The organism is Lamprobacter modestohalophilus (assembly GCF_016583905.1).
Lineage (GTDB): Bacteria > Pseudomonadota > Gammaproteobacteria > Chromatiales > Chromatiaceae > Lamprobacter > Lamprobacter modestohalophilus.
Map to the genome: position 1 here is coordinate 57,672 of NZ_NRRY01000008.1, position 57,671 is coordinate 115,342.

General features: G+C 63.4%; 52 protein-coding genes, 2 tRNA genes and 2 pseudogenes (1 of these 56 only partly in view). 26 read left to right on the forward strand and 30 right to left on the reverse strand.

Translation table 11 applies throughout. The annotated features are described in order from the left end of the window. Window positions 1-1,356, reverse strand: partial view of a chemotaxis protein CheB gene (locus CKO42_RS07115; protein WP_200241120.1) — the 5' portion only. The gene continues 1,320 nt to the left of window position 1, outside the view; only the first 1,356 of its 2,676 coding nucleotides appear in the window; the start codon lies at window positions 1,354-1,356; its stop codon lies off the left edge, out of view. Between the two features lie 188 nt (window positions 1,357-1,544). On the opposite strand from CKO42_RS07115, the gene CKO42_RS07120 reads away from it, so the two are divergent. The 3 genes from CKO42_RS07120 (at window position 1,545) to CKO42_RS07135 (ending at window position 7,360) form a co-directional block, all read left to right on the forward strand. Beyond that, the gene (locus CKO42_RS07120; protein ID WP_242479184.1) at window positions 1,545-5,036 is read left to right on the forward strand and encodes an EAL domain-containing protein; all 3,492 of its coding nucleotides are present in this window, start codon (window positions 1,545-1,547) and stop codon (window positions 5,034-5,036) included. A 17-nt stretch (window positions 5,037-5,053) separates the two neighbouring features. Further along, on the forward strand, window positions 5,054-6,562 hold the full coding sequence (locus CKO42_RS27185) for an AMP-binding protein (RefSeq protein WP_338034865.1): 1,509 nt from the start codon (window positions 5,054-5,056) through the stop codon (window positions 6,560-6,562). 81 nt (window positions 6,563-6,643) lie between these two features. Next, window positions 6,644-7,360, forward strand: a complete 717-nt coding sequence (locus CKO42_RS07135; RefSeq protein WP_200241122.1) for a biliverdin-producing heme oxygenase — start codon at window positions 6,644-6,646, stop codon at window positions 7,358-7,360. Window positions 7,361-7,494: 134 nt separating this feature from the next. Here the strand turns inward: CKO42_RS07135 and zwf are convergent, their stop codons facing one another. Next, window positions 7,495-8,970 (reverse strand): glucose-6-phosphate dehydrogenase, encoded by a 1,476-nt coding sequence (gene zwf, locus CKO42_RS07140; RefSeq protein ID WP_200241124.1) that lies wholly within the window; start codon window positions 8,968-8,970, stop codon window positions 7,495-7,497. Window positions 8,971-9,049: 79 nt separating this feature from the next. On the opposite strand from zwf, the gene glgA reads away from it, so the two are divergent. After that, a complete protein-coding gene (glgA, locus tag CKO42_RS07145) occupies window positions 9,050-10,561 on the forward strand; it encodes a glycogen synthase GlgA (protein WP_200241126.1) in 1,512 nt (503 codons plus the stop codon). A gap of 58 nt (window positions 10,562-10,619) precedes the next feature. Here glgA and panD read toward each other — a convergent pair whose 3' ends face one another. The 5 genes from panD to pcnB form a co-directional block, all read right to left on the reverse strand. Continuing rightward, window positions 10,620-11,000, reverse strand: a complete 381-nt coding sequence (panD, locus tag CKO42_RS07150; protein ID WP_200241135.1) for an aspartate 1-decarboxylase — start codon at window positions 10,998-11,000, stop codon at window positions 10,620-10,622. Window positions 11,001-11,192: 192 nt separating this feature from the next. After that, on the reverse strand, window positions 11,193-12,104 hold the full coding sequence (panC, locus tag CKO42_RS07155) for a pantoate--beta-alanine ligase (protein ID WP_200241138.1): 912 nt from the start codon (window positions 12,102-12,104) through the stop codon (window positions 11,193-11,195). Between the two features lie 11 nt (window positions 12,105-12,115). Beyond that, a complete protein-coding gene (panB, locus tag CKO42_RS07160; RefSeq protein WP_200241141.1) occupies window positions 12,116-12,979 on the reverse strand; it encodes a 3-methyl-2-oxobutanoate hydroxymethyltransferase in 864 nt (287 codons plus the stop codon). Window positions 12,980-13,050: 71 nt separating this feature from the next. Beyond that, window positions 13,051-13,659, reverse strand: coding sequence for a 2-amino-4-hydroxy-6-hydroxymethyldihydropteridine diphosphokinase (folK, locus tag CKO42_RS07165; protein WP_200241143.1), 609 nt, complete (start codon window positions 13,657-13,659; stop codon window positions 13,051-13,053). After that, window positions 13,652-15,127 (reverse strand): polynucleotide adenylyltransferase PcnB, encoded by a 1,476-nt coding sequence (gene pcnB / locus CKO42_RS07170; RefSeq protein ID WP_242479185.1) that lies wholly within the window; start codon window positions 15,125-15,127, stop codon window positions 13,652-13,654. The genes folK and pcnB overlap by 8 nt, the downstream gene beginning before the upstream one ends. 107 nt (window positions 15,128-15,234) lie before the next feature. Here pcnB and CKO42_RS07175 point away from each other — a divergent pair. Further along, a tRNA-Glu gene (locus tag CKO42_RS07175) sits at window positions 15,235-15,309 on the forward strand. A gap of 81 nt (window positions 15,310-15,390) precedes the next feature. Here the strand turns inward: CKO42_RS07175 and CKO42_RS07180 are convergent. The 3 genes from CKO42_RS07180 to CKO42_RS07190 form a co-directional block, all read right to left on the reverse strand. Then, window positions 15,391-16,266, reverse strand: a complete 876-nt coding sequence (locus tag CKO42_RS07180) for a motility protein A (protein WP_200241145.1) — start codon at window positions 16,264-16,266, stop codon at window positions 15,391-15,393. Next, window positions 16,263-17,279: an OmpA/MotB family protein gene (locus CKO42_RS07185; RefSeq protein WP_200241148.1), complete on the reverse strand. Its 1,017-nt coding sequence runs from the start codon at window positions 17,277-17,279 to the stop codon at window positions 16,263-16,265. Before CKO42_RS07185 ends, CKO42_RS07180 begins: the two co-directional genes overlap by 4 nt. A 138-nt stretch (window positions 17,280-17,417) precedes the next feature. Next, window positions 17,418-17,493: transfer RNA gene (locus CKO42_RS07190), tRNA-Lys, on the reverse strand. 249 nt (window positions 17,494-17,742) lie between these two features. Between CKO42_RS07190 and CKO42_RS07195 the strand changes: the two genes are divergently transcribed. The 21 genes and pseudogenes from CKO42_RS07195 to CKO42_RS07295 all read left to right on the forward strand — a co-directional run bounded on the left by CKO42_RS07195 (window position 17,743) and on the right by CKO42_RS07295 (window position 36,925). After that, window positions 17,743-18,111, forward strand: a complete 369-nt coding sequence (locus CKO42_RS07195; protein WP_200241151.1) for a hydrogenase maturation nickel metallochaperone HypA/HybF — start codon at window positions 17,743-17,745, stop codon at window positions 18,109-18,111. A gap of 253 nt (window positions 18,112-18,364) precedes the next feature. Next, entirely contained in the window at window positions 18,365-19,198 is an 834-nt protein-coding gene (gene hypB / locus CKO42_RS07200) for a hydrogenase nickel incorporation protein HypB (RefSeq protein WP_200241153.1), read from the forward strand. 176 nt (window positions 19,199-19,374) lie between these two features. Further along, a complete protein-coding gene (locus CKO42_RS07205) occupies window positions 19,375-19,872 on the forward strand; it encodes a hypothetical protein (RefSeq protein ID WP_242479186.1) in 498 nt (165 codons plus the stop codon). 65 nt (window positions 19,873-19,937) lie between these two features. After that, complete coding sequence (locus tag CKO42_RS07210) at window positions 19,938-20,405, forward strand: DUF302 domain-containing protein (RefSeq protein ID WP_200241159.1); 468 nt, start codon at window positions 19,938-19,940, stop codon at window positions 20,403-20,405. Window positions 20,406-20,684: 279 nt separating this feature from the next. Continuing rightward, window positions 20,685-21,038, forward strand: coding sequence for a TusE/DsrC/DsvC family sulfur relay protein (locus CKO42_RS07215; protein ID WP_200241160.1), 354 nt, complete (start codon window positions 20,685-20,687; stop codon window positions 21,036-21,038). 221 nt (window positions 21,039-21,259) lie between these two features. Next, entirely contained in the window at window positions 21,260-21,655 is a 396-nt protein-coding gene (locus tag CKO42_RS07220; protein WP_200241161.1) for a DUF423 domain-containing protein, read from the forward strand. 51 nt (window positions 21,656-21,706) lie between these two features. Continuing rightward, on the forward strand, window positions 21,707-22,441 hold the full coding sequence (locus CKO42_RS07225) for a 16S rRNA (uracil(1498)-N(3))-methyltransferase (RefSeq protein ID WP_200241162.1): 735 nt from the start codon (window positions 21,707-21,709) through the stop codon (window positions 22,439-22,441). Window positions 22,442-22,612: 171 nt separating this feature from the next. Further along, on the forward strand, window positions 22,613-25,375 hold the full coding sequence (gene polA / locus CKO42_RS07230) for a DNA polymerase I (protein WP_200241166.1): 2,763 nt from the start codon (window positions 22,613-22,615) through the stop codon (window positions 25,373-25,375). A 251-nt stretch (window positions 25,376-25,626) separates the two neighbouring features. Continuing rightward, window positions 25,627-26,574, forward strand: coding sequence for a TolC family protein (locus CKO42_RS07235; protein WP_242479187.1), 948 nt, complete (start codon window positions 25,627-25,629; stop codon window positions 26,572-26,574). A 185-nt stretch (window positions 26,575-26,759) separates the two neighbouring features. Further along, window positions 26,760-27,503 (forward strand): efflux RND transporter periplasmic adaptor subunit, encoded by a 744-nt coding sequence (locus CKO42_RS07240; protein ID WP_338034867.1) that lies wholly within the window; start codon window positions 26,760-26,762, stop codon window positions 27,501-27,503. 216 nt (window positions 27,504-27,719) lie between these two features. Beyond that, entirely contained in the window at window positions 27,720-28,685 is a 966-nt protein-coding gene (gshB, locus tag CKO42_RS07245; RefSeq protein WP_200241180.1) for a glutathione synthase, read from the forward strand. Between the two features lie 55 nt (window positions 28,686-28,740). Then, window positions 28,741-29,820, forward strand: a complete 1,080-nt coding sequence (locus CKO42_RS07250) for an FAD:protein FMN transferase (protein WP_200241182.1) — start codon at window positions 28,741-28,743, stop codon at window positions 29,818-29,820. 8 nt (window positions 29,821-29,828) lie between these two features. Further along, a complete protein-coding gene (locus CKO42_RS07255; protein WP_200241184.1) occupies window positions 29,829-30,800 on the forward strand; it encodes an energy transducer TonB in 972 nt (323 codons plus the stop codon). A gap of 127 nt (window positions 30,801-30,927) precedes the next feature. Next, a complete protein-coding gene (locus CKO42_RS07260; protein ID WP_200241186.1) occupies window positions 30,928-31,491 on the forward strand; it encodes a YqgE/AlgH family protein in 564 nt (187 codons plus the stop codon). A 35-nt stretch (window positions 31,492-31,526) separates the two neighbouring features. After that, complete coding sequence (gene ruvX, locus CKO42_RS07265; protein WP_200241189.1) at window positions 31,527-32,009, forward strand: Holliday junction resolvase RuvX; 483 nt, start codon at window positions 31,527-31,529, stop codon at window positions 32,007-32,009. 13 nt (window positions 32,010-32,022) lie between these two features. Beyond that, window positions 32,023-32,541 (forward strand): annotated as a pseudogene (gene pyrR, locus CKO42_RS27190) (bifunctional pyr operon transcriptional regulator/uracil phosphoribosyltransferase PyrR); the annotation flags it as partial. A 215-nt stretch (window positions 32,542-32,756) separates the two neighbouring features. Continuing rightward, window positions 32,757-33,719 (forward strand): annotated as a pseudogene (locus CKO42_RS07275) (aspartate carbamoyltransferase catalytic subunit); the annotation flags it as partial. A 301-nt stretch (window positions 33,720-34,020) separates the two neighbouring features. Beyond that, window positions 34,021-35,310 (forward strand): dihydroorotase, encoded by a 1,290-nt coding sequence (locus CKO42_RS07280; protein ID WP_200241348.1) that lies wholly within the window; start codon window positions 34,021-34,023, stop codon window positions 35,308-35,310. Between the two features lie 157 nt (window positions 35,311-35,467). Beyond that, window positions 35,468-35,830: an AlbA family DNA-binding domain-containing protein gene (locus tag CKO42_RS07285; RefSeq protein WP_200241193.1), complete on the forward strand. Its 363-nt coding sequence runs from the start codon at window positions 35,468-35,470 to the stop codon at window positions 35,828-35,830. Continuing rightward, a complete protein-coding gene (locus CKO42_RS07290; protein WP_200241195.1) occupies window positions 35,821-36,153 on the forward strand; it encodes a hypothetical protein in 333 nt (110 codons plus the stop codon). The genes CKO42_RS07285 and CKO42_RS07290 overlap by 10 nt, the downstream gene beginning before the upstream one ends. A 46-nt stretch (window positions 36,154-36,199) precedes the next feature. Then, window positions 36,200-36,925, forward strand: coding sequence for an ATP-binding protein (locus CKO42_RS07295; protein ID WP_200241197.1), 726 nt, complete (start codon window positions 36,200-36,202; stop codon window positions 36,923-36,925). Between the two features lie 346 nt (window positions 36,926-37,271). On the opposite strand, the gene CKO42_RS07300 is transcribed toward CKO42_RS07295, so the two are convergent. From CKO42_RS07300 to CKO42_RS07395, 20 genes are all read right to left on the reverse strand, one after another. After that, window positions 37,272-38,309, reverse strand: coding sequence for a type IV pilus twitching motility protein PilT (locus tag CKO42_RS07300; RefSeq protein WP_200241199.1), 1,038 nt, complete (start codon window positions 38,307-38,309; stop codon window positions 37,272-37,274). A gap of 143 nt (window positions 38,310-38,452) precedes the next feature. Next, window positions 38,453-38,992, reverse strand: coding sequence for a 5-(carboxyamino)imidazole ribonucleotide mutase (gene purE / locus CKO42_RS07305; protein WP_200241201.1), 540 nt, complete (start codon window positions 38,990-38,992; stop codon window positions 38,453-38,455). Beyond that, window positions 38,992-40,170 (reverse strand): 5-(carboxyamino)imidazole ribonucleotide synthase, encoded by a 1,179-nt coding sequence (locus CKO42_RS07310; RefSeq protein ID WP_200241203.1) that lies wholly within the window; start codon window positions 40,168-40,170, stop codon window positions 38,992-38,994. Before CKO42_RS07310 ends, purE begins: the two co-directional genes overlap by 1 nt. A 114-nt stretch (window positions 40,171-40,284) precedes the next feature. After that, window positions 40,285-41,379: a LysR family transcriptional regulator gene (locus CKO42_RS07315; RefSeq protein ID WP_242479188.1), complete on the reverse strand. Its 1,095-nt coding sequence runs from the start codon at window positions 41,377-41,379 to the stop codon at window positions 40,285-40,287. Between the two features lie 84 nt (window positions 41,380-41,463). Next, entirely contained in the window at window positions 41,464-41,724 is a 261-nt protein-coding gene (locus tag CKO42_RS07320; RefSeq protein WP_200241205.1) for a hypothetical protein, read from the reverse strand. A gap of 71 nt (window positions 41,725-41,795) precedes the next feature. Next, window positions 41,796-42,083, reverse strand: coding sequence for a 4a-hydroxytetrahydrobiopterin dehydratase family protein (locus tag CKO42_RS07325; RefSeq protein WP_200241207.1), 288 nt, complete (start codon window positions 42,081-42,083; stop codon window positions 41,796-41,798). Next, complete coding sequence (locus CKO42_RS07330) at window positions 42,083-42,559, reverse strand: ferritin-like domain-containing protein (protein ID WP_200241209.1); 477 nt, start codon at window positions 42,557-42,559, stop codon at window positions 42,083-42,085. The genes CKO42_RS07325 and CKO42_RS07330 overlap by 1 nt, the downstream gene beginning before the upstream one ends. Window positions 42,560-42,567: 8 nt before the next feature. Beyond that, window positions 42,568-42,873: an alpha-carboxysome major shell protein CsoS1 gene (locus CKO42_RS07335; RefSeq protein ID WP_274601076.1), complete on the reverse strand. Its 306-nt coding sequence runs from the start codon at window positions 42,871-42,873 to the stop codon at window positions 42,568-42,570. A gap of 166 nt (window positions 42,874-43,039) precedes the next feature. Further along, complete coding sequence (locus CKO42_RS07340; protein WP_274601075.1) at window positions 43,040-43,348, reverse strand: alpha-carboxysome major shell protein CsoS1; 309 nt, start codon at window positions 43,346-43,348, stop codon at window positions 43,040-43,042. Window positions 43,349-43,412: 64 nt separating this feature from the next. Beyond that, window positions 43,413-43,736, reverse strand: coding sequence for an alpha-carboxysome major shell protein CsoS1 (locus CKO42_RS07345; RefSeq protein WP_200241211.1), 324 nt, complete (start codon window positions 43,734-43,736; stop codon window positions 43,413-43,415). Window positions 43,737-43,802: 66 nt separating this feature from the next. After that, window positions 43,803-44,117: a carboxysome peptide B gene (locus CKO42_RS07350; RefSeq protein WP_200241212.1), complete on the reverse strand. Its 315-nt coding sequence runs from the start codon at window positions 44,115-44,117 to the stop codon at window positions 43,803-43,805. A gap of 10 nt (window positions 44,118-44,127) precedes the next feature. Continuing rightward, window positions 44,128-44,382 (reverse strand): alpha-carboxysome shell vertex protein CsoS4, encoded by a 255-nt coding sequence (locus tag CKO42_RS07355; RefSeq protein WP_200241214.1) that lies wholly within the window; start codon window positions 44,380-44,382, stop codon window positions 44,128-44,130. 12 nt (window positions 44,383-44,394) lie between these two features. Continuing rightward, window positions 44,395-45,972 (reverse strand): carboxysome shell carbonic anhydrase, encoded by a 1,578-nt coding sequence (locus CKO42_RS07360; RefSeq protein ID WP_338034868.1) that lies wholly within the window; start codon window positions 45,970-45,972, stop codon window positions 44,395-44,397. A gap of 296 nt (window positions 45,973-46,268) precedes the next feature. Beyond that, complete coding sequence (locus CKO42_RS07365) at window positions 46,269-48,863, reverse strand: CsoS2 family carboxysome shell protein (protein WP_242479189.1); 2,595 nt, start codon at window positions 48,861-48,863, stop codon at window positions 46,269-46,271. Window positions 48,864-48,953: 90 nt separating this feature from the next. Further along, entirely contained in the window at window positions 48,954-49,298 is a 345-nt protein-coding gene (locus tag CKO42_RS07370) for a ribulose bisphosphate carboxylase small subunit (protein WP_200241217.1), read from the reverse strand. A gap of 113 nt (window positions 49,299-49,411) precedes the next feature. Next, window positions 49,412-50,824 carry a form I ribulose bisphosphate carboxylase large subunit gene (locus CKO42_RS07375; protein WP_200241218.1) on the reverse strand — a complete coding sequence of 471 codons (1,413 nt, stop codon included), beginning with the start codon at window positions 50,822-50,824 and terminating at the stop codon, window positions 49,412-49,414. 420 nt (window positions 50,825-51,244) lie between these two features. After that, on the reverse strand, window positions 51,245-52,660 hold the full coding sequence (locus CKO42_RS07380) for a DUF4139 domain-containing protein (protein WP_200241219.1): 1,416 nt from the start codon (window positions 52,658-52,660) through the stop codon (window positions 51,245-51,247). A 186-nt stretch (window positions 52,661-52,846) separates the two neighbouring features. Beyond that, complete coding sequence (locus CKO42_RS07385; protein ID WP_200241220.1) at window positions 52,847-53,827, reverse strand: MBL fold metallo-hydrolase; 981 nt, start codon at window positions 53,825-53,827, stop codon at window positions 52,847-52,849. Between the two features lie 164 nt (window positions 53,828-53,991). Next, entirely contained in the window at window positions 53,992-54,675 is a 684-nt protein-coding gene (gene yrfG / locus CKO42_RS07390) for a GMP/IMP nucleotidase (protein ID WP_200241221.1), read from the reverse strand. A 246-nt stretch (window positions 54,676-54,921) separates the two neighbouring features. Continuing rightward, the gene (locus CKO42_RS07395; protein WP_200241222.1) at window positions 54,922-57,648 is read right to left on the reverse strand and encodes an ATP-binding protein; all 2,727 of its coding nucleotides are present in this window, start codon (window positions 57,646-57,648) and stop codon (window positions 54,922-54,924) included. Window positions 57,649-57,671 lie beyond the last annotated feature (23 nt).

Here is a 57,671-nt window from a genome sequence, read left to right on the forward strand (position 1 = left end):
CGGCTGCTGCAGATAGATGAGCAGGTTGCGACAGCTCAGTAGATCGATCCGCGAGAACGGCGGATCGCGGGTCACATCTTGGAGCGCGAAGATGCAGCGTTCTCGAATCGATTTGCAGACCTGGTAGCCATTCGCCACGCGCTGGAAATAGCGTTTGAGCCGCGCGGCTGAGACCTCGCCGATAATGCTCGGTGGATAGACTGCGGCGCGTGCCGCCTCGATCGCCTCGTCATCCACATCGCTGCCAAAGATCTGGATGCTTGGGACCGTCGTGCTCTCTGCAAGATACTCATCCAATGCGATGGCGATCGAATAGACCTCTTGCCCGGTGGAGCAGCCTGGCACCCAGATGCGCAGCGGCAGGTTCGACGGACGCCCCTGCATCAACGCCGGAAAGCTGATCCGCTCCAGCGCCTCGAAGCCCTCCGCATCGCGAAAGAAGCCGGTGACATTGATCAGGATGTCATGGAAGAGCGCATCGATCTCCTTGGCATCATGCTGCAGCAATTGGATGTAGCGGGCGGTGCTGTCGAGCTGGTGCAGCAGGATGCGGCGGGCGAGCCGACGCCGAATCGTCGTCTCTTTGTAGGCGGAGAAGTCGTGCCCGCTGCGCGCACGCAGCAGGATGAACACCTTGTTCAGCTCCGTCGGGTTGGCAACGACCACCTCCTCCGGCGCCTGTATCCAGCGCTCTGGGCGCAGCAAGGGGTGACGGGCCAAGCGGCCGAGCTCGCGTGCGATCTCGACCGGCGGCAGCACGCGATCCACATAGCCGGTCGCCACCGCATTCGCCGGCATGGCGTCGTACTCCGCGCTGTCGCGGTCTTGGGCAAAGGTGATCCCACCCGCATCCTTGATGGCGCGGCAGCCGAGGCTGCCGTCCGAGGCGGTCCCTGAGAGCACGACACCAATCGCCTTGCTGCCACGATCGTCGGCCAGACTGCTGAAGAACAGATCAACCAGGTTATAGGCACGTCCTTGCTCGCCGCCCTCCGGCAGCACCACCAGGTGATTGTGCTGCAGGCTCAGCCGCTGTCCGGGGGCGATCGCGTAGACCTGATTCGGGGCCAAGGGCAGACCGTCGCTGGCCAATTGGATCGGCATTGGGCAGTCCTTGGCCAGCAGCTCGACCAGCAGTGAGGCATGGGTTGGGTCCAGATGCTGGATCAGCACAAAGGCCATGCCGGTATCCGGCGCCAGATCCCGCAGCAGCGCCTTGAACGCGGCCAGGCCACCGGCTGAGGCGCCGATCCCGACCACCGGGATGTCTTCGCGCGGGGGCGTCAGGGCGGCGCTTGACCTGTTCGATTGATCTGACTGATTCGCCTGGCCTTGCTGGAACTGATCTGTTACCACGAGGTTCCTATTGAAGCGTTTCAGTGATCGATGGTTGCGCCCGAGTATACGCAGTCGAGCAGAGCAGCCGTCATCTCAATCGGAACGCGAGCCACCTCGACAGCCGCATCTCGCGATCTGCGGCCGATGCCCCACCGGCCGCGACGGATGCAGATACGGCCCCCTGAAGATACCGATATACTCAGCGCATGAGTCTCGACGACGCCATCGATGTGTATGACCCCAAGCAACTCGACAGCCTGACCAAGGACGAGCTTGAGGCGCTGCCGTGCGGGACCATCCGGGTCGATGAGACCGGCGTCATTCTGTTCTACAGTCGCACCCAGAGCGCCATCACCCAACGCGATCCGCCGGCCGTGCTTGGCCGCAACTTCTTTACCGATGTCGCCCCCTGCACCGTGGTGCCGGAGTTCTATGGCCGCTTCCGGCGTGGCGTGCTGACCGGGGATCTCAGCGCCAGCTTCGAGTTCGTATTCGATTTCGAGATGGAGCCGGTGCAGGTGCAGATCACCATGCGCGCCTCGGAGCGCCCGGGTGAGTTCTGGATCATCGTCGAACCCCTGCACAAGCTGCGTAGCCACGACACGCAGGCCGCCGAACGGCTGCTCAGCAACAAATACGGCGAACAACCGGTCAAGCTGTCATCGGCCTCGTTCGATTTTTCCCAGTGCGATCGCGAGCCGATTGCCACCTGCGCGACCATTCAGCCGTTCGGCGTGCTGCTGGTGCTCGATCCGGCCAGCTTGCGCATCGAGGCCTGCAGCGCCAACAGCGCGATGTACCTGGGCATGGAGCCAGACGCTCTGCTCGACCGTCCGCTGCAAGACTTCTTGGCAGAAGATGCCGTCGGCCTTACCGCGGCCTTGGGGCTCAAGACCACAAAAGACCCGGAGCGCAGGGCGACAGACAGCGCGGCAGGAGAAAGTCCCGCAGCAGACAGCGATGCAGAAGACAGCGGCGCAGGAGACAGCGCTGCAGCAGACAGCCCTGCAGAAGGCTGCTCGGCAGCACAAGCAGCGGCGCACTCAACAGCAAGCGAGGCCGAGTCCGCGCGACTGTTAGCGCCCTCCCAGTTCCGCCTCAGCTGGCCGGGCATTGAGCTGCCATTGGATGCGCGTGTGCACTATTGGCGCGAACGCATCCTGCTCGAGCTGGAGCCCTATGGCGAGATGGCGATGGATCGCCGCATGCTCGGTTTTGACTTGGCCGCCTTCCAGCGCCTGCTGCGCAACAGCGAAGAGGCGGCACCCGCCTGCCAGCTCGCGGTCGACGCGCTGCGCTATCTGACCGGATGCGAGCGCGTGGTCGCCTATCGCTTCGACCCCAACCAAGATGGCGTGGTGATTGCCGAAAGTATCCTGCCAGGCAGCTGGCCCTCGATCCTCGGGCTGCGCTATCCAGCCACGGACATCCCGCGCCAAGCCCGCGCACTCTACGCCGAGACCCCGCTGCGCTACGCCCCGAGTCGTGATCACGCCGAGGTGGCGCTGCTGAGCCGGTCCCTCGAGCCCAGCAGCGTCGATATCGGCATCGCACAACTGCGCGCCCAATCGCCGATCCATCGCAACTACCTCAAGCGTTTTGGCGTCAACGGCTCGATGTCGCTTTCCTTGATGGACGACCAGCGCCTGTGGGGGCTGATCATCTTCCACAACCGCGCACCGCATCCGGTCACAGCCTACGTGCGCAAGCGTCTGATCGAGCTGGCCGGCTGCCTCTCGGGGCGGCTGTCACTGATCGAGGAGCGCAGCCAGAATCGCGCGCGTGAGCAGGGTATCGCCAAGGTCAACGCCATCGTCGGCGAGATCAACATCGAGCAGCCGTTCCCGGACAACCTGGTCGGCAAGGCCGGCATGCTCTGCACGCTGGTCGGTGCCGACCTGGTGCAGGTCTATCACCATGGCCGCCCGCTGTTCATCGGCCAGGACTGCCATCTCACCGCAGAGCAGATAGAGGCCCTGCTGCGCTTCCTGCGCACCCGACCCGGCGCCACCTGGAGCACCGACTGCCTGTCCGCCGAGTTCGAGCCGGCTGCAGCCTATCCCGAGCAGCTCTCCGGGGTGCTAGTGATCTACCTCGACGAACAGCGTGAGCACTGCCTGCTGTTTGGTCGCAAACGCCTCCGCTATAGCGTCGACTGGGGCGCCGAGCCCGGCTCACTGCCGTTCCTCGATGAGGCGCGCGCGCGGCCGCTCGGCTGGCCCAACCGGACCTTCCAGACCTGGCGCGAAGAGCGCACCCATCATGCGCCGGCCTGGTCAGCCACCGAACTGGCCACCGCCAAGGCCCTGAAGACCCTGCTGCAGCAGGTGATCGTGGCGCATGTGGCGCACTTCGAGCGGCTCGCGCAATCGCTCGCCAGCCAGCGCGACGCCCTGCAACGCTCGCGCGAGGAGATGCGCCATCGCGCCCTCCACGACAGCCTCACCGGACTGCCCAACCGGGCGTATTTTCGCGATGCCCTATTGCAGCAGATCGAGCGCTGCTGGACTGACGGCCGCCTGTTCGGCGTCGCCCTGCTCGATATCGATCATTTCAAGACCATCAACGACACCCTGGGACACGATCAAGGCGACCTACTGCTGTGCGCGGTGGCGCAACGCCTCAACGACAGCCTACCGCCACCTGCATTGGTCGCGCGGCTGGGCGGCGATGAGTTTGCGCTGCTGCTGCCGCAATCGGATTCCGGTGAGGCCTTGCGCCAAGCCCAACGCTTGATCGAGCAGCTGCGCCAAAGGATCGATGTCGACGACGGCAACTTCTCGATCACCGGCTCACTGGGGCTGACCATCGGCGACAAACACTCCGATCCCAGCGAGTTGCTCAAGCAGGCCGATCTAGCGCTGTACCGGGCCAAGGAAGCCGGCCGCAACTGTGCCCGGCTGTTCGACAGCAGCCTGCAGACCGAGGCCTTAGCGCGACTGGCGATCGATCGCGCCGTGCTCGGGCGCTCGCCTGCGTTGGCGATCGAGCTGATGCTGCAGCCGCAATACCCTATTTGTAGCCGCGAGAGCGGCCAGCGCTTCGAGGTGCTGTCCCGTTGGCGCAGCAAAGACGGCGAGCTGATCATGCCGGGGGAATTCATCCCCGCCGCCGAGCGCAACGGCTTGATCCGCGCCGTCACCGGGGTGGTCATGCGCCAGACGATCCGGCTGTTGAAGGTCTGCCTGGAGCGCGGCGAAGACGATGTCATCATGGCGGTGAATGTCTCCGCCAGTGACCTCGAGGCGCAAAACTTTGCCCATCATCTGATCCAGGATCTGCATACGCTGGATGTACCACCGGAGATGCTGACGGTCGAGATCACCGAATCGATGCTGCTGCGCATGACCCCAGGCGTCAAGTCCGCGCTTGAGCTACTGGCGCGCAGTGGCATCGGGCTGGCGCTCGACGACTTCGGCACCGGCTTCAGCTCGATGCTCTATCTGCGCGAGCTGCCGATCAGCGAGCTGAAGATCGATCGCGCCTTCATCAAGGGCATCGAGCAGCCGCATGACCGCAACCTGCTCGCCGGCATGATCGCCATGGCCCACTCGATCGGCAAGACCGTTGTCGCCGAAGGCATCGAGACCCAAGCGCAGCTGGAGATTCTGCAGGACCTTGGCTGTGATTGGGGGCAGGGTTTTCTGTGGTCCAAGCCGGTGCCGCCGGCTTTGGCTGCGGATTTTTTTAAGGCTTGAGTGGCGAGTGGTTAGTGGTGAGTAGCGCGCAGCAGCGTCCGCAGCCGTTCGCCAGCCGCCCTTGGTGGAACCGCAATACCCTGTTGCGCGTGCTGGATGATCTGCTCTGGGCGGAGCTGAACCGATTGCGCCCGGGGCAGCTTGGGCTAAGACCGAGCGCAGAGTCCGCTGTAACGACTGAGCGGCGTGGGCCGATGTCTGATGCTGCGCTTCGACCTGATGCCGCGCTCGAGCTGGACAGCCTGGGGCTCGACTCGCTGGAATTTCTGGATATCACGACCCTGATCGCGGTGCAGTTCCATCTGCAACAGACCGGACTCGACAACCAGCTCCTGCAGCAGCGGCAGCTCGGCGCTTGGGCGCAGATCATCCTCGACAGCCGCGCGCGCTGGGATCAAGCGCTGAGCTTTCAGACCTCCGGCTCAACCGGCCAGCCCAAGCTCTGCGCGCATCCAATGCACCGACTTGAGCAAGAGATCCAGTGGTTTGCCGGACAGCTCGGCGATCGGCGCCGCGTCTTGAGCGCCGTGCCGGCGCATCACATCTACGGCTTCCTGTTCAACGCCATGCTCCCCGCGCTGCTCGGGATTCCGGTGCTCGACCTGCGCGCCGGGCTGCCGAGCAGCGCCCTCGCACAGGCGCAACCGGGCGATCTCATCGTCGGTCATCCGGCGTTCTTCGAGCTGGCGACGCGCGGCGACGGCGCCGTTGCGGACGATGTCATCGCACTGACCTCCACCGCCCCCTGCCCGCCAAGCCTGTGGCAGCAGTTGATCAGTGCCGGCTGCGCTCGGCTGATCGAGATCTACGGCAGCTCCGAGAACGCCGGCATCGGCGTGCGCGAGGCCGCGGATGTCCCGTTCAGGCTGCTGCCCCATTGGTCGCGCGCCAGCAAGACAACCGACCGCCTGCAGCCTGTTGATACGACGACCGAAGGTCAATCAAATCGCGTCGAAAAGGATGTGGATACCACGACGGTTTCGGCATCGGCCTCGGATACTGATACGGCTTCGGTCACGGATGCAGTGTCGGCCTTGGATACTGATGCGGCTTCGGCTTCAGATGCTGATTCGGTCTCGGAAACGGCTGCGGCTGCCAATACGGATATGGCTGCGACCGCAGCTGCGTCCGGTTTCCTGACACAGGTCGAGCTACAAGATCATCTCGATTGGCTGGACCACGAGCGCTTCTATGTCCTCAGACGCCGCGATGGCGCGGTGCAGATCGGCGGGGTCAATGTCTTCCCGCAACGCATCGAGCGGCTGCTCTGCACGCATCCAGAGGTGGCCGAGGCGGCCGTCCGCCAAGCCAGCGCAGAGCAAGGTGGTCGACTCAAGGCCTTCGTAGTGCCAGTCATCGACTGCGTCGACCCTGCAGCACTCGCAGAGCGCCTGGACGCCTGGCTCGCCAGCCGTCTTACCGCACTGGAGCAGCCACGGGCCATCCAGATCGGCAGGCAGCTACCACGCTCAGCCGCCGGCAAGCTGATCGACTGGCCTGCTGAGGTGTATTCAGAGTCCCGCTAGGCCGCCGCCCGAGCACGCGGGCAGGCGCCGATGACAAACCCTCAGCGTACTCAGCATCAACAACAGGACCGCAGAGTGAGCGTGACCAAGCCCCAACACAGCAGCCTCCATCAGCGACTGAAGGCCAACACCACGGCTTGGCACAGCCGGCTCGACAGCACACCAGGCTTACGCCAGCTCATCCGCCCGGAGTTGACGCTGACGCAGTACGTTGCGGCGCTGCAGGGCCTGTTGGATGCGCACCGCCGGGTAGAGCACCAGCTCCAGCAGCTTGCCGACGACCATCCTGGCATCTGTCCAAATGGGCTGCCTGCCTATCGCCCACGGGTTCCGGCGCTGCTATCGGACCTCAGCCGACTCGCAAGCAAGACCGACCCAACACGCACGAGCACGAGCACGACCGCGCCCATCAGCGCGCCCCCGGCCATCCGATCCGCGCCAGAGCCAGCGCAGTCGCAGCAATCGCCGACGGCATCCGCGCTCGCCAGCGCTCATTCAGTGGTGCTAGCTCAGGCGCGGTACCTTGGCATGCGCTATGTCCTCGAGGGCGCAACCCAAGGCGGCAAGATGATCTCGGCCCGGGTCACAGCGCAATTGCCGCAGTTGCTCACCGAGCAGGCTTGTGCCTACTGGACACTGCTCGACGCCGCAAGCACCGATTGGACCGCGCTGGCCCGCTCGCTCGCTCGTCCAGCCGAGGACGCCGCAGAGTTAGCCGCCATCACTGCAGGTGCTGTGCACGCGTACCAATGTTTCCTCGACACCTTCGATCCATCGACGAACCCCACAGTGTCCTAGCACAAAGGGCCAGCTCAGCTGGATCACGATGAACATCCTTACGCACCAGCACCAGTGCCCGCAAGCACCGCGGATTCAGCGCGCCTCACCCGTCCCACTTCACTCACCACTCACCACTCACCACTCGCCACTCCTCACCCATCCAAATCATTCCGCCAATCCTGATCCTCCTTGTCGAACAACCGCGTCGCCTCAGCCGGCCCCCAGGAGCCAGCGGGGTAGGTGTGAATGAAGTCGCGCTCAGTGGCCCAGAGCTTGAGCACCGGATCAACGATGCGCCAGGCGTAGTTGACCTCATCGTAGCGTAGGAACAGCGAATGGTCGCCTTCGATGGCATCTAGCAGCAGCGCCTCATAGGCATCGATCTGCTCGCTGCCAATGTGGCAGGTGTTGGCGTCCAGATGCTCGGTGACGGTGCGCATCTCGAGCCCAGCCTGCTTCACCTGTAGCTCCATACGGATGCACTCGTTCGGCTGGATGTTGATCATCAGCCAGTTCGGCTTCAGCCGCTCGATCGGGGTGTCCTTGAACAACTGCTGCGGCGGATGCCGGAAGCGGATGCTCACCAGCGAGTTGGTCTCGCCCATGCGCTTGCCGGTGCGCAGGTAGAAGGGCACGTTGCGCCAGCGCCAGTTGTCGATGTAGAGCTTGAGCGCGGCATAGGTCTCGGTCGCGCTCTGCGGATCGACGCCCGGTTCGTCGAGATAACCCGGAACTCGCTCGCCATCGACCTCGCCGGCCCGGTACTGGGCGCGGAAGGCTTGGGCATGCACCGCTTGGCGGCTGATCGGCCGGATCGAGCGTAGCACCTTGACCTTCTCATCGCGCAACGCCTCGGCATCCAGACTCGGCGGCGGTTCCATCGCTACCAGCGTCAACAGCTGCAGCAGATGGCTCTGGATCATGTCGCGCAGCGCTCCGACCCCATCGTAAAAGCCGGCCCGCGAGCCGATGCCACGCGCCTCGGCATGGGTGATCTGCACATGATCGATGTAGTTGCGATTCCAAAGGGGCTCGAGCAACAGGTTGGCGAAGCGGAACACCAGCACGTTCTGCACGGTGCTCTTGCCCAGGTAGTGATCGATGCGGTAGATCTGCTCTTCATCGAAATGCCGGCGCAGTTGCTGATCGAGGATCTCGGCGCTCTCCAGGTCGTAGCCAAAGGGCTTCTCGACCACTAGGCGCGCCCAACCGTCGTCTTGCTGGTTGAGCCCCTGCGCGGCCAGACCGTCAACCGTGTTACCGTATTGACCTGGCGCGATGGCCAGGTAAAAGATCAGGTTACGCGGAAAGCCTTCGTCACCCCGCAGCCGCTGCGCCAGCCGCTCGAAGCCGGCAGCGTCAGTGAGATCCCCTTCAACGAAGTAGAAACGCTCCTGCAGGCGCTGCAGCGCGGATTCATCAAGCGTGCCACGCGCTGACTGCTTGACCCAATCGCGCACCCCATCGCGCCAATGCGCATCAGACCAATCGCGCCGGCCAAAGCCGATCACCCGCATCGAAGGGGTCAGATGGCCCGCCAGCTCCAGGTGGTAGAGCGCCGGAATCAGCTTGATCTGGGCCAGATTTCCGGTCGAGCCAAAGATCACCAGTGTGCAATCGTCCCGCATCAGGTTCTCCTAGAGTCAAGAGTTTTGTGCTAGTTTCAGTTGGAGAGCCCCATCAACAACACAAGCGTTGGACCCGCCCATGCCCCTTTCTGTCGCTCCCGGTGGCCAAGCCGTACTGTTCGCCAGCAGCGAAGCGCACCCATTGATCAAGACTGGCGGCCTCGCCGACGTCGCTGCCAGCCTGCCAATGGCGCTGCGCGAGCTCGGCCATGATGCGAGGCTCATCATACCCGCCTATCCGCAAGCCAAACGGCTGGTGCGTGAATTGCGCGTGCTCAGCGATGTGGGGCTGAAAGGCACCCAGGGCCCCGTCTCCTTGCTCGGCGGCCTCTTGCCAGACCGCGATCTTCCGGTTTACCTGGTCGAAGCACCCGCCTATTTCTGTCGCGAAGGCAATCCGTATACCGATGTCAGCGGCCGTGACTGGGGCGACAATCCTGAACGATTCCTGCTCTTTGCCCGTGTTTTAGCTCGGGTCGCGCTTGGGCTGCCGACCATCGACTGGCGCCCCGACGTACTGCATTGTAACGATTGGCAAACAGGCCTCGCGCCCGTCTTCCTGAGTCGCTATGAGGAACGACCGGCAACCGTGTTCACGGTCCACAATCTCGCCTACCAAGGGGTCTTCGATCGCGCGACCTTCGATCGGCTGGGCCTGCCCCCCGCGCTCTGGTCGATCGGTGGCGTCGAGTTCCATCAGCGCATGTCCTTCTTAAAAGGTGGCATCGCCTTCTCCGACCGAACCAACACCGTCAGCCCGACCTACGCCGAGGAGGTTCGCACCGCCGAGTACGGCTGTGGTCTCGATGGCCTGCTGCGACAGCTTGGAAGCCGCTTCCGCGGCATCTTGAACGGGATCGATTATCGGACCTGGGACCCGCTGCACGACGCCAGTCTGGCGCAGAACTACGATCTCGACAGCCTCGAGCTCAAGGCCGCGAATAAGCATGAGCTGCAACGCCACTTTGATCTGCCACACGATGAGCACAGCCTGGTGCTGGGCCATATCGGCCGCCTGGTCGAGCAGAAAGGGGTCGACATGATCCTTGACCTGGTCCCGCGCCTGCTCGAGCGAGGCAACATCCAACTCGTGGTGCAGGGCGAAGGCGATCGTGTCTTGGAACAACGTCTGCTGGAGCATGCCGCTCAGCACCCAAGTCACTTGAGCGTGCGGATCGGTTATGACGAGGCGCGCGCACATTTGATCGAGGCCGGCAGCGATCTGTTCTTGATGCCCTCTCGCTTCGAGCCTTGCGGGCTAAACCAGATGTACAGCCTGCGCTACGGAACGGTGCCCATCGTGCGCCGCACCGGCGGACTCGCCGACACCGTGGTTGACACCACGCCGGACAGCCTCGCCAGCAATGATGCGACCGGTTTTCTGTTCGATGACGCGGATGCCGACGCGCTCTGGGGCGCCATCGAGCGCGCCCTCAGGCTCCATCGTGAGGAGCCCGCAACCTGGCGCCGCTTGGTGCAGAATGGGATGACAAGGGATCTGAGCTGGCAGGCCAGCGCCAACTACTACCAGGCCTTTTACGAAGAGGCGCTCGAGTCGAGAGCGCAGCAGGCGGTCGCGCTTTCCGCCTAAACAATCATGGCGCGGCGCCACGCCAGACAATGAATCGCGTGAGATTCACGTTCATTGCTCAAGCCGCCTGTGCCGGGATCTGATGCCCGAGTCGAATCACGTCATTGTTCTCGTCGCAGTAGACCAGCGTTGGCTCAAAGTGTGCCGCTTCCTGCTCGCCCATCCCGGCATAACAGCAGATGATCAGCCGGTCGCCGGGACTGGCCTTGTGTGCCGCGGCGCCGTTGACAGAGATGACCCGCGAGCCAGCCTCGGCACGGATCGCATAGGTACTAAAGCGCTCGCCATTGGCCACGTTATAGATATGGAGTTGCTCATATTCGCGGATGCCGGCCTGACGCATCAGGTTCTCGTCGATGGCGCAGGAGCCCTCGTAATCGAGCTCGGCCTGCGTCACGCAGACGCGATGTAGCTTGCACTTAAGCAGAGTCAGTTGCATCGGTAGTCGTCTCCCGGGGCAGCCGCGATCAACCATGCTGCTGCCCTCTCGGTAATTAGGTGACCGGGCGGAGGCCATTACAATTCGTCGTCAAGATGGGGGCATGCTCGCACCGGCAGTTGAGCCTGGCAAGCCTCTCTGCTGAGCGATCCATCGTGATGGGTCTCGTACATGCTGCAGCGCAGCAATCCGTTAGGGTCTCAGATCCTGGGCCAGCTCGGCAAGTGGCACATCGAGATCGCAGGCAAGATTGTCGATCAGTCGCGCCCGGCCGAGCTGCGCAGCGGCAAGTATCATCAAGGCCCGATCCTCTGCTGTGCCCGCGCCTAGCTGGGTATCGGGCTCAGGCTCGGCAAGGTCAGCACGGCGCCGGACGCTGACATAATCCGGCTCGAAACCGGCCGCGACCAGGGCGCTCTGGGCATCCTGCTCCACCTCAGCGAAGTTGGCACCAGAGCGCAAACGCGCTGCAGCGGTGATCAGGCTCGCCCGCAACCGCGGCGCTAGCGCTCGCTCAGCAGCGCTGAGATAGCCGTTGCGCGAACTCATCGCCAGCCCGTCTGGCTCGCGCACGATGGGCGCCCCCACCACCTCGACCGGTAGATTGAGATCCTCGACCATGCGCCGGATCACGAGTAGCTGTTGGAAATCCTTCTCGCCGAAGATCGCCACCTCCGGCTGAACCATATTGAAGAGTTTGGCGACCACGGTCGCGACGCCGCGAAAATGACCTGGCCGACTCGCGCCGCACAGCTGATCAGAGAGACCAGGCACCTCGACAAAGGTCTGCTGATCGCGCCCGCGCGGATAGACCTCAGCATCAGCCGGCGCAAAGAGTAGATCACAGCCCGCGTCGCGGAGCATGTCGGAGTCGCGCTCCAGGGTACGCGGATAGGCGGCGAAATCCTCGCCAGCACCAAACTGCAGCGGGTTCACAAACACCGTCGCGACGACGCGATCGGCCGCTTCAGAGGCCGCACGAATCAACGAGAGATGGCCGGCATGCAGGTTGCCCATGGTCGGCACCAGCCCGACCCTCAAGCCTGCCTGGCGCCATTCCGCGCGCTGCCGCCGCAGCGCCCGCAGTTGATCGAGAAATTGCATGGGCTTGGACCTCAGGCCAAGGTGTGCTCGGGCGCAGGAAAGGCGCCGGATTTCACCGCCTCGACATAGCCCTTGATCGCGGCTTCGATGCCGAACGCGACGCCGCTGCCGTCGCTTGCGTCAACACTGGCAGACCCTGCAACAGCGACGGACGCGAGCTCGGCGAGAAAATTCTTACTGAAGCGCGGCGCGGCTCCGGGCGTGAGCCCGAGCACATCATGCAGCACCAGCACCTGCCCATCGCAGCGGTTGCCAGCGCCGATGCCAATCACCGGAATCCTGAGCCGCTGCGCCAGCGCTGCCGCAAGCGCGCTCGGCACACACTCCAGAATCAGCAACGAGGCGCCCGCATCCTGCAGCGCCAACGCCTCGGTCTCGATCCGCTCGGCATCGGCGGCCTCGCGACCCTGAACACGGTAGCCACCGAGCTGGTGCACCGATTGCGGTAGCAGCCCCAAATGCGCGCAGACCGGGGCACCGAACGCGGTCAAACGGGCGACGGTCTCCACCAGTGGCTCACCGCCTTCGAGCTTGACCATGGCCGCGCCCCCTTCGCCCATCAAGCGGGCCGCCGCCGCCACCGCCCGCTCTGGCGTTGCATAGCTCATAAACGGCATATCGGCGATGACCAGGCTACGCTCGGCCGCTCGAGTGACACAACGGCTGTGGTAGACCATCTGATCCAAGGTCACTGGCACGGTCGTCGGTTGCCCCTGGATGACCATGCCCAGCGAGTCTCCCACCAACAACACCTCGACCCCAGACCGCTCTAAGACCCTGGCAAAGGCAGCGTCATAACAGGTCAGGCAGGCGATGCGCTCGCCACGCTGCTTGAGCGCGCGCAGGCTCGTCGTGGTAATCGTTCTCGCTGACATCGAACTCAGGGGCTCCAAAACGGGCAGATGCGGAAAAAACAGCGGCCGAGCGGATCACTCGGCGCACACCCTCAACGCTGGCCTGTGGCAGCGCCTCGCAGCCTGGGTAACGCAACGCCGCCAAAGGCCCCCACGACGGCATCACCCGGGTCGCCGGCGCACAGCCGAACCATGGTGTCGGCCTCATCGGCAACCGCGGCGAGCAGATCATCCAAGCGGCCCTGACCGGGGATCTCGAGCCCTGGCGGAGCAATCTCGGCCAGCGGCCCCAGGACGAAGGCCCGACAGTGCATCTGTGGATGCGGAACGCACAGCTGTGGCAGCGCCAGCACCTGCTCACCGATGAGTAGGATATCGAGATCCAAGGTGCGCGGACCCCAGCGCTGGCCGTTACGGATGCGGCCGTGCTGACACTCGATCTGCTGCAACGCCGCCAACAGCACCAGCGGCTCGAGCTGGGTGTCGAGCTGCACAACCGCATTGATGAAGTCAGGCTGATCCGCTGGGCCAACGGGCAAGGTTCGATACAGCGACGACACCGCCGTCACCTCAGATCTGGGCAAGGTCTGCAACTGCAGCAGGGCTTGCTCGACTTGGCGGCGGGGATCGCTGAGATTGGCCCCGAGCCCAAGGTAGACCGGCACGCACGGCGCCAATGCGTCCCTGGACGATTTAGTCATGCGCTTTCTCCCTGCGCTGCGAGGGACGCCCCGACTGGCCATCAGCCGGTCCAGCGTCGATTGTGCTCGGCGGAACAGACCCCGCTCCCGCGCCTCCACCGTCAGCAGGCATCGCTCCGGTCGCGCCCCCTGCACCGGCACCAGCAGCCGCCGCAGCTCCCGCGGCGAGCGAGTCCGACTTCGGCTTGCGCTTCCTTCGCTTACGCTTGCGCTGCTGCGGGGTGCTGCCGAGCATCTTCGCGCGCTCTGCCGCATCGACAGCCTGAAAGCGTGTCCACCATTGCGCAATCTCAGGATCGGTTTCACCGGCCTCGGCGCGCAACAGCAGGAAGTCATAGGCCGCACGAAATCGGGGATGACTCAGCAGCAGCATCGGCCGCTTGCCCTGGCGCCGCTCCAGCCGCGGCTGCAGGGCCCAGATCTCACGCATCGGCAAGGCGAAGCGCTTTTGGATGGCGACCCATTGCTGTTGCGCCGAGGCGACCTCTTGCGAGGCCAAGGCCATGGCATCGGCCGAGGGCACCCCGTCATCGAGCAAGGCTTGATAGCGAAGACGCACCGGCTCCCACAGCAGCACCGCAAACAAGAACGCCGGGGCCACCGGCTTACCTTCGAGAATACGCTGGTCGGTATTGTCGAGCCCGCGGCTGACGAAGGTGATCGGGAATGCATGATCCTCGCGCGCGAGGCACGCATCGGTCTCCGGGAAGAGCTGCGCGAACAGGTCGAAGTGGCGCAGCTTCTCGAAGGCTTGGAGTGCATAGCCGCTATGAAACAGCTTCAACGTCTCCTCGAACAGACGCGCCGGCGAGATCTCTCCGAGCAGCTCCGCAAGCGCGCGGATCGGCGCGGCGCAGTCATCATCGATGATAAAGCCCAGCTTGCAGGCAAAGCGCACCGCACGCAGCATCCGCACCGGATCTTCGCGATAGCGCGCCACCGGATCATCGCCGATCAGCCGCAGCCGTCCCTCTTCGATATCAGCGAGGCCGCCAGCGTAGTCGACCAGCGAGAAGTCAGCGATATTGTAATAGAGGGCGTTGACCGTGAAATCGCGGCGCAGCGCGTCTTCAGTGATGCTGCCGTAGACGTTATCGCGCAGGATCATGCCCTGCTCGGTGACCTGTGCGTCGCTACCGCCATCGGCATTGCTGCCGCGGAAGGTCGCAACCTCAACGATCTCGCGACCGAAGAAGACGTGTGCGAGCCGGAAGCGCCTGCCGATCAGGCGGCAGTTGCGGAACACGCTACGGACCTCTTCCGGCGTCGCATCGGTCGCGATGTCGAAGTCTTTAGGCTCATGACCGAGGAGCAGATCGCGCACGCCACCACCGACCAGATACGCCTGAAACCCGGCCTGTTTCAGCCGATTGAGAACCTTCAAGGCATTCGGGCTGATGTTGGCGCGGGAGATCGGGTGCTCCGGGCGCGGGATGATGAGAGGCTCGGGAAGGTTAGCGGAGAGCAATCGAACCAGGCTTCCTTAGGTTTGGAGACAACTGAACCGAAAACGCTGAAAGAGACTTGAGCGCGCCGGCGACCTGCGTATAATACGCGATTCTGCTCAGCGCTTCTGCTCCCTTCGTCTAGTGGTTAGGACGTCGGCCTCTCACGCCGGTAACAGGGGTTCGAATCCCCTAGGGAGCGCCATCTCCTTGAGACCCGCATTAGCCAGCCAGAACCGTCATCGTTGCCCAAGGCGCTTGCGGTTAGGTCGACGTTAGGTTGGCACTAGATGCGGCTATTACCCATCGCCCGGAATTCATCGTCTAGCGGCTTCGACTCGCCAATGGTGGTCGGCTGACCACGTAACGCGCGGTAGCGATCGCGAATCTCCAGCAGGCTTCGCGCGGGCTCGGTGCGGCCAGCGGGTGTCAGGAATGACTCCAGCTTCCTCGCCAGCTTGATGGTGTTGTGCTCCTGCAAGATCGCCATCACACCGTCGCTGATCAGCGTCTGCAGCATCAATTCCTTCTCGGTCTTCGCACTGATGTTCTCGGCGATCGGCGTGAGCAGGAAATTGCCGATCACGATACCGTAAAGGGTCGAGGTCAAGGCGATCGGTATCGTACTGACGATCACTTCAGGGTCGCCGATACCAGCCACCATGCCGATCAACCCAACCACCGAGCCCGCGACACCAAAGGCCGGCGCCAAGCGGGCCATGTGCCGAAACAGCTTCTCATGCTGGAAACGACGCTGGCGGAAATAATGCATCTCCGTCGAGAGGATATCGCGAACCTCAGCAGGCTTGTAACCATCGACCAGCATGCCGAGGGCAGAGCGCAAAAAACTGATCGTCGTCTGCTCTTCGATGACTTCCAGCGCCAGAATGCCACTGTGCCGCGAGCGCACGGCTAGGTCGAGCAGAGAATCGATAATCTCATGCTCCGTGGGTGGCCGTTGCGTGTAGCTGTTGCGCGCGACAAAGAAGGCCGCACGGATGTCGCTGGCCGGATAGCTGAGAAAGGTCGCGCCCAGGGTGCCTGAGACAACGATGGTGATTGCGATCAGGTTGAGGAAAAGACCGACGTCGCTGCTGAGCATGAAGCTGGCGACAAAAATCCCGCCAAACAGAATGACGGCCAGGTAATTGACTCGGGTCATCTCCGCATCTCCGTGCTCGGCATCAATGTACCAGTCACAACGCTAACAGGGTCCAGACTCAGCAGCACCCTGTCTAGCTCGGCTGTCTCGCTGACCGGCATTTCCGCATCTGGCAGTTCGGAGGACTCTCGGGGCTTAATTTCGTTGCGGGTGATAATAATCTCCACGCGTCGATTAAGAGCTCTGTTGACATCATTGGTGTTGACAACCGCCGGCTCAAATTCGCCTCGACCCATCACCGTAAACCGACGCGGATCAATGCCCGCGCTGTCGATGAGATAGCGGGCCACACGGGCAGCACGCGCTGCGGACAACTCCCAATTGCTCGGGAAGACCTCGGTATCGACTGGATGGTCATCGGTATGGCCGACGACCTGCACCGCGAATGACGTCTGCCCGATGACGCGGGCCAAGCGGTCGAGAAACGCCCGCACCTCGGGCCGCAGCGTCGCCTCACCAAGTTCGAAGAACATTGGCCCCTGCACACTAACCTTCACCGACTGGTCACTCATGAGCACGATCTCGACATTGTCGATACGCGCATCACGCACTGCGTCTTGGCTCCGCTGAAAGACATTCACCCGCATCAGCGGCTCGAAGCTCGGCACTCGCGTGGGGGTCGGCTTTGGGGTCGGGGTTGGCACTGATATCGGGACCGGTTGTTGCCGCTCAGCAGCTTCCACGAGCTCGCGGTTCTCACGCATCAGAACCGCCACCAGAACCGCGAACAGCACGAACATTACCATCATGAGATCGGACCAAGGCACAGCCCAGTGGCTGCCGAGGTAGGCATCGGCCTGAGCGAGCGCCAACCCATCATCGCGGCGCCAGGCAAGTGGACCGCCTGGCATCGGCTCTTGAGACACCGGTGGCGCGGTCGGGGACTCGGGCTCGGCCAAGGTTTCAGACTTGACTGGAGCGGTGGCCACAGTCTGGGGAGACTTATCCGAAACGCGGACGTTAGCCTCGGGCTCGCTCTCGTTTGGGTCGAAATATTTTGATGTATCGGCCATGCAAACTGACGGCCCTGCAAGCAGATCAAAATCCAACCGCCAACGTCCCTTTGCAGGCGCGCCTATGGCTGGTCGTTATGAGGGGTTAGTATGCGCTAGAAATAGTGCTTACAGCCGGATACCGCAAGCGAAAGATGATGGTGGGCCGTGTAGGATTCGAACCTACGACCAAGGGATTAAGAGTCCCCTGCTCTACCAGCTGAGCTAACGGCCCATTTCGGCGTGAGCGTCGGCAGAGCAGGCAACCATGAGCTGCTCCCGACCAAGCCCACTATGATAATTCAGCGCCATCCGTGGCGTCCACCCCAAAATCGCCCGATCAGAATCGTTAACGGACCAACCACTCGCATGATGTGCCACCGAACACAGCCGCCAATCGACCAGCAAGACACCATGCGTCACCACAGCCGCAGCCCTAAGGCCGACGCACCGCGTCGATGCCATCAACGCCAGGAGGCCGGCGATGCATGAGCTTTCGATCTGCATGTCTTTGCTCGACCAGGTCGAGCGTATCGCGAAGGAGCACCGCGCCGAGCGCGTCGAGCGCATCCTACTGCGCATCGGACCGCTGTCCGGCGTCGAGGCGCCGTTGCTCATGAACGCCTATCCGCTCGCCGCTGCTGGCACCATCGCCGAGCACGCGCAACTGGACATCGAGCCGGCCCCTGTCCGGGTCCAATGTTTAGATTGTAGCGCGGAGACTGAGGCGACACCCAACCGACTGCTCTGCGCGAGCTGCGGCAGTTATCACACCAAGCTCATCAGCGGCGACGAGATGCTGCTCGCCAGCCTCGAAATGAGCCTTCCAGAAGACGCGAGCGAAACCCTCTAACCGGGCACATGGCTGGGCACATGGCTGGACGCATGGCTGGACGCATGGCTGGGCACATGGCTGGACGCATGGCTGGGCACATGGCTGGGCGCCCAAGCGCTGGCGCTGACGTCGCGCCAGGTGCATTCGCGCCGAGCAGCGCTGCTATAGTCGCGCTTACATCGTTGGGCATACCCAATGCGACCATGCCCAATCCGACCATACCCAATCCGACCATGCCCAATGCGACCATACTTAATGCTTGGAGACCATCATGTGCGAGACCTGTGGCTGCAACATCACGCCTGGCAATGAACATCTCGTCCGTGGCGACGGCAAACACAGCAAAACCGCCGACGGTCGAGCCACCGTCGAGGTGCTGACCAGCCTGCTCGACGAGAACGACCATCAGGCCTTACACAATCGCGAACATTTCGACCGCCACAACCTGCTTGCGCTGAATCTGATGTCATCGCCCGGAGCGGGCAAGACGAGCCTGCTCGAGGCCACCATCGAGGCGCTTCAGGGCGAGTTGCGTATCGCGGTGATCGAAGGCGATCTCGAGACCGAGAATGACGCCGAGCGCATTCGCGCCAAAGGCGTGCCGGCGATCCAGATCGCCACCGGCAGCGCATGCCACCTGGACGCGCATATGGTCCACGATGCGCTGCACCAGTTAGATCTTGCCGACATCGACATCCTCTTCATCGAGAACGTCGGCAATCTCGTCTGCCCCGCCAGCTTCGACCTCGGCCAGCATCGCAACGTCACCCTGCTCTCAGTTCCAGAAGGCGACGACAAACCGGCCAAGTATCCCGTCATGTTTCGCGCCGCGGATCTCGTGCTGCTCAGCAAGGCCGACTTGTTGCCGGTGCTCGACGACTTCGATCCGGCACGGGCGGAGAGTTATCTGCGCCACCTCGCCAGCAGCGTTCCCTTCGAGCGGGTAGCGATCCGCGGCGAGCAGAAGGCACTCTCACCCTGGCTCGACTGGCTGCGAGCGGAAGTGGCCGCCCAGGGCCGGCGTCGCGCTGCTGGCAAGACCGCACGTCCAAGCGTGCAGCCCGATGGGGCGCGCTTGCATACGCACCAACATGCGAGCACGTAATCGACCAGCACAGTCGAAGCGGCGGCCGAATGCGACCCAGACAGACCGCGATCATCGCGCTAGTATCTCGCCCAGCTCAGCCCGACATCAGTTGCCGTGCTGAGCTGCCATAGACCATCAGCAGACCCCATGACCAAAACAATTCCAGCTCTGTGACCCGGATGGAGGATCTCGATTTGTTCACTGCAGTAAACCCTGTTCGCAAGGCCATCGCGCTAGCCGCGCTCTTGGCGGTGTCCAACCAAGCCGCTCACGCAGTGGGCTTCGGCGACATGTTCAATCCCGGCCGCTGGTTTGGCGGCGACAGTAACGACTACTACTATGACGAAGGTCCATGGGGACCTCATGCCCCAGGCCCTTATGGCGCTCCCGGCTATGCTCCCTATGGAGGCCATGGCTACGGCTACTCGCCTTATGGCGCTCCGGCGTATGGCACCCAAGGGCCAGCCTATGGGGCGCCTGCCTACACGGCACCCGCACTGCCCCCAGCGAGCGAATCGGCGCCTGAGACCAGCAACAGCGCCAAAGATCGCGAGATCGAGGCACTGAAACGACGCATCGAACAGCTCGAATCGCGTAACGCGCCACCAAGCCGCTCCCAGCCACCCCAAGGCCAGAGTGCTGGCGAGGGTTGGCCGTCAGCGCCAGCCTTCCGCCCCATGGACCAATACTAAACCCGCCCAGAGACCCAGCCCGCGGTCGTTCACGACCGCGGGCTGATGACAGAGGAGCAGCACAGATGAAGAGGTTCCAGGCGTTCATAGTGAGCCTGCTACTGCTATGCGCAGCCACGCAAACCGCGGCCGAAGACTACGCCGTATACGAAAGCGAGAGCAGCTTTTCCGACGTCATGGACGGACTCAAGCTCGCGATCGAGCAACGCGGCATGTTCATCAATAACGTAATGCACATGAACGAGATGCTCGAGCGAACTGGCGCCGACCTCGGCCTCGGCGACTCCCTATTCGGCCAAGCCGACTCGGTGGAGTTCTGCAGCGCGGTCTTATCGCGCAAGATGATCAGCGAAGATCCACGTCGAATCGTGAATTGCCCCTTTATCATCGCTGTCTACACCCTGCCCGACGAGTCCGAGACGACCTATGTCGCGCATCGCAAGATTCCCGCCGCTGAAACCGAGCAGAGTGCGGCCATGCGGGAGGTCGCGGCCATGTTCGAACAGATCGCCGAAGACGCCGTGAGCTGGTAGATCCACAAGCACAGGATGGCCCGCAAATCGAGGGCCACCGCACAAGCATCCTCCGGTCAATTGACCCAGATCCTGGTTTGCGGGGTTTCGTTATCGGAATATAGGGCTATATTTCCTTGACAGCCCAGAAGAATGCTGTTCCACGACCTACTAATACAACGATAAGCCGATATACCAATGGTGCCTTCAGATCCGGCCAAGGACTGAAGCTGCCAGCAACGGCAAGCGCATCCCGAGAAACCAGGATATCCACCGATCTCAGGTGGAGGAGCAAACCAAATGACTGCGATGAATGTTGTTGGAGAGATCGCCGGGCGCGAGGTCCAGTTCAACAAGAAGGGCTTTATCGCCCGCTTCGAAGATTGGGACAACGACCTCGCCTATGCCATGGCGCAACAGGAAGGCCTCAGCCTCACCGAGTGCCACTGGACGGTGATCGAGTTCCTACGCGAGTACTACGCCTTCCACGAAATGCCCCCGTCGCCGAAGGTGATCATCCGCACCATCGGAGAGAAGGTCTCCGAGCACACGCCCTGCACACGCAAAAAGCTCGAAGGCCTGTTCCCGGATGGTGGCTGCAAACAGGCCTGCCGCATCGCCGGCCTGCCTGATCATTACTGCCATTCCTGCTAAGGCGTTTCGGTCCAACCGCATACCGCCTAGCTGGTCTGTTCACCTGCCGACCGCCTCGCCGGCGCGCCGAGATCAACACCTCGGTCGCCTGGCGAGGCGTCATTGCGTACACTCCTGGCGAAGATCCAAGCGAACGGACATGGCGCATCGCCATCCCAGATGATGAAGCGCCTATTTCACGGTAACCCCATTTCACGGTAACCAAGGCCACTTGACGCCCAATGACTCGCCTGCTTGCTACGATCGGCGCCCTGTTCGGACTCGGCGCTGTCATCCTTGGTGCCTTCGGCGCTCATGCGCTAGAAGGTCGCGTCACCCCAGAACGGGCCGAGGTCTGGACGACCGCGGCGCACTACCTCGGCTGGCAGGGCACTGCGCTGCTCGCGCTTGCCGCGCTGACCTGGTCAGCTAACACGCCCGCCGCTGCGCTGCGCTTACTCGGCATCGCCGGCTGGCTACTGGTGATCGGCACCCTGATCTTCAGCGGTAGCTTGTTCGTGCTCGTGCTCTCCGGGATCGGTGTCTTCGGGGCGATCACCCCGATCGGGGGGCTGCTCTTGGTCGCAGGCTGGGGCGTCGCCGCCGCCGCAGCCTTACAGCTCACACCCGGCAACTGAAGACGACCTGCCGGATGCTGTCGGCTAGCGCCAACCCAAGCTCGCCCGAGCATGCGTGAGCATCGCCTTTACACCGACCAACCGCTCAGCGTCGGTGGGCAGATCGCGCTCGAGTCGCGGCCGGCCAAGCATGCCGCTCAAGTCCTGCGGCTTGGCGCTGGTGATCCACTGACGCTGTTCAATGGCGATGGCCATGACTACCGCGCCGAGATCCTGTCCAACACGCGTCATCAGATCAGCGTCCATGTCCTCAGCGTCGGCGCGCCCGAGCCAGCGCCGTCCTTGGCGATCAGCCTCGCCCTCGGCGTCTCCCGTGGTGAGCGCATGGATCTGGCCCTGCAGAAGGCCGTCGAGCTTGGCGTCAGTGCGATCCAACCCCTGTTCTCGAGCCGCACCCTCGTGCGCCTGAGCGGCGAGCGCCTCGCCAAGCGCGCACAACATTGGCAAGGCGTGGTCATCGCGGCCTGCGAGCAAAGCGGCCGGCGGCGGCTGCCAGCCCTAGCGCCTGTCATCGACCTGCCCGACTGGCTCCAACAGCAGCAGCCCGGCGGCATTCTCCTGCACCACCAAGCCGCGAGAGCGATCACCGAACTGCCAGCGCCGGCTGACCGCCTCAGCTTGCTGATCGGCCCGGAAGGCGGACTTGCACAGAAAGAGCGCGACCTTGCACAGGCACAGGGCTTCACGCCCGTGCGGCTCGGCCCCCGAGTGCTGCGTACCGAGACGGCCCCACTCGCCGCCATTGCCGCCATTCAGACACTCTGGGGAGATTTTCGCGCAACCTAGCGCTCATGGTGCGGCGCCACCCCGGAGAATGAATCGCGTGAGATTCAGGCTAAGCAAGTACCCGCTGCCCCAACCCGCTGTGAACGTCAGCCTGGCACTTGAAGGCGGAAGCCGTGCTAACGTTCCCCCTCAAGCCACCCTGCCGCATAGACCAACCGCCCCATCACCATCATGCTCGCCCAGTACGCTGTCGTCCTCGTCGATGCCTCCGGCTACCTGTTTCGCGCCTACCACGCGCTGCCCAAGCTGACCACTTCCAAAGGCGAGGCCACAGGCGCCCTGATCGGCGTGCTCAGCATGCTGCGCAAGCTCATCGACGAGACCGCGCCGGCCTACATTGGGGTGGTCTTCGACGCGCCGGGGCCGACCTTCCGCGATGCGATCTACACCGAGTACAAGGCCAATCGCCCGCCGATGCCAGACGAGCTCCGCGAGCAGCTCGACCCGCTCAAGGCCATCATTCGCGCGATGGGCCTGCCGCTGATCGAGATCCCCGAGGTCGAGGCCGACGATGTGATCGGCACCCTCGCCACCCGCGCCGCGCAGCAAGGCCTGAGAACACTGATCTCGACCGGCGACAAGGACATGGCGCAGCTGGTTGATGAGCGCATTACGCTGATCAATACCATGACCGATAGCCTGCTCGACCCCGCCGGCGTCAAGACCAAGTTCGGCGTGCCGCCAGAGCGGATCATCGATTATCTGAGCCTGATGGGCGACAGCATCGACAACATCCCAGGCGTGCCCAAGTGTGGTCCGAAGACCGCGGTCAAATGGATCGAGCACTACGGCGACCTCGATGGCGTGATCAGCCACGCCGACGAGATCAAGGGCAAGGTCGGCGAGAACCTGCGCGCAGCGCTCGACCAACTCCCGCTTGCTCGCGAGCTGACCACCATCAAGCGCGATGTCACGCTGGATCTGGCACCGACCGACCTGCAGCCGAGCCCGCCCGATGAGGAGACACTGCGCGCCTGGTACGAGCGCATCGAGTCCAAACGGCTGCTGGCGACGCTCACTGAAGGCGAACGGCAAGACAGTGCTAGCAGCTCGGATGGAAACGGAAACACCTTAGGCCAGTCTTCAACGAATCAGCACGCGCTCGGCCGTTCACAACGACCCGCAGCCGACTATCAGACCATCCTCAATCAAGCCGAGTTCGATGACTGGCTCGAACGCCTGCGCCAAGCCGAGCTGTTCGCCTTCGACACCGAGACCAATGCGCTGGACTACATGCGCGCTGACATCGTCGGCATCTCGGTCGCAGTCGATCCGCACCAGGCCGCTTATATTCCGCTCGCACACGATTACCCGGGCGCGCCCGATCAGCTCAATCGCAACCAAGTCTTGAACGCCCTGAAGCCGTTGCTCGAAGACCCCGAGCGCCTCAAGCTCGGCCAGAACCTGAAGTTCGATATGAGCGTTTGTGCCCGCGCCGGGATCACGATGCAAGGCATCGCGCACGACACCATGCTGCAGAGCTATGTGCTCGACAGCACCGCCACCCGGCACGACATGGACTCGCTAGCGAAAAAATACCTCGATCAAGACACCATCAAGTTCGAGACCGTCGCCGGCAAGGGCGCCAAGCAGCTGACCTTCAACCAGATCCCACTCGAGACCGCAGCCCCCTATGCCGCCGAGGATGCCGACGTCACCCTGCGGCTGCACCAAAACCTCTGGCCGCGCATCGAGGCGATACCGAGCCTAGCCCGAGTCTACCGCGAGATCGAGATCCCCTTAGTGCCGGTGCTCTCACGCATCGAGCGCACCGGTGTGCGGATCGATAGCGACGAGCTCGGTGCCCAAAGCCGCGCCCTCGCCGAGCGCGCTGCCGAGCTCGAGGAGCGCGCCTATGCCGAAGCCGGCGGCCGCTTCAATATGGGCTCGCCGAAACAGATCGGCGCCATCTTCTTCGATCAGCTCAAGCTGCCAGTCGTCGCCAAGACCCCAAAGGGCGCCCCCTCGACCTCCGAGGCCGTGCTCGAGAAACTGGCCGAAGACGGCTACGCGCTGCCGCGTCTGATCCTCGAGCATCGCGGCGTGAGCAAGCTGCGCTCCACCTATACCGACAAGCTGCCAGCGATGGTCAATCCGCAGACCGGCCGCGTGCACACCAGCTATCACCAGGCGGTCGCGGCGACGGGTCGGCTGTCCTCCAGCGACCCCAACCTGCAGAACATCCCGATCCGCAGCGAGGCCGGCCGCCGCATCCGCCGCGCCTTCATCCCCGAGCCGGGCTGCCGCATGCTCGCCGCTGACTATTCGCAGATCGAGCTGCGCATCATGGCCCACCTCTCGGGTGACGAGCGCCTGCTCGCCGCCTTCGCCGCTGGCCAGGACATCCACCGCGCCACCGCCGCTGAGATCCTCGGGCTGCAGCCCGAGGAGGTAACCAACGAGCAGCGCCGCTCGGCAAAGGCGGTCAACTTCGGCCTCATCTACGGCATGTCGGCGTTCGGACTCGCGCGCCAGCTCGGCATCGAGCGGCAAGAGGCGCAGGACTATGTCGACGCCTACTTCGCCCGCTACCCCGGGGTGCGCGTCTTCATGGACAAGACCCGAGAGCAAGCGCGCCAGGACCGCTATGTCGAGACCCTCTTCGGCCGCCGGCTCTACCTCACCAATATCGGCCACAGTAACCATCAACTGCGCAGCGCCGCCGAGCGCACCGCGATCAACGCCCCGATGCAGGGCACAGCGGCGGATATCATCAAGCGTGCGATGATCCAGGTCGACAGTTGGATTCGGACCGAGCAGCCGCCAGTGCAAATGATCATGCAGGTGCACGATGAGCTAGTGTTCGAGGTCGCCGAGGAGGCCGCAGATGCTGTCTCCTCTCACATCTGCGCACTAATGCAAGGCGCCGCCGAACTGGCAGTCCCGCTGCTGGTCGAGGCCGGCATCGGCGACAACTGGGACGAGGCGCACTGATACCAGCTCCATTAGCGCCACCCGGCAGATGAATCGCGCGGAATTCAGGTTAAACCACCAACGAGGAAGCGATTGCAATGAGGCAATCATCAACTGCCGACAGAACCGGCGACACCATCGCTGATAACACCCCAGGGCGCCCCTGCCCAAGCATCAGATCGTTGCCTTTGACAGCCAAGGGGGCAACCACTGCTCCGTCGTTAGCGAGGGTCGCGCCAGCCAGGTTGCGAATAGCTGCTCCGCACCTGTTGATGGTCATGCTGCTAGCGACCGTCGCCACGACGACGACAAACGCCGATGAAGCGCTGGTCGACGTGCCCGACCCGCTCAGCCTAGAACAGGCGCTTGGCTTCGCCGAGACCCATCCGCGCGTGCGCGCCGAGCAAGCCACAACAGGGACATCACTCGACCTCCCACGCGCTCAGCCCCTCTATCTCGGCTGCCACTCACTCGCCTTCAGCGGCGCGCGCGTCAACGACGCCGAGCGCGATGTCGCCTGGTCCGCGTTGCTGAGCAGCACCAATGCCCAGCGGCTCGAGATCACACAGCGTTTCTATGATGTGCTGCTGGCCGACCTCAGCTTTGCGCGCGACAACGAGGCGATGGCCGTCGCCTTCATCCAGTTCGACCGCGCCGAAGCGCGCGAAGCGCTCGGACAATTCTCACCGCTGCGCACCGCCGAGCTGCAAGCCGATTATCAGCTGATCCGGCGTCAGCGCGCCGCCAGCGAGGCCGCGCAGCGCGTCACCCGTGCCATGCTCGCAACGGCGATGGGACATCCAGCCTCCTTGCCCCGCCAGCTGATCACACCAGCGCTTGACGCCTCCACTCCGGAGTCGATGGACCTGGATACAGTGGTCAACGCGGCCATCGAGCACAACCCAGAGGTCAAGACCTTGATGCAGGGCCGCAGCGATGCCGAGCAAGCCTTGGTGCGGATGGCCGTGCGCGAGCGCGCCCTCGAACTGCTGACCCGTCTGCAACTGCTGCAGGTGATCGCCGAGCAGGCCCGCAGTGAGTCCGATTGGCGTGACCTCAAGCTCGACGAGAGCCGCACCCTGTACGAACTCGAAGCCAAGGCCGACCTCGGCTTCTCGATGAGCCAGCAGACCAAGGCACGGCGGGATGAGCAGGAGACCGCCTTCTGCCGGGCGCTTACCCGCGCCGAGCTCAATGCACTTCGAGGGCAAACACCATGATCGAGCGCTATGACGCTTCGCGATTATGCACTTCAGTATCAAGCGCTGCCCTCTCAAGCGCCCTCCTCTCAAGCGCTGCCCTATCAAGCGCTTCCCAATCAAGCACTGCACATCAAACAGCGTCGCCGTCTTCCTGGCGGCCGCGCGCACTGGCTCCGGCGCTGAGGCTGGCGCTGGGCGTACTCGTGCTGTCGCTGCTGGCGAGCAATGCGGCGGCCGCGCTGCAGCTCAGTGGTCGACTTGAATGGGTGCGCAAGGTCGAGATGCGCGCGGTCGAGAACGGCGTCATTGCCGAAGTCCTGGTCGCGCCAGGTGAGCATGTCGAAGAAGGCAAGCTGCTGCTGCGCATGGATCAACGCGAGGCGCAGGCGACCAGCCTCGAGGCCAAGGCTGGCGTCGCTCGCCAGCAGATTGCACTCGACAGCGCCGAGCGCGAGCTCGGGCGCGCGCAAGAACTGTTCGACCGCGGGCTGATCGCCAGCGAGGAACTCAAAGATGCCGAACTGCTCATGGCCGCCGCAGAGGCCGAGCTTGAATCGGCCAGGGCCAAGCAGGCTGCGGCTGATGTACTGCTAGAGCGCACAGAATTGCGCGCGCCGTTCGACGGGATCATCGTCGCGCAGAACGGTTATCAGGGCGCAGTGATCTACAAGACCCTGCAGCAGCAGCCATTGATCGCCGTTGCCCCGACCAGCCAGATGCTCGCGCGGGTGCTCGTCACTTCAGACATCCTGCGTCGTTATCGGCCTGGACAGTCGGCCAAGATCAACGTCCGCGGCCAGTTGCGCACCGGCACCATCTACAGCCTGGGGGTCGAAGCGGTGCGGATCGACCCAGACGGCGCTGTCTATGAGCTGGACGTCATCTTCGACAGCAAGCCGGATGAGATCCTCAGGCCCTCGGAATTTGTTCAGGTCACACTGCCGTAATCTAGCCCTAGCGGAACTCCAATCAACTGCTACACTCTTAAATTGCAAGCGCAACAACGCGCTAGGCCGCAACGGGCTCCCCCTCCCTAGCGGCCATGTCTCCCGGCTCCCCATAGCTGGGAACAGTTACCCCGGCGCTTCCCCCGATCGCCGGGGTTTCTTTTGTGATAAGAAACGGCCTCGCAGACCAAAGCCGTCAAGGGGTACACTGGCGTGATGAAGTACAAGCTTGGTGTCGTCATGGACCCGATCGGGTCCATCAAGATCAGCAAAGACAGCAGTTTTGCCATGCTGCTCGCAGCGCAGAAGCGCGGCTGGTCGCTCTATTACATGGAGATCGCCGACCTGTTCTTCGCTGGCGCAGAGGTCAGCGCCCGCGCGCGCCGACTGCGGGTGAAGGATGATCCCGCCGGATGGTTTGAGTTCGAGGACAGCGAAACACTGGACCTGTCAGAACTCGATGCGGTGCTGATGCGTAAAGACCCACCGTTCGACATGGAATACGTCTACGCGACCTATCTGCTCGAGCTCGCCGAGGCTGCTGGCTGCCTGGTCGTGAACGCACCGCGGACCTTGCGCGACGCCAACGAGAAGGTCTTCACCACCCATTTCCCGCAGTGCTGTCCGCCGCTCGTGATCAGTCGCCATGCCGATGTGCTGCGGGCGTTCCTGGCTGAGCATGAGGAGATCGTGCTCAAACCGCTCGATGGCATGGGGGGGCGCTCGATCTTCCGTATCCGTCGTGGCGATCCCAACACCTCGGTGATCATCGAGGCCCTGATCGGCGTCAGCCGCGGCGCCGGTCAGCGTTTCTGCATGGCACAGCGTTTCCTGCCTGAGATCGCTGACGGCGATAAGCGGGTGCTGATCGTCGATGGCGAGCCGGTCCCTCATGTCCTAGCACGCATCCCGGCTGCCGGCGAATCACGCGGCAATCTTGCTGCCGGCGCGAGTGCGGAGGTCAGACCGATCAGCGAGCGCGAGCGCTGGATTGCGACACAGGTCGCACCGGAGCTGAAGGCCCGCGGGGTGCTCTTTGCCGGGCTCGACGTCATCGGCGACTGGCTCACCGAGATCAATATCACCAGCCCAACCTGTATCCGGGAGATAGACCGTGCCGCTGGCACCGATATCGCCCAAGATCTAATGGCCGCCATCGAGACACGACTCAATGCGCGCTAATCGTTGCCCGCAGCCGGCGCCTCGCTGGCCCACGCTGAGGACGCTCCAAACGAGGATGCTCCAGCTGAGGACACTCCAGCGCGCGAGCGTCCTGCTCCTCATCACCGCGCTCGCGGTCGCTTGCAACACCACCGAAGTCCCCGTCTATACGACTCAGTTTCCCGCCTTCGGCACTGCCGTTGATCTCAGCATCGTCGGCATTCAGCGTGAACGCGCGGAGGCCGCGGCGACGGATGTCGAGCACGACCTGCTGTTCTTTGATCGCGCCTTGTACAGGGACAGCTCGGGGCGGATGCTACGGATGAACGAACGGCTCGCCAGTGGCGAGCCATTTGCGGCGCCACCATCGCTATTACCGCTGCTGACTCATAGCCAAGCGCTCTTCCAGCTCAGCGAGGGCCTCTTCAATCCAGCCTTGGGCCGTTTCACCCGGCTATGGGGGCTCGACCACGCTCGCCCGCAATCGAACCCGCCACCCAGCCAGGCGGCGATCGACGCCCTGCTCGCCGTGCAACCGCGCATGGACGATCTCTACCTGGACGGGATTCAGCTACAGAGCGACAACCCTGCGGTCCAGCTCGACTTCGATCCGGTCGCGACCGCCTATGCGATGGACGCCGCCATCGATGCACTGCGCGCACAAGCGGTCCGCAGTGCGCTGATCAACATCGGCGGCGATGTGCGCGCGATTGGCAGCCGCTCCGGACGCGCCTGGCGCCTTCCTGTGCCGCGCGCCAGCGGAACCGGCGTCATCGGCATCGTCGATGTCAGCGGCGACATCAGCCTGTTCACGGCCAGCACCAAACACCGCAACTTTGTCTATCAGGGCAAGGTCTATCATTCGGTGATCGATCCACGAACCGGTCGCCCAGCCGACGATGTGGCCTCTGTAACGGTCCTCTACGAGGGTGATGCACTCACCGCTGCAGCAGCGGCAAACGCCTTGATGATCGCTGGCGCCGAGGACTGGCCACGCATCGCTGGGCGCATGGGCATCCGCTATGCCCTCCTGATCGACAACCTCGGTCGGCTCCAGATGACGCCAGCAATGGCGCAGCTGATCGAACTGCTCGATACGAAAGCAGAACAGATCATCCGTGTCCCGGAGGAGGACGAGCCGATCACAACCCCCTGAGACAAGCCATGACCACAGTGGCCGCGGCGCTTCGCGCATCATCCCGCCCCAACCCCGGATCAACCCTCGATGGCTGGTCGATGCCGCTCGCGATGACCCTTGCCCTCATGACGCACGCAGCCCTTCTGATCGGCCTCGACATCAAACCACCACGATCGAGCACCAGTCCCACCCAATCGCTCGAGCTGCTGGTTGTGACCCAGCCTGGCCCCGACTCGCCCGCTGCGGTGACCGCCCTAGTCGCCGCCCAGACCGACCGGGCTGGTGAGACCCAAGCCCTGCTGCCGGAGGTCGAGACGATTGCCGCAGGGGCCACCGACGCCACCGAGCGACCGCAGCCGCCGGCCCCCGCAGCGCAAGCCGCCCCTCCTTTGGAGGCGATCCCAGCCAACACAGCGACGACGTCGCAGATAACCGCGGCTAGCGTCGACTTGGACGCGGCGCCCGAGCCGGAGACGACCCAGACAATCGACCGGCTGACAACGGCGCAAGACGGCACCGATCTCGATCTGCCGCAGCGCTCGACGATCTCAGCGGCGGCTATCTTTGCCAGCCGCAGCGCAGAAATGGCCGACCTCAGCGCTCGCATCGAAGAGCGCAGCCAGGCCTACGCAAGCCGCACCCGACGCAAGGCGATCAGCACCGCAACCCGCGAATACCTCTACGCCAACTATATGGAGGCCTGGCGGCGCAAGGTGGAGCGCATCGGCAATCTCAACTACCCAGCCGAGGCCAGAGAACTCGGCCTGTTCGGCAGCCTCATCCTGCATGTCGCGGTGCGCGCCGACGGCAGCTTGGAAGGCATTCGCGTGGTGCGCTCGTCCGGCCATGAGGTCTTGGATCAGGCCGCGATTCGCATCGTTGAGCTGGCGGCGCCGTTTGCCCCCTTCCCACCCAACATCAAACGCGAAACCGATGTCCTCGACATCACTCGGACCTGGCAGTTTCAACGCAACAACGCACTCGGTTGGGGCAACTGAGCTGGCCAATCACGGGGCAACGAGCGAACGCGGAGATGACCTGACACCCATGCGCACTCCAGCAAACCAAGGCCGAACAAAAAAGCAATGGCTTGCCAGGCGCTCGAGCCGGCTTGATACTATCCCGATGACTGATACTACCTTGCTGACCAACCATTTCCTGATCGCGATGCCGGGTCTTCAAGATCCGAACTTTTCGCGCACGGTCACCTATGTCTGTGAGCACTCCGAAGAGGGTGCCATGGGCATCGTGATTAACCGCCCGATGGAGATTCAGCTCGGCGAGATCTTGGCGCAGCTCGATATCGAGCCTGAGGTCAGCAACGTCAGCAATGCGCCGGTCTATCTCGGCGGACCGGTGCAGACCGATCGCGGCTTCGTCATCCACGACGGCCATTTCAACTTTGACTCCACCCTCAGCGTCACCGATCAGATTCACGTCACCACCTCGCGCGACGTGCTCGAGGCCATCGCCAAGGGCCAGGGTCCGGCGAATCGGCTGATCGCACTTGGCTATGCCGGTTGGGGAAGTGGCCAGCTCGAACAGGAGATGATCGCCAACGCCTGGCTCAGTGGTCCGGCCGATGCGCAGATCCTGTTCTCGACCCCCTCACCCCATCGCTGGCAGTCGGCCGCACAGCTGCTCGGCGTCGATCTCAACCTCCTCAGCGGCCAAGCCGGCCACGCCTGATTCGGCATCGGGCAGACCAACAGGCAGCGGCAAGCGTGGCGACCCTGCTCGGCTTCGACTTCGGCCCGCGTAAGATCGGCGTTGCGGTGGGCCAGACCGTCACCGGAACGGCAACGGTGCTCGAGACCGTCCGCGCCCAGGGGCAGCGCCCCAACTGGAAGCGACTCGAGGCCATCATTCGCGAATGGCAGCCGGATGCCGCGGTGGTCGGGCTGCCGTTCAATATGGACGACAGCGAGGAAGCCTGGAGCGAGCGCGTACATCGCTTCGCGCGTCAATTGCAAGGCCGGTTTGGCCTTGAAGTCCATCTCATCGATGAGCGCCTGACCAGTCTTGAGGCGCGGCGTCAGCTCAAGGTCGGCCAGCACACGGCGAACGATCGCATCGACGCACAAGCCGCAAAGCTGATCCTCGAGACCTGGCTCGCCGATGCCCAATCATCCGCGGCCGCGTCTGCTCAAACATCCGCTCAAGCATCCGTTGAGCCACCGCCACCATCCGCCTCCGGCGCATCCTAAGGAATCCTTCGCCATGACCAGTATGCAAACCTGGCAATCTGCCGACGAGGTCGATAACGCCATCGGCAAGATGGCCGATCAGCTCGGCGCCCTGTTGGCCGCACGCGCCATCGACCACCCGCTGATGGTCGGCATCCACAGCGGCGGTGTCTGGGTCGCCGAGCGGCTGCACCAGCGCCTTGGGCTCCAAGAGCCCATGGGCCAGCTCGACATCTCGTTCTACCGCGATGACTTCACCCGCATCGGCACCCATCCGCAGGTGCGCCCGTCGGACCTCCCGGTGCCGGTGGATGATCGCCACATCGTGCTGGTCGACGACGTGCTGCAAACCGGCCGCACCATCCGTGCCGCGCTCAATGTGTTGTTCGATTACGGCCGCCCGGCCTCGGTAGTGCTCGCCATCCTCGCCGGTCGCGATGGCCGTGAACTGCCGATCGAGCCGGATGTGGTCGGTCTCTATGCCGAGCTCGAGCCGGGCGAGCAGATCAAGCTCACCGGCCCCGAGCCACTGACACTGAAGCGTGGCCGGGTCGATCCCGACAGTCATCAGGACGGCGCGGCCTTCGACGCTGATCCAACTGCTCGCTCAGGCCTCGATCCGAGTGACCAGGCCAACAGCCACACAAGCGGCCAGGCGAGTGGCCAGGCGAATGGCCATTCCAGCGCTCAGGCTAACAGCGATTCCAACAGCCACGCGAATGACGACGGCAACGGTCACGCCAACGGCCATTCCAGCGGGGCCGGCTGATGGACCCACGCCAGCTGCAGCTCGACGACGAGGGCCGACTCAAACACTTCCTCACCACCGACGGACTCGACCGCGCCCTGCTCACCGAGATCCTCGATCGCGCCGAGGGCTTTCTCGGCGTCGCGCGGCAAGCGGTGAAGAAGGTGCCGCTCTGTCGCGGCAAGATCATCGCCAACGTCTTCTTCGAGAACAGCACCCGCACCCGCACCACCTTCGAGCTGGCGGCCAAGCGGCTCTCAGCCGATGTGCTGAACCTGAACATCAGCACCTCGGCCACCGCCAAGGGCGAAACGCTGCTCGATACCCTGCGCAACCTCGAGGCGATGAACGTCGACATGTTCGTCGTGCGCCACGCCGACAGCGGCGCCGCGCAGTTCATCGCCGAGCACGCTGCGCCCTTCGTCAGCGTCATCAACGCCGGCGACGGCAGCTATGCGCATCCGACCCAGGGCATGCTCGACATGTTCACCATCCGCCGCCACAAGGGCGCGTTCGAGCCGCTGATCGCGGTGATCGTCGGCGATGTCTTGCACTCGCGCGTCGCCCGTTCGCAGATCGGCGCTCTCCGCACCCTCGGCGCCGCCGAGGTGCGTGTCGTCGCCCCGCGCACACTGATCCCAGCCCTGGCCGAAGAGGCGCTCGGGGTGCGGGTCTGCGCCAACCTCGATGAGGGCATCCGCGATGCCGATGTGATCATCATGCTGCGGCTGCAACGCGAGCGCATGAACGGCGCCTTCCTGCCCACCGAGCACGAATACTTCCAGCTCTTCGGTCTCACCGAGCAGCGCATCGACAAGGCCAAGCCAGATGCCATCGTCATGCACCCAGGGCCGATCAACCGCGGCGTCGAGATCGACTCCGCGATCGCCGACGGCCCGCGCTCGGTGATCCTGGAGCAGGTCAGCAATGGACTGGCGGTGCGCATGGCGGTGATGTCGATGTGCATCGGCACCCAGAATCTGGCGTTGTCGACTGCACATCGGCCCGCGGAGGTGGTCGAGGGCGGCGCTGGGGCGGCGACAGAGACCGGCGCCAAGCTGGAGGCTGAGACTGAGGCTCAGATCGCGACTGATGCCAAGCTGCTTGAGCCTGGGCTCGAGGCCGACCTGACGGGCCAATCACGCCTACAACGCTGGAGCCAGCTCGGCCCACAGCTCGCCGGTCAGCCGGAGCCAGACTCGAGGCGCGACGCCAGTCTCGACCAGACCAGCCTCGAGCAGACCAGCCTTGACCAGACCAGCAGCAACCAAGACGGCACACTTCATGGCTGAGCGGCGCCTGAGCATCCAGCAAGGCCGGATCATCGATCCCGCCACCGGTCTCGACCAGATCAACGACCTGCATCTGATCGGCGGGCGTATCGTCGCCATCGGCGCCATGCCTGACGGGTTTGAGCCGCAGCGCATCATCGATGCCACCGGCCTCGTCGTCTGCCCCGGCCTGGTCGACCTCTGCGCCCGTCTGCGCGAGCCCGGGCTCGAGCACAAGGGCACGATTGAAAGCGAGACCCGCGCGGCGGCGGCCGGCGGCATCACCACCCTCTGCTGCCCGCCGGATACCAACCCGGTGATCGACACCCCGGCGGTCGCCCAACTCATCCGCCGCCGCGCCAAGACCCGTGGTCAAGCACGCGTCTTGCCCGTCGGCGCCCTGACCAAGGGCCTGGCCGGGCTGCAGATCAGCGAGATGGCCGCGCTCAAAGAGGCCGGCTGCCCAGCAGTCGGCAACGCTGATCGCACCATCAGCAACACCCGCGTCAAACGGCGCGCACTGGAATACGCCGCCACCTTCGATCTCACCAGCTTCCTGCACCCGGCCGATCACGACCTCAGCGAGGGAGGGCTGGTACACGAAGGCCGTGTCAGCACCCAGCTCGGCCTACCCGGTATCCCCGAGGCCGCCGAGACCGTCGCCGTCGCCCGCGATCTGGCGCTCGCCGAGCAGACTGGCGCCCGCGTGCACTTTCGCGGCCTCTCCACCGCCCGCGCCACCGAGATGCTCGCCGAGGCCCGCAGCCGCGGCATCGCCGCCAGCGCCGACGTCAGCGCCCATCAGCTGTTCCTGACCGAAGACGACCTCTACGGCTTCAACGCCAACGCCCATGTGATCCCTCCGCTGCGCACCCAACGCGATCGCGATGCCCTGCGCGCGGCAGTCGCCAGCGGCGCGATCTCGGCGATCTGCTCCGACCACCGCCCGCACGAGCCGGACGCCAAGCTCGCGCCCTTCCCGCAGACCCGCCCCGGCATCTCAGCGCTCGAGACCCTGCTCTCGCTGGTGCTCGAGCTGGTCGCGGATGGCGTGATGAACCTCAGCAGCGCCCTTGCACGGGTCACCTGCAACCCAGCGGAGATTCTGAACCGCACGACGCTAGGACGCATCGAAGTCGGCGCCCGCGCCGACCTTTGCCTGTTCGACCCCAACGAGCGCTGGCGACCCACGCCCGAGCATTGGCTCAGTCAAGGTCAGAACACCCCGTTCTTCGGCCGCGAGCTACACGGCCGCGTGCGTTACACGCTGAGCAATGGCCGGTTGGTCTATGAGCGCGCCTAATGCCTAGGTTGCCGCGCCACCCCGGCAGATAAATCGCGAGATTCTGGTTAACACAGCGTTCATGCGCCGCAACAACGACGATGCCTAACCTAGCCTCAATCTCCTTGGGACTCGTTTTGCAAACCGTCCAGATGATCTCGACCAGTCTTCAGCGGTCATGACCAGCCCCATCGCCAGCCTGATCCAACAGCCCGAAGGCAAGACGCTGGAATTCAAGCGCGATCTGTCTTCACCGCGTCCGCTGCTGAAGACCCTGGCCGCCTTCGCCAATTCGGCGGGCGGACGGCTGGTGGTAGGCGTGACCGATGCGCGCGAGGTGATCGGCGTTGACTCGCCCTTTGATGAGGAGGAACGGCTGTGCAACCTGATCGCCGATGGCATCGGCCCAAGGCTGGTGCCGACGATCGAGCTGGCGACGGTTGCAGGTCGAACCTTGCTCATCGCGGAGGTCTTTCCAAGAATAGCCGGCCGCATTTCATCCGCGCTGAAGGACGCGAGAAGGGTGTCTACGTGCGCCTAGGCTCGACCAACCGCCAAGCCGATGCGCAACTGATCGCCGAGTTGCAGCGTGGTGTCGCGGGCGTCAGTTTCGACGCGCTACCGATGCCTGAGCTAGCCTCTGAGAACCTGGACCTAAAAGCGATCGAGGCCGATTTTGCCGGGCGGCGCGCGGTCGATGAGCGCATGCTGCAGAGCCTGCGGATCTTGGTCAAGGATCAAGGGCGGCTGGTGCCCAGTCAGGGTAGCATGCTGCTCTATGGGCAAGATCGGCGGTTCTATTTCGACGATGCCTGGGTACAGTGCGGGCGGTTCATCGGCCTTGATAAGTCAGACATCTTCTGATCATCGCGACATCCTCGATCCGCTCCCAAAGGCGGTAGACGAGATCATGCTGTTTCTGAAGAAGCACGCGATGCGGGGCGCGGATTTTTCCGAGATCCGGCGCAAGGATCGCTGGAGCATCCCGATCAATATCCTGCGCGAGGTGGTGATCAATGCCTTGGTGCATGCCGACTACTCGCATCGCGGCACGCCGATCCGCATTGCCTTCTTCGATGACCGCATCGAGGTCGAAAACCCTGGCCTGCTGCTGCCGGGGCTGACCGTCGAAGATCTCAAGCTCGGCGTCTCGCTGATCCGCAATCCGGTCATTGCCCGGGTGTTCCGCGAGCTGGATTTGGTGGAACAATGGGGCAGCGGTGTGCCGGCGATCTATCGCCAGGCCCAGGTCGAGGGTCTTCCTGAGCCGACCATCGAAGAGCTGGCCGGCCGACTTCGCTTCTCCGTTCCTCTGCGTGATCCGCTACCACTGACACGCGAGCAATCACGAACTAGCAGACCGGCCCAGTCAGGGGCCCAGTCAGGGGCCCAGTCGGCACAGATTCTCTTGACGCTCTCCGATACACCGCTTTCCTCACATGACATCGCGCAGATCCTTGACCTGCCGAGTAAGTCCGGTGCTTTCAAACGCTCCCTCAAGGAATTGCTGGATGACGCACTCATCGAATACACAATCCCGGACAAGCCGACCAGCCGCCTGCAACAGTATCGGCTGACGGATCACGGCAGGCGCATCTTGGCGCAACAGCCTTCAATCCATTCAACACTAGGATAGACAGCCGCTCCCAGCTAGACGAAGGAAAACCGCAGCGCCCAAACCCTGACCTAGCTCTTCGAGCACCACTGGATCCTCTTCTGGTACGACGCCAAGCAGGAGCTGCGTGAAGACTTCGAGGCGCTAGCGCTGCCCGCGGTCGAGAAGCTCGATCTCGGCAATAACCCCTTCGGCCTCAAGTACCTGCTGTTGCGCGAGCAACCACAACAGAAGCTCCCGCCCAAGGCGCGGTGCCACCTCGGAAGATGAATCGCGAGAGATTCAGGGTCACCACAGACCAAGCATGGCGCATCAAACAGCTTAGGCTTGATGAGGCCAGCACTGTAAAGCCCCATCAAGTCTTCACCTACTGAAACGTCTCCTTATTCTGTGCCTTACTCCGCGCATCTGACTTCGAGATCAGCCCACGCTTGAGTAGCTCGGTCAGATTCTGATCCAGCGTCTGCATGCCGTGCGCTTGTCCGGTCTGGATCGAGGAATACATCTGCGCGATCTTGTCCTCGCGGATCAGATTGCGGATTGCGGGGGTGCCGATCATGATCTCGTGGGCGGCGATGCGACCACCACCGGTCTTCTTCAACAAGGCCTGCGCGATGACTGAGCGCAGCGATTCTGAGAGCATCGAGCGCACCATGGTCTTCTCGGCGGCGGGAAAGACATCGACGATGCGGTCGATGGTCTTTGCCGCCGAACTGGTATGCAGGGTGCCGAAGACCAGATGGCCGGTCTCGGCAGCGGTCAGGGCGAGCCGAATGGTCTCGAGATCGCGCATCTCACCGACTAGGATGATGTCCGGGTCTTGGCGCAGGGCTGAGCGGAGGGCCTCGCTAAAGCCCAGGGTGTCGCGGTGCACCTCGCGCTGGTTGATCAGACAGCGCTTACTGACGTGGACGAACTCGATCGGGTCCTCGATGGTCAGGATATGCCCGTATTCCTTGTCGTTGACATAGTCGACCATCGCCGCGAGCGTGGTCGACTTGCCGGAGCCCGTAGGTCCGGTCACCAGCACTAGACCGCGCGGCACATCGACAATGCGTTTGAAGATCTCTGGCGCCTTGAGATCATCGAGCGTCAATACCTTCGACGGAATGGTGCGGAAGACCGCTGCAGCACCGCGTTTCTGGTTATAGGCATTGACGCGGAAGCGCGCGACGCCGGGGATCTCGAACGAGAAATCGGTCTCGAGGAACTCCTCATAGTCCTTGCGCTGCTTGTCGTTCATGATGTCGTAGATCAATCCATGCACCGCGCGATGATCGAGCGCGGGCACGTTGATCCGACGCATGTCGCCGTCGACCCGAATCATCGGCGGCAACCCCGCCGACAGATGCAGATCCGAGGCGTTGTTCTTGACCCCGAAGGCGAGTAGCTCAGCGATATCCATGAAGTACACCCCAGCAGCGATGCGACCCGAGCATCAACATTCCTCGCGTCGCGGGAACAAGGCGATCGCCGGAAACTCGCTTACCGCACAGCGGCCGATTTTCAGGCTCGTCAGGCGATGACAGCAATGACGCTAAAAAAGCGCTACCTGCGGGCGGCCCTGACCGTATCGGCGGTGATCTCGCCCGCTTCGAGCCGTTCCGCCTTGGCAAGTACCTCCGCCTCGAGAAGATCCTTGAACTGCTGCACGCGTTGGCGCAGCTCGAGGTCGGTGACACCAAGGATCTGGGCGGCTAAGAGGCCGGCGTTCTTGGCACCATTGATCGCAACCGTGGCCACCGGGACGCCGGCCGGCATCTGCACGATCGACAACAGGGAATCCTGGCCCGACAGCGCTGACGACTTGACCGGAACGCCAATCACCGGTAGCGCCGTGATCGCGGCGACCATCCCGGGCAAATGCGCTGCACCGCCAGCACCGGCGATGATCACCCCCAACCCACGCTCAGCAGCCTGTTCAGCATAGCTGTAGAGACGCCTCGGGGTTCGATGCGCCGAGACAATCGTCACCTCATAGGCCACGCCAAGCTCGCCAAGCACATCAGCCGCCGCCTGCATCACAGGCAAGTCAGAATCACTGCCCATGATGACGCCGACCCGTGGATTGCCTCTTGCCATCCCCATCACCCCGTCTCGCTTTCGCTTCCGATCTGGATCAGTGCACGCACCTGCTCGGCCTTGCGCCGGGCAGACTCGATATCGGCATCCAGCACCGTGACATGGCCCATCTTGCGAAATGGCCGGGTGGACGCCTTGCCGTACAAGTGTACCGAAACGCCGGGGATCGCGAGTGCGGCGCGCAGACCGCGGATCACGGGCGGCCCTGATTCACCCGGCTCGCCAAGCAGATTGATCATCGCTGCGGGGATCAGCTGATCGGTCGCGCCGAGTGGCAACCCGGTAATCGCGCGCAGATGCTGCTCAAACTGGTCGGTGATGCAGGCCTCGATGGTGTAGTGACCGGAGTTATGCGTGCGCGGCGCCACCTCGTTGACCAGCAGCTCAGCATCCTCGGTCAAGAACAGCTCGACGCCGAAGATGCCAACCCCCTCGAGACCAGTCACCGTCTCAACCGCCAGGCGTCGCGCTGCGGCGGCCGTTTCCGCCGATATCCGCGCCGGCGCAAGCAGCATGTCGAGAATATTCTCGCCCGAGCGGAAACACATCTCCACGGGTTGATAGCTGCGCACCTCGCCATCTTGACCGCGCACCACGATCACCGCCAGCTCCTTCGCCGCGGGGACGAAACGCTCGATCAGCGACGGCACCGGTAGCGCTTGCGCCGCGTCCGCCGCGGACTGCATGACCACCACCCCGCGACCGTCATAACCACCCCGCCGCGCCTTCTGCACCAGCGGATAGCCGAAACGCGCAAACGGCTCAGCATCCGACGGATCGACCTCAACGAAATCCGCTGTCGGGATACCCAAACGCGTCAGCAACTGCTTCTGGCGCAACTTGTCCTGAATGTCACCCAACAGGCTCGCGGAGGGCAGGATCTGGTGACCCGCTGCCGCAATCTCTTCTAGGATGCCGGCATCGATATCCTCGATGTCGAAGGTGATCACATCGACCTGCTGCGCGAGCTGCTGCAGCGCCTCAGGATCATGCGAATCAGCGACGATCTGATGCCCGGAGACCTGGCCAGCGGGCGAGCCCGGGGTCGGATCGAGGACGACGCAGGTGCAGCCGAGGCGCTTGGCTGACTTCACCAGCATCCGCCCAAGCTGCCCGCCGCCGATGATGCCGATACGCGCGACGGGGTAAGGATACTGGTCCGGCAACGCATGCTGCTTAGACATAGTGTGAAAACCCTGAAAACCCTTAAGAGGGACGGCTCGCGCGGATTGGCCAGCCGAAGACGTCAACCTGAGTCTCACGCGCTTCATTGTCCGGGGTGCGCCGCGCCATGAGCCTTAGGGCGATTGTGCAACCAGGCGATCACGCAGGCTGGCAAAGTTTTCCTCAGCCTCCGCCAGGCGCGCGCGAATCTCGGGCTCGTAATCGATGGCAAAATCAAGAAAGGTGCGCGCGATCAGCGACAGCTCTCGCGCCCGCGAATAGACCAGATGCCAACGGCGCATGATGGGGAAACCCTCGACATCGAGCAGCGCAAGACGCCCACCCCCACTCTCGAGCGTCAGCGAGTGCAGGGACAAGACAGCAATACCCAGTCCGCCCACGATGGCACGCTTAATCGCCTCGTTGCTGCCCAGTTGCATGCGCACCCGAGGCACGAGTCCACCTGCGGCAAACTGCGCCAGCACCGCATCACGGATACCGGAGCCAGGCTCGCGCAGGATAAAGTTCTCGTCTGCAAGAGCGCTCAAGGGGATCGCGCAGCGCCCCGCGAGCGGATGCTCGACACTCGCGACCATCACCAGCGGGTTCGGAGCGAACGGGATGGTCTGGATCTGATCGTTGATCTCGCGCGGCTGCCCCATCACATAGAGGTCGTCGTCATGGCCCATCAGCCGTTCCAGGATATTCTCGCGATTCGTGACCTTGAGCGAGACATCGATCCCTGGATAGACCTGGCAAAAGGCACCCAAGATCTCGGGCGCAACGTATTTCGCCGTAGTCAAGACGCCAAGGCGCAGCCGACCGCGCTTCAAGCCTTTCAAATCGGCGAGCTTGATCTCCAGATTGGACAGCGTGCTGAGAATATCGCGACAGGCGGCATGCACCTCGCGGCCAGCGTCGGTCGGCTCGATGGCACGCCCAACCTGACGGAACAGCGGAGAACCGATGGCCTCAGACAGCTTCTTGATCTGCATCGAGACCGTCGGCTGAGTCAGGAACAGTTCTTCAGCGGCACGCGTGAAGCTGCCGAGCCGAACGATGGCCTCGAGCAGCTGCAACTGGCGCAGGGTAGTATGGCGGATCAGATAATCCGAGCCGTTGCTGCCCGTGCTGGTTCGAGTCTCTGCGGCGTCTCTGGTCGGGGTTTGAGGCATCGCGCTGTGACGGCTGCTTCCAGCCGGCACGCCCTTGGGCTTACGTCCGGCCATGTGAACACGTCCTTAGCTCGATAGGTGCCGTGCCACGATCAGCCTGTTGGCTCATCGCGGGACCGGAGACATCCCACAGCAGGGTTAATCCGGCCAGATCCGTTGACCGCTTTGGAAGGGATCATCGTTGGAGGGATTGTGCGCCCGCGACTCACTCCCTAATGCCGCCGTTCCGAAGCTCGCTGGCGCGGTGGCCACAGATGACTGCCGGCTGCGCCGCGCTGTCGCCGCAGCCTTGGTCGAGGCCTTCTTGCGGGCAGTGGTGCCCGACGCCGTCGTGCTAGCACCGCCCGCGGCCGAGGCTGGCGCCTCAGCCGGCGCAGATACGATCGTTTCTTCACTCATCATCCATCCTCCAACGGATACAAGAGGGACAGCCATTTGGAGCCAAGGGACGCCGGCGAGCAGGCTGTGCGCTATGGACTTGACGGGCCTTCGAGCAGGGCGTCGACCTCTCGCGCAAACGCATGGAGCGGCTCTTCGATCTGCTGCGCCCCTTCTTCGGCAAATAGCGTCAGATTGGCATAGGTGCGGCCAAAACTCAGGTTTGGGTAGACCTCAGTGGCCTCGGAAAGCTCCGCGAGGCGGTCGAGGAAGTCCCGCAGCGGCTCATAGTCGCCGAACTCGACGCGCCGCTCGAGCCGCAATGGACGCCCGCGCTCGCGCCAAGGATGACCGCCCGTTTCAGACGTCGCCGCGGTCATCAGAAGTAGGCCCGTTCATTGGGCTCTTGGTGCCGGGGCACCCCAAGCGCCTCCAGCCAGGTCTCGATCTCGGCCGCGTGATGGAGCTCGTCCTGCAGCAGTCCATTAAAGAATTCAGCGTTTTCGTGATCCTGAATTCGACGGCAGAACTGCGTCGCCTCGTTGTACAGGGCAACGATCTCAGCCTCAAGCACGGCGTCTTGACGCAGCAGGTCGACCAGGTTGCGCGCAACATTGGCGGGTCGCAGCTGAGAGGCGTTCGGCGATACACCGAGGCCCAGCATGCGCTTGACCAGGCGTTCCGCGTGCTGCATCTCCTCGACGGTTTCCCGACGGAATCGATCAGCCGCCTCGGCCAGGCCCCAAGCCTCGGTGAGCGCCGCCTGCGTCATGTACTGCTGGACGGCCGAATACTCGAGACTCAAGGCTCGGCCGAGGTAGCCGAGCGTGCGCGGATGGACGGTTGCGTGACGCATGCGTCGTCTTAGTCAGCCGCACCACCGCCCGTCGGCAGCACCGGCTCCACCTCCCGATGCGGACGGGCGATGATGTGTGCAGCCACCAGGCCGTCGCCAACGCGCTCGCAGGCGTCGGCGCCAGCACGCACCGCAGCGTTGACCGCACCGGTCTCGCCGCGCACCAGCACGGTGACATAACCACCACCGACGAACTCGCGACCGATCAGCCGAACCTCGGCTGCCTTGGTCATCGCATCAGCAGCTTCGATCGCCGGCACCAGGCCGCGCGTCTCGATCATTCCGAGGGCAATGCCCATCGTCTCGTGTGCCATGGAACTTCTCCCAGTGTTGACGCGCCGGGTGCAGATATCCCGTTTCGCGATCGTGTGAAATGCGCTTGAGCCCGGCCTCTTCAGCGACGAGGCTTAAGCGCAGCCGCCCGCCCAAGGGCGAGATCGGATGCCAAGCAGGCGGAGCCCTTGCTTAGTCCGCAGCTGCCTAGTCCGCAGCGGCACCGCTGCCGGTCGGCAGCACCGGCTCCACCTCACGGTGTGGGCGAGCAATGATGTGCGCGGCAACCAGGCCGTCGCCAACGCGTTCGCAGGCGTCAGCGCCAGCACGCACGGCCGCGTTGACGGCACCGGTCTCCCCGCGCACCAGCACGGTCACGTAGCCACCGCCGACGAACTCACGGCCGATCATCCGCACCTCGGCGGCCTTCGTCATCGCATCGGCGGCCTCGATTGCCGGCACCAAGCCGCGCGTCTCGATCATGCCAAGCGCAATACCCATGGTCTCGTTCGCCATCTGTCTTTCTCCGTCTGTCTACTGTCTTTGAAAACCTTGCTATCGAGGCTCAGTGTCGCTGAGTTCAGCGACCAGGCTGTCCCGGTTTGAAACGATTGCCGGTGTTCTCGAGCACTGAATCGACCTCGGAATGTGGACGGGCGATGATGTGCGCAGCCACCAGGCCGTCACCCACCCGCTCACAGGCGTCGGCCCCCGCGCGCACAGCCGCGTTGACGGCGCCGGTCTCCCCGCGCACCAGCACGGTCACATAGCCGCCGCCGACGAACTCGCGGCCGATCAGCCTGACCTCAGCAGCCTTGGCCATCGCATCCGCGGCCTCGATCGCCGGCACTAGACCACGGGTCTCGATCATGCCCAGCGCAATGCCAAATCTTTCGCCTGCCATTTCTGTCGTCTCCGTTAAAGACTTTTACGCCGCTTTGGTCGCGGTTGGGGGTTTAACTGGCCGAGCCTAGGCCGCCTGATCGCGTTGTTCCGTTGGCTGCTCGTCGCCACTGCTACTGTCTGGCTTTGCCACCTGCTTGGGCTGCCAGAAATCGATGATCCCGCCGATCGCGAGATCGGTCATGGTCTTCGGGTCGTCCATCGCAAGCCGCCCAGCAGAGCCACTCACCGTGAAGACCCAGTTGCCGGGCCGCACGCCAACAGGATCGGTGGCCACCAGCAGATTGCCCTTGCGGTCCTTCAAGATCTGCAAGCTGCAATGCCTGAGACCTTCGATCCGCTCGGTGCAGTACAGGGTGCCCACGACCTGGTTGATCTCCATCCCGGCCGCCTCAGCGCTCTGCGTCCGGGTCCCAATCGTCGATGATGCCGACGATGGTCAGATCACTCGGATATTCTTTACTTCCAGCCGCCTCGCGCGCGGCTGAGCTGCCGACGCAGATCACCCAGTCGCCTGGCACTGATCCCACCGCATCAACCGCGACGAGCTGCGCACTGCCGTCCTGCACCACCTGTAGATGCTTGTGCCCGAAGCCCGCGATGCGGTTGGTCGACACCAGTGGTTTGAGGACCTTACAAATCTTCATCGCCTTACGGCCTCAGTGTCCGGCCGAGGCCGCAGGCTGCAGCGACGAGCCAACGATCTCGATCGGTGCTGCCGCATCGCAATCGCGCACCGCGCGCAAACAATGCAGCATACCGTCGGCGCAGAGCTGCGGGTAACGCGCCTTCAAGGCCGCGGCAATCCGCTCGCAATGCTCGACCGCCCGCTCCCGCGCACCCGGCACACCGCCATGGTAGTCATGGCGCACGATGACCGGCACTGGCAGCCCACGATTGACGTTCAGGCCGGTAAAGATCTTGATGCCGACGTCGATATCTTTCGCGCCTTCCTCGACGGTGCTGAGGTAGGCAAAATAGGTCAGGTTGCGCAGCTGAATCTCTTCAAACCCGATGCCAGCGCCGATAAAGCGCTCGGCATGCCCGATGTCTGCATAACTACCGCCGTGGTATTGCCGCACGTAGTCGATCTGCGAGAGGTTGTTCTCGATCAGACCAACGATCAGTCGCACCAAGCCGTCCGAAAGCGCGGCTCCGGCGCTCTTGCTCGGCGCGTGTGCCCGAACCAGCTCTTTGATCCGTTCCCGTGCCTGAGCCGGCGACAGTCCGCGCGTGATCTCGTAGACCTTGGCGGCATCGAGCCAGTGCTCGAGATCGCAATAGCCGTCGGCATCCGGAACGTGGACGCGGATGGCATCGGTGTCGGTGTCTAGCCCAACGAGCAGCAGATCGACCGACGCGCCGCAACAAAAACTGTTCTCGATCGCCTGACGAAACGCCCTCAGTCGCTCTAACCCGGCGCTGGCCGCGGCGGCATCATCGGAGCCGTGGGCTGCACAGCCTTGATGAACCGGATCGACGGAGCTGCCGTGATACATCACCACCTTTAGGTAGCGGGTTGGCGAATCCGCCGTATTCGGCCGTCCTTCACGGAAGCGCGTCAACTCGGTCTCGACCCACTTTTCGACCGTGTTCTCGATGTCGAACAGGGAGCCTGCGTAGGACTTCCGACGCACGCGCCCATAGGGCAGCCGCAGCACGTAGCTGATGGCATGCGCCAGGCGGCCGTCGGCACAGGGCGTCACATCCATCAGATGGAAACCGCAGTCGAGCAGGAAGCGTTCGAAATCCTTGCCATCACGCCCGCCGAGCGGGTCGGCGGTGAAGAACCGATCACTGACCCGGTGATAGGTCTCGAACACACAGGCGGCGAACAGACGCCGCATGTCGAGCCCAGTCACCCAGGTATCTTCAAGCACGTAGGCCGGCAGCTCGAAGCCGAGTTCGGCGCGTGCAATCGACTGTGCCCGCGCCACGAAATCAGGCTCGCAGCGCTCGCTCGCGATCTGCTTCAGCACCGGCACCAGATGATCGAAGGCATGCTTCACCGACGATTCATAGTCGTACAGCCGAGCGTTCGCCGCAGCATCCGTCAGCGGATGGAGACCCTGACCGCTGCCAGCGCCCAATGTCGTCGAGCCGAAACCAAACGACTGTGGCTTGTTCTGGTCCTGGCTCCAGGCCTGCTGAGTCTCGACCTGTCTGCTGGGCAGCTGTTCAGGGCGCGCCCCAAGTGTGGTCGATGGGTTGCTCGCATGGCGGGCCTTTGCTTTCACCTTTGCCAGTCCAGGCGGCTTCGGACGTGGCGGGCGAGTCGGCCGCACAGGCCCCCGCCCGACCTTTGCTGGCCGCTCGGGCCGTGCCCTTGCAGCGCGCGGCGACGTCTCCGGTAACGCCGCTGTCCCGGAAGCGGCCGCTGATCGACGAGCGTCCAGTTGCACGGCTCCCGTAGCCGGTACTGGCAACGCACCTGACTCAGCGGGCCGCTTTACAGACGGTAGCCCGCGCGGGCTTCGGCCCAAGCGCTGGCTGCGCGGCGATGGTCGACTTCGGATCGGCATGATTCAGATGCTCAGCCGCGGGCGCCGCCCGAATAGGTGATCAAGGCACCGCGATCGGTACTTCCAGCGCTGCCTGTCACCCGGCTTGTCGGCTGTGGTGCATCCTCATTTCGCTTCGCCTCGACGCGAGGCATCACGCTCATCGGACCCGGCCGAGTCGGATTGCGACGGCGCGCGGAGCTGCCCTCAGTGCCGGTGACACGTTCGCCGCGATCCCAGTCGTCGCCGGTGATCTTGCCGCCCGCGGACTGGCCTTCCCCAGTCACCCGCGAACGTTCAGCCGCCACAGCAGCCGCTCCCGCACCGACATCGTCCTTGGGCTGCGGGGTCAACAGGCTCGCCTGGGGGCGCCGGCTGTCGAAACGAAACTGTTCGGTGCCGGTGATCTTGCCAGTTCCCATCCCGAATGGTCCGGTGATGTGCCGATTCGACTCGTAGCTGGTCCCGGTCACGTTGCTCACATGACTGTCGCGCGCCGCCCGCGCCGGCGAGCTGACACTAAAGCCTTGGCCAGGAAGGCCTTGATCAGGGACGGGCTCCGCATCGTCGAGCGGACGCGGGAAGTCAGGTTGGCCAGGTTCAGCAGCATGACTCACCTCGGTGTCACAGGCACTGGCGAACTGATCCGCGCCAACGTAAGGCGTGCCGGTCAGTGGCTCGCAGGCCCCCTTGGACGCACCGGTCATAACGCCACCGATGCCGGGCTGGATACCCGTCATCACCCGTCCTGGGGTTGCTGACATCACCGGCGTGCGTGCCTTGATCTCGCGTCGCTGATTGGGCGCACAGTAATCTGAGGCCTGCTCCAATCCCGCGTAGGGTGTGCCGGTCACCGCCTTGCAGGTGCCAGGCTCATCACCTGTCACCTTGGCCGAGCGGCCAGTCTGCGTGCCAGAAACGCGGTAGCCCTTATTGGTCACCGAGAAGCCGACCTTTGGCGGCTCCGGCTGCGGGCTGACCTCGCAGAACTGCTCGTACTGCTCGCGAGAGGTGTACTCATCGCCCGTCACTAAGCGGCAGCTGCCTGGCTCATCGCCGGTCACGCTCGACGCACGGCCGAGAAGGGTTCCGGTCACAGTGCCCCCAGACAGCGTTCCCGAGGTAGCGACCTTAGGTGGCACCGACCGCTCGGTCGGAATCTCAGAAGCCGCGGTGTACTGCGTGCCGGTTGGCACAACGTTGGCGCCTTGCTCATCGCCGGTGACCTTGGTCGAGCGACCGACCATGGTCCCTGACAGGCCTTGGCCACGGCTGGTCTCGGCAATGCCGGTCTCGCGCGGCTCAGGGGCCGGACGTGTGTTGCAATAGCTCACATACTGATCAGGCGACAGGTACTGAGTACCCGTCACTGATTTACAGGTACCAGGCTCATCGCCGGTCACTCTGGGCGAGCGTCCGACCTCGTTACCGGTGACGAAATTACCGTAACCGGTAGAGCTTGTGCCGAACTTGCTCACCGATGGCGCCGGATCGGTCTGACAAAACTCGCGGAAGATGTCGGCACCCATGTATTCGGTGCCCGTGATGGTCCGGCAGGTGCTCGGCTCATCACCGGTCGTCTTCAGGCTGCGGCCGACGGTCGTGCCCGTGACGAACTGGCCTTGGGATGTCTCGCTGACGCCAACCTTCCACGGCTGATCCGCGGCACCGACTCTGGTCGGCCGCATCCGCCCTGTGGGCTGAGACTTACGCTCGCCGGCGCCACCGTTGCTGCTGCGCTGCGCGCGAACCCGTTGCGCAAGCTCGCGGCCCGATAGCTTTGGATTGGCTTGCCGAGCGATCCCGGCCACGGAATGGGGAACATTGGTCGCGGCTTTACCACGGCCGCTCAACGCAGCTCGCCGCGCGAGCACCACGGCCCGCCCGCTGGGCTTGTTGGCCAGCACAGGATTCGGTTTGCGCTTGCGATTGGTCGCTTGCGGCTTGTTGGAGGTCGGCGGCGCTGACAGCGAAAGGGTCGTTGTTGTGGGTGCGGTCTGCTTGATCGCATTCAACGCCGCTCGATCGCTGTTGCCGTTGCAGCCACAACCACAGTCAGACTTCGCTTGCGCTGGCGGCTTGCCACCACCTGTCCGAGTCTTGAGGTCGCGAACCCGATCACCGCTACGCTGGGCGCGGCGACCATCGCGGGCGAGCTTCGCCCGACGCTGGCGCGCAAGCTCACGACTCGACTGCGCCGGACTCGGGGGCGCGGCACGATGCCGTTGCGCGCCACTGGAGGCACCACCCGAAGCAGAAAGACTGAGGCTCCGCGGTTGTGCCTGAGCCGTCGCTGGGGCAGACGCGGACGCCGATGGCTGAGCGGGCAGGCTCGTCGCGGCAGGCCGTTCAGGCCTCGCGCGGACCGGCCGCGGTGCACGATTTCGCTCCGGCGTGGTTTGCACCAAACCCTGCTTGCCCTGGTTCGACAGGGCACGCCGGCGGGCCAGGGCCGCCTCGCGGCCACTCGATCTCAGGTTCGCTTTGCTTGCCATGGGTAATTCCGTGGGGCTGTCGGGTTGGCTGTCCGTCATCGCCGGGCGGGCGGGCAGCTCGGGATAGTGCATCGCTTGCCGATCTCCGGCACCCGCCAAGTGCTGAAAAATCGGAAAGACGGAGATCGACATCGTCGACGCCTGCGCTCCAATCAAGCGCCGGTCACGGGCACGGGGCCCGAAACCGGATCAGCTAGAGACAGAAGTCATCTCGCGATCAATCTAGCCGCGGCCGTGGAAGACCACGAAGCACGAGCCCTGACTCTGGGTGTAGTTGTCATAGCCGGTCAGGCGGACGTGATGATCCGGATACGAGCGATGGCAGGCCTCCAGCTCAGCGGCCACGTTGCCCAGATCCTGCTCACCGAAGAACGGCAGCTTCCACATGGTCCAGTAGTCGTCCATCGAGCCGGACGGATGCACGTGCTCGATAGCAGGCGTCCAGCCTTGCGCGATGATGTAGGCGATCTGGTCGTAGATCTCCTGCTGCGAGAGCGGCGGCAGAAAGCCGAAGGTCTCGAGGGTCTTCTTGGTCTGGTAGTCGCCCATGGTTGCTTGCAAGGACATGGCGGATACTCCTATGAGATGCGGTTCGATCGTGAGATGGCAGAAGCCAGCGGAGACAAGCCTGGCTGGGAGCAGGCGCGCAGTGCGCAGCCACTCCCAGCAAGATCAGCCGATTAGGTATCGAGCTTATCGACGGTGTCGAACTCGAACTTGATCTCTTTCCAGGTCTCCATCGCGATGGCCAGCTCTGGGCTGTGCTGGGCGGCCTCGGTCATGATCTCGCGGGCCTCCTTCTCCAGCTCGCGACCCTCGTTGCGGGCCTTGACACAGGCTTCGAGCGCGACACGGTTGGCGCAAGCGCCGGCCGCGTTACCCCAAGGATGGCCCTGGGTGCCGCCGCCGAACTGCAGCATGGAGTCGTCACCGAAGATGGTCACCAGTGCTGGCATGTGCCAAACGTGGATACCACCGGAGGCAACGGCGAAGACGCCGGGCAATGAGCCCCAATCCTGATCGAAGAAGACGCCGCGAGCACGATCTTCAGGGACGAATGACTCACGCAGCTGATCGACGAAGCCGAGGGTAGACTGACGATCGCCCTCGAGCTTACCGACGACGGTACCGGTGTGCAGGTGGTCACCACCGGAGAGGCGCAGACACTTGGCCAACACGCGGAAATGGATACCGTGCTTCGGATGACGGTCGATAACAGCATGCATGGCACGGTGAATGTGCAGCAGCATGCCGTTCTCACGACACCAGTTGGCCAGGCCAGTATTGGCGGTGAAGCCACCGGTCAGGAAGTCGTGCATCAGGATCGGCGAGCCGACTTCCTTGGCGAACTCGGCACGCTTGTACATCTCTTCTGGCGTGGCGGCGGTGACGTTCAGGTAGTGACCCTTGCGCTCGCCGGTCTCGGTTTGGGCCTTCTGGATGGCCTCGCCGACGAACTCGAAACGATCGCGCCAGCGCATGAAGGGCTGCGAGTTGACGTTCTCGTCGTCCTTGGTCATGTCCAGACCGCCGCGGAGGCACTCGTAGACCGCACGACCGTAGTTCTTCGCCGACAGACCCAACTTCGGCTTGATGGTGGCGCCAAGCATCGGGCGGCCATACTTGTTCAGACGGTCACGCTCGAGCTGGATACCGGCCGGCGGACCACCGCAGGTCTTGATATAGGCGATCGGGAAGCGCAGGTCTTCCAGACGCAGGTGACGCAGGGCCTTGAAGCCGAACACGTTACCGACCAGCGAGGTCAGCACGTTGACGATCGAGCCTTCCTCGAACAGATCGATCGGATAGGCGACGAAGGCATAGAAGGACTCGTTGTCGCCCGGCACATCTTCGATGCGGTAGGCGCGGCCCTTGTAGAACTCGAGGTCCGTCAGCAGCTCCGACCAAACGGTCGACCAGGTGCCTGTCGAGGATTCGGCGGCGACCGCGGCAGCAACCTCCTCACGCGGAACGCCGGGCTGTCCGGTGACCTTGAAGCAGGCCAGCAGATCGGTGTCCAGCGGGACATAGTCGGGGGTCCAGTACATGTCCCGGTATTCTTTTACACCGGCGTCGTACTTTTTAACGCTCATGCTCAGCTCCTGTAGGTCTGTTCTGCGTCTGCTTCGCTTGATCCGGGTTGCCTAACTCAGGATCGTGTTCGGAGGGCCTCGGCAACGATGCCGCTGTTAACCCGTTAACCTTACGCCCCGTGCAGTCTTCAGCGGAAATCGATTGTTTCGATCGAGAAAATCGATTTCCGTCTATGCTGCGGACCGTCGACGGCGCCGTTTTAGTGCGCTCGGCACCATAAACGACCCGTCACGGTGCAGCAATAGCCACTATGAGCTGGCGCGCATCACATTGACGCAGATCAATCAAGCGGACAGCTACCAGGGAACTTGTTGGCCAGGTCGACCGATAAACCCGCGGCAGCAGGCAGCAGGCAGCAGGCAGCAGGCAGCAGGCAGCAGGCAGCAGGCAGCAGGCAGCAGGCAGCAGGCAGCAGGCAGCTAGTAGCGGACGCGGACTCGATAGCTCAAGCGCGCCTCAGACTCAGCCGGTACCTGCAGTCGCCAGACCGCGGTATTGGCATTGCCCTTCTCATGCGGAGCACTCTCTTCCAGCATGCTCCAGTCGCCCGGGATGCGCTCCTGAATCACCACCGTCTCTGGCTCCGACTTGGCGTTCTTGACCAGGATCTCGAGGGCGCTCTCGAACTGGTACTGCCAGGGACCCGAGCCCGACAATTTCTTGAATTCGGTCTGCTTGCGCTCGGCGGTGATGTCGAAAGACTGGCCGAGCTTCAGCCGCATGGCCTCGTTCTTCGGCGTGTGGTCGATCCGATCCTCGCCGATGAACTGGGCATTGCCTTGGCTGTCGCGCTGATAGATGCGCACGATGCCCGCTGGCAGCGGGAGTCCCAGATTCGACGCCTCATCATTGGTCGCGGTGAGGTAAACGTTGACCGCTAGTTCCTGCGCCAGCCCGCCGCGCGGCTCACGAAACGCCCGTTGATCGCCTTCGATCAGCAGCTCCTTGCCAACCGTCACGCCCGGCGCATCGAGCAGCGCGACCTGCTTGGTCTGGTTATCGGCAATCGTGGTCGGATGCGCGAGCGAATAGAGGTGGTACTCGAACAGGCTCTCCTCGCGCATGTTCGGCGCCGGCGCGGCGGAGCGCATGACCATCGCCTCGTATTGCGGCGCCTGCATCGCCTCCTCGACCTGATTCACCTCGCCAGCCACCAGCTGCAGCTGTGCGTTCTGATAGGTCGACCCACTGCGGTTGGTCAAGGTCACCCAGCCAGCAAGATCGAGCCGCTGCTGATCCGCCGACAGCTCGCCCACATAGTCCGCCTTCCAGCCGAGCCCACGGCTCAGATAGCTCAGCTCGAGCTGCCGGGGACCCGCCTCTGCACTCTCCAAGGCCAGCACCAGCGTCGGTCGGTCACGCAGGGTAGAAGGGATATCCCGATAAACGATGCGCCCTGGCGCCTGGCCAGCCTGGAAGGTCTCGATCCGGTCGCCGACGCGCAGGACGACGCCATTGCTCGCGGCAAGCACGGTAGCCGGCTCCTCGGTCTCCTCGCCGGTCGTTGGATGGGTGCTCACCAGCCCGACTTGGCGGCCGACGTACTTCTCGAGCAGCGCCGCCGGCGTTAGCAGGTCGAAGTCGAAGTTCTGCTCGATCACCTGTGGTGCCGAGCCCTCAGTGGCCCGCAGCAGCGCCGTTTCCGGGCGGATCTGCGCGCTGACGTCGCGGAAGGCCAGCGCCATGCGGCCCGCCGGCAGCTCGACCCGCCGGCTGTCTCGGATCAGCGCTAGATCATTGTTGTAGATGGTGACCGCGACCGCGGTCTGATCCTGTAGGGTGCTGCGCTGCTCAGGCATCGCCGGCACAGCAGCTGGCGCGTTACGATCACCCATCATCGTCTCCGCCATAGCGATGCTGGAAAACACAATCAACGTGGTTAACGCGATCAGGCAGGATGTCATCGACACAGTTGGTCTCACTCGCTTTTCTCCTCAGTGACTGATTCAAGTCCGAGCCAAGAACCCGCACCTTAGAGTCTGCCGCGGACGCACTGCAAGCGGGCTTACTCCGATTTAGACTCAGTCGCCAAGCATCTCTTGCTCGAGCGAGAGATAGATCCCGTAGGCGTTGCGTCGATGGGTCGCGGCAAAGGCCGGCAATCGCTCAAAGCGCGACCAGTCAGCGGCCTCGTAGGCCTCGGCAAAGGGCGTCATCTCATCGACCGCAGAGGCCATTACACCCCGCGTATAGCGCAGATACTCCAGCGTGCTGCTGACCGCCTCAGCGGGCTCACGCGCAGCGGGCCCATGACCCGGAATCAACGCCTTGACCCCGACCTGATCCAAGCTCTCCAACGCCTCCAACCAACGGCGGGTGTCGGCGCCGCCAGTGAAGGGAACACGGCCCTCAAAGATGATGTCACCAGAGATCAGGACCTGATCAGGACGGACCAGCACCGCGAGGTCGCCGTCGGAGTGGGCCGGCCCCAGATAGCGGATATCCAAGCTCACCCCACCCAGGCTCAGCTCGGTCTGCTCGACGATCACCCGATCCGGGCGCACCAGCCGCGTCTCCTCGTTGACCCAGGGCGAGAGCGAAAAGCGCCGTTCTTCGAGCCGATCCCCAGCCGCCGGCGAGTCGAGATAATCCTGAAAACCGCCGGGCGCGATGATCTCGGCGCCCAAATCGTCAAACACCTGCAGGCCGTAGATGTGGTCCGCGTGGTAGTGCGTCACGATCACCGTCTTGATCGGCTGATCAGTGACTGTCTGTATCGCCTCTAGGAAACGCTGCGCCAATGACGGCGAGCCAAGCGTATCGACGACGATCACCCCATCATCAGTCACGATCGCTGCCGCATTGGAGATAAACCCCTTATTATCGGTCGCGATCCCCGCCATGCCTTGAACGTAGTAGACATGCTCCGAGACGCGCTTAAGCGACATCTCGATGTCGATCGGCTCGGGCTTGGCGAGAACGAGCGTCGCTGCCGCTAAGGCCAGAAGCAGAATCAGGAAACGATGAAAGGGCGCGGGGAATCTCGATGACGATGGAATCATGATGTGATCAAGTCAGAGTGGTGGTCAGCGATAGGATGCGGACAAAGGCCGAGCAGGACAAGCAGGCAGCGCCAGGGCTACAGACAGCCGTTTCTAGTCGCGGCCGAGCTTGGCGTCGAACGCCCGCGCGATCATCGGTGAACGAAACCAGCGCGCCTCCGATGTCAGGCGGATTCTGGGCTTGCTACTGCGGTCAGTCCTGGCAGCAGTGATGAAAAATCCTCGATCGCATCGAACTCCTCACAGGCGCGCGCGGGCTGTGCCGAGTCCGGCGCCAAGATCGCTAGCAGCCAGCGGAAGCCATACTGACGAGCAGCCCGCAACACCGGGAGACTGTCGTCAACGAACAGCGTGCGCTCGGGATCAAAAGGCTCGATCTTCTGAACCCGCGGCCAAAACTCCGGAGACTCCTTCGCGGCGTGCAGGTCATGGGAACAGATGATGTGCTCCAGATGGCCGTCGAGGCGCGTCTTGCTCATCTTCAGCTCGATCGATTTCTGGTGCGCATTGGTCACCAAGACGCGCCGTTTGCCGGCAGCGGCTAACGCCTCGAGGAAGCTCAGCACATGGGGATGAATCGCAATCAGATGCTCGACCTCAGCCTTGAGCATCGCGATATCGAGCGCAAGCGCTTGCGACCAGTGATCAACGCTGTACCACTGCAGCGAGCCCAGCAGCGCCTGATAGCGCGCATAGAGGTCATCCTTCGAGGCCGCCAGCGAGATCCCTCTCGACTCGGCATAGCGCAGCGGGACGTGCTCGAGCCAGAAATGGTTGTCGAAGCGCAGATCCAGCAGTGTGCCGTCCATGTCGAGGAAGACGGTATCGATGGCGTTCCAATCCAGCATGCGATTGACTCAGCTATTTCTCGGCGTTGACGGCCATTCTACTGGTCGCGACGGCCAGGGGTCATTCGGAGCTTGGCCCCGATACCCTCGGGACTCTCCCGATGCGAAACCTCCGCTTCGCTGCAGAATCTCGTCCTGAAACGCCTCTGTCTCCGAATTGAAGCGAATAATGGCGGTAAAGACCCAGACGCCATCGAGGCCGAGATGGGCGATCGACTCGAGACCAAAGACCCGTTCACGTTCGGATCAGCCCTCACCCATGGCGGTCACAGAGGCCAGCAAGGCCCTGAGCCGGCCGATCCGCTGATGCAGCGCCTCAAACGGCGCTGCCTCCGCCTCCTGCTCGAGCTCGCGAATCTCGTGGATCAGCGTCTCGAGCTGGAAGACTGCGCAGAGGCCCTTGAGATCATGGACTCGCTCGCCGACTTCTCGGCGATTCGCCGCCGAGATTGCCGCCTCTGCCCGCGCCAGCTGCCTCAATAGCTCGGCATCCAAACGCTGGCGCCAGTCGGCATCGAGCGTCGACGCAGAACAGGTGCGCAGCGCTGTCTCTGCGTCCAGCTGATCCGCGCTCGGGCCATGCGCGAGGAGCGTTCTCGATCGATCAGCGGCCAACACCCGTTTCACCGCGTCATCCAAGACAGACTCTGAAATCGGCTTTAAGAGAAAGGCATCGAATAGCGCATCGAAGCCGTTCACGCGCTCAGCGACAAAGGCATCGGCACTGAGCGCAATGATGCGTAGACGTCCCCCGTCTGGCAGTTGCGCACGAAGCCGTTGAGCAACCTCGGTACCATCCAAGGACGGCATGTGAATATCCATGAACACCAGATCCAGATCCAGATCCAGATCCAGCTCAAGTGCTCGCGTTAGCCGCAGTGCCTCCACACCATCGCTGCTATCGAAGACCTCCATGCCGCGCGTCTCGAGCAGCCTGTGCAGCAGTGCGCGATTGAAATCGTTATCGTCGACAACCAGGGCGCGCATGCCCAGGAACAGATCGTCTCTGCCGGACGCCGGTCGTCGATCTGACGGCACGTCCCCGCAGAGCCGGCACAATAGGTTGAACAGCCTCGAGCGGCGCACCGGCTTCGGGCACCAGCTGACCGGCCCCAGCTCCTCGACGAACGGCGGCGGCACCCACCGGTATTCGCCAACCAGCAGCACGACAGGCCCAGCAAACCGACGCCGAATCAGGGTGAGTTGGCGCGCAAGCTCGTCACCCTTTCGATCCCGCCCGGCAACCGCGAGCAGCAGGAGATCAAAGCCCCTGCCGGCTTGCGCGTCATGCTGCAGCCGATCCAGACAGCCTTGGGCGCGCGTCGCAAAGACCTCCATGCCCCAGCCCAGCAGCAACGGCCGCAGCGCCCGCACCTGAATGGGCGCCAGATCGCAGAGCAGGATCTTGCGCCCCGCGAGCGCAACCGCATCGAGCGCGAGCGAAACACCTGGCATCGCCTCGCAGGGCAGCATGAAGACAAACCGCGAGCCCTGGCTTGGGGCACTGCTCACCTCGATGCTTCCGTTCATCAACTCGAGCAAGCGCTTGGTGATGACGAGCCCGAGGCCGGTCCCTCCATAGCGCCGGGTCACGCTCGAGTCAGCTTGCACAAAAGGCCTAAACAGCCGACGCTGCTGGACTGCGGTCAAGCCAATACCGGTATCGCTCACAGCCACGCGCAGCATGCCAGGGCTCCCTGCCTGCTCGACATAACTGGCCTCGACGAAGACCTGGCCTTGGCCGGTGAACTTGACCGCGTTGTTGAGCAGGTTCAGCAGCACTTGCCCGATGCGGCCCGGATCTCCACGCAGCCGACTGGGCAAGTCCCGATGCACCGACAAGGCAAGCTCCAAGCCCTTGGCAGAGGCCTCCGGCCCCATGATCGCAACCACATCCTCGAGACAACTGCAGGGATCGAAGGGGACGGACTCGATCGACAACGACCCCGAGCGCAGCTTGGCGTACTGCAGAATGTCATCAACCACGCTAAGCAGCTGTCGCGCCGCACGCTCTAAGGTTTCGCTATAATCACGCGCAGCGTCGGTGCCGACTTCGTCACTGAGCAGACGGCCAAAGCCGACCACCGCATTCAACGGCGTGCGCATCTCATGGCTGATGCGGGCAAGGAACTCGTCCTTTTGTTGGCTCGCTACCAAGGCCTCCTCACGCGCACGCTCGAGCTGTTGATTTTTCTCCTCCAAGGTCCGCAGGCTCCTGCACAGCTCACGCGTGGCTGCATCGACTTGCTGCCGCATGGACCTCTGCGATCGTTCGAGCGCAGCCGCCATTCGATTAAAGCCTATTGCCAGCTCATTGAGCTCGGCGATCGGCTGCGGCCTAGCCCGTGCGGCAAGGTCACCGGCTCTGTAGCGCGCCATCGCCGTACTCAGATCCACCAAGGCGCGGGAAAATCCAGCGCCAATGATGAGCGCCGCCAACAGGCTCGTGAGCAGGCCGCCGAACAAGATCCATAGTGCCCGGACCAAGCGCTCGCGCTGACGCGCAATGGCCATCTCCATCGATAACCGGACCTCCGCCCAGCCGAGCAGGGCGCCCGCGGTCTCGCCGCTCGCTTGTTCCGGGTTGTCAGCCAACATAACCGCGGCATTGCCAACGATCGCAGTGAAGCTGCGACTAGCCTGCTCGAACTCGGCCATCGCTGAACTCTCGGCCAACACCCGATAGCTGGGATCACGAATCCCCGCCCAAATCACGTCAGGCTGGAGCACTGCGGTCTGACACATCGCTCGCAACTGAACGAAATCGCTCGCCCGCAAAGGCCATTCCGCAGCTAGCGCCAAGTTGTTGGCGATCAGGCGACCACGCTCCTGGATACTTGCCTGCCGATCTTTGCTCTCACTGTAGAGAACAAAGCCCCCAACCACGACCGAGGTCACCACCAACGGCACCAGGACCAATGCGCCTAAACGCCATCGGATGCTACCCAACAAACCATAGCGCGATGGTCTCATCGAGCGACCATCGATGATGGCGC

Bases quoted from the DNA above. Each gene is read 5' to 3' on its own strand.
- CKO42_RS07120 (WP_242479184.1), top strand. From the start codon at position 1,545: ATGAGTCTCGACGACGCCATCGATGTGTATGACCCCAAGCAACTCGAC.
- zwf (WP_200241124.1), bottom strand. From the start codon at position 8,970: ATGCGGGACGATTGCACACTGGTGATCTTTGGCTCGACCGGAAATCTG.
- glgA (WP_200241126.1), top strand. From the start codon at position 9,050: ATGCCCCTTTCTGTCGCTCCCGGTGGCCAAGCCGTACTGTTCGCCAGC.
- panD (WP_200241135.1), bottom strand. From the start codon at position 11,000: ATGCAACTGACTCTGCTTAAGTGCAAGCTACATCGCGTCTGCGTGACG.
- panC (WP_200241138.1), bottom strand. From the start codon at position 12,104: ATGCAATTTCTCGATCAACTGCGGGCGCTGCGGCGGCAGCGCGCGGAA.
- panB (WP_200241141.1), bottom strand. From the start codon at position 12,979: ATGTCAGCGAGAACGATTACCACGACGAGCCTGCGCGCGCTCAAGCAG.
- folK (WP_200241143.1), bottom strand. From the start codon at position 13,659: ATGACTAAATCGTCCAGGGACGCATTGGCGCCGTGCGTGCCGGTCTAC.
- CKO42_RS07180 (WP_200241145.1), bottom strand. From the start codon at position 16,266: ATGACCCGAGTCAATTACCTGGCCGTCATTCTGTTTGGCGGGATTTTT.
- CKO42_RS07185 (WP_200241148.1), bottom strand. From the start codon at position 17,279: ATGGCCGATACATCAAAATATTTCGACCCAAACGAGAGCGAGCCCGAG.
- CKO42_RS07195 (WP_200241151.1), top strand. From the start codon at position 17,743: ATGCATGAGCTTTCGATCTGCATGTCTTTGCTCGACCAGGTCGAGCGT.
- hypB (WP_200241153.1), top strand. From the start codon at position 18,365: ATGTGCGAGACCTGTGGCTGCAACATCACGCCTGGCAATGAACATCTC.
- CKO42_RS07210 (WP_200241159.1), top strand. From the start codon at position 19,938: ATGAAGAGGTTCCAGGCGTTCATAGTGAGCCTGCTACTGCTATGCGCA.
- CKO42_RS07215 (WP_200241160.1), top strand. From the start codon at position 20,685: ATGACTGCGATGAATGTTGTTGGAGAGATCGCCGGGCGCGAGGTCCAG.
- CKO42_RS07220 (WP_200241161.1), top strand. From the start codon at position 21,260: ATGACTCGCCTGCTTGCTACGATCGGCGCCCTGTTCGGACTCGGCGCT.
- CKO42_RS07225 (WP_200241162.1), top strand. From the start codon at position 21,707: ATGCGTGAGCATCGCCTTTACACCGACCAACCGCTCAGCGTCGGTGGG.
- polA (WP_200241166.1), top strand. From the start codon at position 22,613: ATGCTCGCCCAGTACGCTGTCGTCCTCGTCGATGCCTCCGGCTACCTG.
- CKO42_RS07235 (WP_242479187.1), top strand. From the start codon at position 25,627: ATGGTCATGCTGCTAGCGACCGTCGCCACGACGACGACAAACGCCGAT.
- gshB (WP_200241180.1), top strand. From the start codon at position 27,720: ATGAAGTACAAGCTTGGTGTCGTCATGGACCCGATCGGGTCCATCAAG.
- CKO42_RS07250 (WP_200241182.1), top strand. From the start codon at position 28,741: ATGCTCCAGCTGAGGACACTCCAGCGCGCGAGCGTCCTGCTCCTCATC.
- CKO42_RS07255 (WP_200241184.1), top strand. From the start codon at position 29,829: ATGACCACAGTGGCCGCGGCGCTTCGCGCATCATCCCGCCCCAACCCC.
- CKO42_RS07260 (WP_200241186.1), top strand. From the start codon at position 30,928: ATGACTGATACTACCTTGCTGACCAACCATTTCCTGATCGCGATGCCG.
- CKO42_RS07280 (WP_200241348.1), top strand. From the start codon at position 34,021: ATGGCTGAGCGGCGCCTGAGCATCCAGCAAGGCCGGATCATCGATCCC.
- CKO42_RS07285 (WP_200241193.1), top strand. From the start codon at position 35,468: ATGACCAGCCCCATCGCCAGCCTGATCCAACAGCCCGAAGGCAAGACG.
- CKO42_RS07295 (WP_200241197.1), top strand. From the start codon at position 36,200: ATGCTGTTTCTGAAGAAGCACGCGATGCGGGGCGCGGATTTTTCCGAG.
- CKO42_RS07300 (WP_200241199.1), bottom strand. From the start codon at position 38,309: ATGGATATCGCTGAGCTACTCGCCTTCGGGGTCAAGAACAACGCCTCG.
- purE (WP_200241201.1), bottom strand. From the start codon at position 38,992: ATGGGGATGGCAAGAGGCAATCCACGGGTCGGCGTCATCATGGGCAGT.
- CKO42_RS07310 (WP_200241203.1), bottom strand. From the start codon at position 40,170: ATGTCTAAGCAGCATGCGTTGCCGGACCAGTATCCTTACCCCGTCGCG.
- CKO42_RS07315 (WP_242479188.1), bottom strand. From the start codon at position 41,379: ATGGCCGGACGTAAGCCCAAGGGCGTGCCGGCTGGAAGCAGCCGTCAC.
- CKO42_RS07320 (WP_200241205.1), bottom strand. From the start codon at position 41,724: ATGAGTGAAGAAACGATCGTATCTGCGCCGGCTGAGGCGCCAGCCTCG.
- CKO42_RS07325 (WP_200241207.1), bottom strand. From the start codon at position 42,083: ATGACCGCGGCGACGTCTGAAACGGGCGGTCATCCTTGGCGCGAGCGC.
- CKO42_RS07330 (WP_200241209.1), bottom strand. From the start codon at position 42,559: ATGCGTCACGCAACCGTCCATCCGCGCACGCTCGGCTACCTCGGCCGA.
- CKO42_RS07335 (WP_274601076.1), bottom strand. From the start codon at position 42,873: ATGGCACACGAGACGATGGGCATTGCCCTCGGAATGATCGAGACGCGC.
- CKO42_RS07340 (WP_274601075.1), bottom strand. From the start codon at position 43,348: ATGGCGAACGAGACCATGGGTATTGCGCTTGGCATGATCGAGACGCGC.
- CKO42_RS07345 (WP_200241211.1), bottom strand. From the start codon at position 43,736: ATGGCAGGCGAAAGATTTGGCATTGCGCTGGGCATGATCGAGACCCGT.
- CKO42_RS07350 (WP_200241212.1), bottom strand. From the start codon at position 44,117: ATGGAGATCAACCAGGTCGTGGGCACCCTGTACTGCACCGAGCGGATC.
- CKO42_RS07355 (WP_200241214.1), bottom strand. From the start codon at position 44,382: ATGAAGATTTGTAAGGTCCTCAAACCACTGGTGTCGACCAACCGCATC.
- CKO42_RS07365 (WP_242479189.1), bottom strand. From the start codon at position 48,863: ATGTCGATCTCCGTCTTTCCGATTTTTCAGCACTTGGCGGGTGCCGGA.
- CKO42_RS07370 (WP_200241217.1), bottom strand. From the start codon at position 49,298: ATGTCCTTGCAAGCAACCATGGGCGACTACCAGACCAAGAAGACCCTC.
- CKO42_RS07375 (WP_200241218.1), bottom strand. From the start codon at position 50,824: ATGAGCGTTAAAAAGTACGACGCCGGTGTAAAAGAATACCGGGACATG.
- CKO42_RS07380 (WP_200241219.1), bottom strand. From the start codon at position 52,660: ATGGGTGATCGTAACGCGCCAGCTGCTGTGCCGGCGATGCCTGAGCAG.
- CKO42_RS07385 (WP_200241220.1), bottom strand. From the start codon at position 53,827: ATGATTCCATCGTCATCGAGATTCCCCGCGCCCTTTCATCGTTTCCTG.
- yrfG (WP_200241221.1), bottom strand. From the start codon at position 54,675: ATGCTGGATTGGAACGCCATCGATACCGTCTTCCTCGACATGGACGGC.
- CKO42_RS07395 (WP_200241222.1), bottom strand. From the start codon at position 57,648: ATGAGACCATCGCGCTATGGTTTGTTGGGTAGCATCCGATGGCGTTTA.